Source organism: Massilia puerhi (assembly GCF_009861485.1).
Genome location: NZ_WOFW01000001.1, coordinates 114,176 through 170,683, shown reverse-complemented (window position 1 = coordinate 170,683; position 56,508 = coordinate 114,176). Strand labels below are relative to the sequence as shown.

The 56,508-nt window shown below is 66.8% G+C and carries 50 protein-coding genes and 1 pseudogene (2 of these 51 only partly in view); 20 read left to right on the top strand and 31 right to left on the bottom strand.

Annotated features, from left to right (window positions below; genetic code table 11):
* Positions 1–2,032 carry the 3' portion of an ATP-binding protein gene (locus GNT67_RS00745; protein WP_159627658.1) on the top strand. The gene continues 791 nt to the left of window position 1, outside the view, so the window shows 2,032 of its 2,823 coding nt (coding positions 792–2,823); its start codon lies beyond the left edge, outside the window; it ends in the stop codon at positions 2,030–2,032.
* Positions 2,033–2,055: 23 nt separating this feature from the next.
* On the opposite strand, the gene GNT67_RS00740 is transcribed toward GNT67_RS00745, so the two are convergent.
* Complete coding sequence (locus GNT67_RS00740; protein ID WP_159627656.1) at positions 2,056–2,574, bottom strand: CcdC protein domain-containing protein; 519 nt, start codon at positions 2,572–2,574, stop codon at positions 2,056–2,058.
* A 118-nt stretch (positions 2,575–2,692) separates the two neighbouring features.
* Here GNT67_RS00740 and GNT67_RS00735 point away from each other — a divergent pair, with 118 nt between their 5' ends.
* Together GNT67_RS00735 and GNT67_RS00730 are read left to right on the top strand one after the other, a co-directional pair.
* Positions 2,693–2,875 carry a hypothetical protein gene (locus tag GNT67_RS00735; RefSeq protein ID WP_159627654.1) on the top strand — a complete coding sequence of 61 codons (183 nt, stop codon included), beginning with the start codon at positions 2,693–2,695 and terminating at the stop codon, positions 2,873–2,875.
* 66 nt (positions 2,876–2,941) lie between these two features.
* Positions 2,942–3,640 carry a YjjG family noncanonical pyrimidine nucleotidase gene (locus GNT67_RS00730; protein ID WP_159627652.1) on the top strand — a complete coding sequence of 233 codons (699 nt, stop codon included), beginning with the start codon at positions 2,942–2,944 and terminating at the stop codon, positions 3,638–3,640.
* Here the strand turns inward: GNT67_RS00730 and GNT67_RS00725 are convergent.
* Complete coding sequence (locus GNT67_RS00725; protein ID WP_159627650.1) at positions 3,617–5,200, bottom strand: GGDEF domain-containing protein; 1,584 nt, start codon at positions 5,198–5,200, stop codon at positions 3,617–3,619. The genes GNT67_RS00730 and GNT67_RS00725 overlap by 24 nt on opposite strands.
* 195 nt (positions 5,201–5,395) lie before the next feature.
* Between GNT67_RS00725 and GNT67_RS00720 the strand changes: the two genes are divergently transcribed.
* Genes GNT67_RS00720 through GNT67_RS00710 form a run of 3 tightly spaced genes read left to right on the top strand, consistent with a single transcriptional unit; the run spans position 5,396 to position 9,210 of the window.
* Complete coding sequence (locus tag GNT67_RS00720; protein ID WP_159627648.1) at positions 5,396–6,010, top strand: (2Fe-2S)-binding protein; 615 nt, start codon at positions 5,396–5,398, stop codon at positions 6,008–6,010.
* A 3-nt stretch (positions 6,011–6,013) separates the two neighbouring features.
* Positions 6,014–7,006 (top strand): FAD binding domain-containing protein, encoded by a 993-nt coding sequence (locus tag GNT67_RS00715; protein WP_159627646.1) that lies wholly within the window; start codon positions 6,014–6,016, stop codon positions 7,004–7,006.
* A 2-nt stretch (positions 7,007–7,008) separates the two neighbouring features.
* Complete coding sequence (locus GNT67_RS00710; protein WP_159627644.1) at positions 7,009–9,210, top strand: xanthine dehydrogenase family protein molybdopterin-binding subunit; 2,202 nt, start codon at positions 7,009–7,011, stop codon at positions 9,208–9,210.
* Here the strand turns inward: GNT67_RS00710 and GNT67_RS00705 are convergent.
* Positions 9,207–10,115 (bottom strand): AraC family transcriptional regulator, encoded by a 909-nt coding sequence (locus GNT67_RS00705; RefSeq protein WP_159627642.1) that lies wholly within the window; start codon positions 10,113–10,115, stop codon positions 9,207–9,209. The two genes, GNT67_RS00710 and GNT67_RS00705, sit on opposite strands and share 4 nt — an antisense overlap.
* Positions 10,116–10,257: 142 nt before the next feature.
* Between GNT67_RS00705 and GNT67_RS00700 the strand changes: the two genes are divergently transcribed.
* The 5 genes from GNT67_RS00700 (at position 10,258) to paoC (ending at position 16,471) form a co-directional block, all read left to right on the top strand.
* A complete protein-coding gene (locus tag GNT67_RS00700; protein ID WP_159627640.1) occupies positions 10,258–11,307 on the top strand; it encodes an NAD(P)-dependent alcohol dehydrogenase in 1,050 nt (349 codons plus the stop codon).
* Between the two features lie 51 nt (positions 11,308–11,358).
* Positions 11,359–12,558 carry an MFS transporter gene (locus GNT67_RS00695; RefSeq protein WP_159627638.1) on the top strand — a complete coding sequence of 400 codons (1,200 nt, stop codon included), beginning with the start codon at positions 11,359–11,361 and terminating at the stop codon, positions 12,556–12,558.
* A gap of 96 nt (positions 12,559–12,654) precedes the next feature.
* Positions 12,655–13,305, top strand: a complete 651-nt coding sequence (gene paoA, locus GNT67_RS00690; protein ID WP_159627636.1) for an aldehyde dehydrogenase iron-sulfur subunit PaoA — start codon at positions 12,655–12,657, stop codon at positions 13,303–13,305.
* Positions 13,302–14,255 carry an FAD binding domain-containing protein gene (locus tag GNT67_RS00685; protein ID WP_159627634.1) on the top strand — a complete coding sequence of 318 codons (954 nt, stop codon included), beginning with the start codon at positions 13,302–13,304 and terminating at the stop codon, positions 14,253–14,255. The genes paoA and GNT67_RS00685 overlap by 4 nt, the downstream gene beginning before the upstream one ends.
* A gap of 17 nt (positions 14,256–14,272) precedes the next feature.
* Entirely contained in the window at positions 14,273–16,471 is a 2,199-nt protein-coding gene (gene paoC, locus GNT67_RS00680; RefSeq protein ID WP_159627632.1) for an aldehyde oxidoreductase molybdenum-binding subunit PaoC, read from the top strand.
* Positions 16,472–16,489: 18 nt separating this feature from the next.
* Here paoC and GNT67_RS00675 read toward each other — a convergent pair whose 3' ends face one another.
* The 5 genes from GNT67_RS00675 to GNT67_RS00655 are packed head-to-tail and all read right to left on the bottom strand — an operon-like array spanning position 16,490 to position 25,035.
* On the bottom strand, positions 16,490–17,383 hold the full coding sequence (locus GNT67_RS00675; RefSeq protein WP_159628433.1) for a LysR family transcriptional regulator: 894 nt from the start codon (positions 17,381–17,383) through the stop codon (positions 16,490–16,492).
* 50 nt (positions 17,384–17,433) lie between these two features.
* On the bottom strand, positions 17,434–17,733 hold the full coding sequence (locus tag GNT67_RS00670) for a hypothetical protein (RefSeq protein WP_159627630.1): 300 nt from the start codon (positions 17,731–17,733) through the stop codon (positions 17,434–17,436).
* Between the two features lie 17 nt (positions 17,734–17,750).
* Positions 17,751–18,794: an RsiV family protein gene (locus GNT67_RS00665; RefSeq protein ID WP_159627628.1), complete on the bottom strand. Its 1,044-nt coding sequence runs from the start codon at positions 18,792–18,794 to the stop codon at positions 17,751–17,753.
* Positions 18,779–23,230 (bottom strand): translocation/assembly module TamB domain-containing protein, encoded by a 4,452-nt coding sequence (locus GNT67_RS00660; protein ID WP_159627626.1) that lies wholly within the window; start codon positions 23,228–23,230, stop codon positions 18,779–18,781. Before GNT67_RS00660 ends, GNT67_RS00665 begins: the two co-directional genes overlap by 16 nt.
* Positions 23,230–25,035: an autotransporter assembly complex protein TamA gene (locus GNT67_RS00655; RefSeq protein ID WP_229407870.1), complete on the bottom strand. Its 1,806-nt coding sequence runs from the start codon at positions 25,033–25,035 to the stop codon at positions 23,230–23,232. The genes GNT67_RS00660 and GNT67_RS00655 overlap by 1 nt, the downstream gene beginning before the upstream one ends.
* A 221-nt stretch (positions 25,036–25,256) precedes the next feature.
* Between GNT67_RS00655 and queC the strand changes: the two genes are divergently transcribed.
* On the top strand, positions 25,257–25,973 hold the full coding sequence (queC, locus tag GNT67_RS00650) for a 7-cyano-7-deazaguanine synthase QueC (protein WP_159627622.1): 717 nt from the start codon (positions 25,257–25,259) through the stop codon (positions 25,971–25,973).
* 28 nt (positions 25,974–26,001) lie between these two features.
* Here queC and GNT67_RS00645 read toward each other — a convergent pair whose 3' ends face one another.
* From GNT67_RS00645 to GNT67_RS00635, 3 genes are all read right to left on the bottom strand, one after another.
* A complete protein-coding gene (locus GNT67_RS00645) occupies positions 26,002–26,316 on the bottom strand; it encodes a helix-turn-helix domain-containing protein (protein ID WP_159627620.1) in 315 nt (104 codons plus the stop codon).
* On the bottom strand, positions 26,313–26,660 hold the full coding sequence (locus GNT67_RS00640) for a toxin (RefSeq protein ID WP_159627618.1): 348 nt from the start codon (positions 26,658–26,660) through the stop codon (positions 26,313–26,315). Before GNT67_RS00640 ends, GNT67_RS00645 begins: the two co-directional genes overlap by 4 nt.
* A gap of 160 nt (positions 26,661–26,820) precedes the next feature.
* Complete coding sequence (locus GNT67_RS00635; protein ID WP_159627616.1) at positions 26,821–27,192, bottom strand: hypothetical protein; 372 nt, start codon at positions 27,190–27,192, stop codon at positions 26,821–26,823.
* A gap of 565 nt (positions 27,193–27,757) precedes the next feature.
* Between GNT67_RS00635 and GNT67_RS00630 the strand changes: the two genes are divergently transcribed.
* From GNT67_RS00630 to GNT67_RS00620, 3 genes are all read left to right on the top strand, one after another.
* On the top strand, positions 27,758–28,261 hold the full coding sequence (locus GNT67_RS00630; protein ID WP_159627614.1) for a hypothetical protein: 504 nt from the start codon (positions 27,758–27,760) through the stop codon (positions 28,259–28,261).
* An 85-nt stretch (positions 28,262–28,346) separates the two neighbouring features.
* On the top strand, positions 28,347–30,290 hold the full coding sequence (locus tag GNT67_RS00625; RefSeq protein ID WP_159627612.1) for a GAF domain-containing sensor histidine kinase: 1,944 nt from the start codon (positions 28,347–28,349) through the stop codon (positions 30,288–30,290).
* A gap of 65 nt (positions 30,291–30,355) precedes the next feature.
* On the top strand, positions 30,356–31,279 hold the full coding sequence (locus GNT67_RS00620) for a LysR substrate-binding domain-containing protein (RefSeq protein WP_159627610.1): 924 nt from the start codon (positions 30,356–30,358) through the stop codon (positions 31,277–31,279).
* Positions 31,280–31,295: 16 nt separating this feature from the next.
* Here the strand turns inward: GNT67_RS00620 and GNT67_RS00615 are convergent, their stop codons facing one another.
* From GNT67_RS00615 to GNT67_RS00585, 8 genes are all read right to left on the bottom strand, one after another.
* Positions 31,296–32,075, bottom strand: a complete 780-nt coding sequence (locus GNT67_RS00615; RefSeq protein WP_159627608.1) for an amino acid ABC transporter ATP-binding protein — start codon at positions 32,073–32,075, stop codon at positions 31,296–31,298.
* Positions 32,072–32,230: an ABC transporter permease family protein gene (locus GNT67_RS03010; protein WP_229407869.1), complete on the bottom strand. Its 159-nt coding sequence runs from the start codon at positions 32,228–32,230 to the stop codon at positions 32,072–32,074. Before GNT67_RS03010 ends, GNT67_RS00615 begins: the two co-directional genes overlap by 4 nt.
* Positions 32,231–32,239: 9 nt before the next feature.
* Positions 32,240–32,722, bottom strand: coding sequence for an amino acid ABC transporter permease (locus GNT67_RS00610; protein WP_229407868.1), 483 nt, complete (start codon positions 32,720–32,722; stop codon positions 32,240–32,242).
* A complete protein-coding gene (gene metC / locus GNT67_RS00605) occupies positions 32,719–33,903 on the bottom strand; it encodes a cystathionine beta-lyase (protein ID WP_159627606.1) in 1,185 nt (394 codons plus the stop codon). Before metC ends, GNT67_RS00610 begins: the two co-directional genes overlap by 4 nt.
* A complete protein-coding gene (locus GNT67_RS00600) occupies positions 33,900–34,772 on the bottom strand; it encodes a transporter substrate-binding domain-containing protein (RefSeq protein WP_159627604.1) in 873 nt (290 codons plus the stop codon). The genes metC and GNT67_RS00600 overlap by 4 nt, the downstream gene beginning before the upstream one ends.
* On the bottom strand, positions 34,747–37,374 hold the full coding sequence (locus tag GNT67_RS00595; RefSeq protein ID WP_159627602.1) for a TonB-dependent receptor plug domain-containing protein: 2,628 nt from the start codon (positions 37,372–37,374) through the stop codon (positions 34,747–34,749). Before GNT67_RS00595 ends, GNT67_RS00600 begins: the two co-directional genes overlap by 26 nt.
* Before the next feature lie 320 nt (positions 37,375–37,694).
* Complete coding sequence (locus tag GNT67_RS00590) at positions 37,695–39,200, bottom strand: response regulator (RefSeq protein ID WP_159627600.1); 1,506 nt, start codon at positions 39,198–39,200, stop codon at positions 37,695–37,697.
* 189 nt (positions 39,201–39,389) lie between these two features.
* Complete coding sequence (locus GNT67_RS00585) at positions 39,390–40,127, bottom strand: DNA-formamidopyrimidine glycosylase family protein (protein WP_159627598.1); 738 nt, start codon at positions 40,125–40,127, stop codon at positions 39,390–39,392.
* 165 nt (positions 40,128–40,292) lie between these two features.
* On the opposite strand from GNT67_RS00585, the gene GNT67_RS00580 reads away from it, so the two are divergent.
* On the top strand, positions 40,293–40,787 hold the full coding sequence (locus GNT67_RS00580; RefSeq protein ID WP_159627596.1) for a DUF3016 domain-containing protein: 495 nt from the start codon (positions 40,293–40,295) through the stop codon (positions 40,785–40,787).
* Between the two features lie 59 nt (positions 40,788–40,846).
* Here GNT67_RS00580 and GNT67_RS00575 read toward each other — a convergent pair whose 3' ends face one another.
* From GNT67_RS00575 to mepK, 10 genes and pseudogenes are all read right to left on the bottom strand, one after another.
* Complete coding sequence (locus GNT67_RS00575) at positions 40,847–42,013, bottom strand: hypothetical protein (protein ID WP_159627594.1); 1,167 nt, start codon at positions 42,011–42,013, stop codon at positions 40,847–40,849.
* A gap of 21 nt (positions 42,014–42,034) precedes the next feature.
* Positions 42,035–42,535 carry a hypothetical protein gene (locus GNT67_RS00570; protein ID WP_159627592.1) on the bottom strand — a complete coding sequence of 167 codons (501 nt, stop codon included), beginning with the start codon at positions 42,533–42,535 and terminating at the stop codon, positions 42,035–42,037.
* Positions 42,532–43,122, bottom strand: coding sequence for an RNA polymerase sigma factor (locus tag GNT67_RS00565; protein WP_159627590.1), 591 nt, complete (start codon positions 43,120–43,122; stop codon positions 42,532–42,534). The genes GNT67_RS00570 and GNT67_RS00565 overlap by 4 nt, the downstream gene beginning before the upstream one ends.
* A 121-nt stretch (positions 43,123–43,243) precedes the next feature.
* Complete coding sequence (locus GNT67_RS00560) at positions 43,244–43,687, bottom strand: thioesterase family protein (RefSeq protein WP_159627588.1); 444 nt, start codon at positions 43,685–43,687, stop codon at positions 43,244–43,246.
* 15 nt (positions 43,688–43,702) lie between these two features.
* Positions 43,703–45,130: pseudogene (locus GNT67_RS00555) on the bottom strand (PQQ-dependent sugar dehydrogenase).
* Positions 45,131–45,260: 130 nt separating this feature from the next.
* Positions 45,261–45,707 carry an SRPBCC family protein gene (locus GNT67_RS00550; RefSeq protein ID WP_159627586.1) on the bottom strand — a complete coding sequence of 149 codons (447 nt, stop codon included), beginning with the start codon at positions 45,705–45,707 and terminating at the stop codon, positions 45,261–45,263.
* 179 nt (positions 45,708–45,886) lie between these two features.
* On the bottom strand, positions 45,887–46,399 hold the full coding sequence (locus GNT67_RS00545) for a ferritin-like domain-containing protein (protein ID WP_159627584.1): 513 nt from the start codon (positions 46,397–46,399) through the stop codon (positions 45,887–45,889).
* 120 nt (positions 46,400–46,519) lie between these two features.
* Positions 46,520–46,819, bottom strand: coding sequence for a hypothetical protein (locus GNT67_RS00540; protein ID WP_159627582.1), 300 nt, complete (start codon positions 46,817–46,819; stop codon positions 46,520–46,522).
* Positions 46,816–47,637 carry a hypothetical protein gene (locus GNT67_RS00535; RefSeq protein WP_229407867.1) on the bottom strand — a complete coding sequence of 274 codons (822 nt, stop codon included), beginning with the start codon at positions 47,635–47,637 and terminating at the stop codon, positions 46,816–46,818. Before GNT67_RS00535 ends, GNT67_RS00540 begins: the two co-directional genes overlap by 4 nt.
* A 4-nt stretch (positions 47,638–47,641) precedes the next feature.
* Positions 47,642–48,196: a peptidoglycan L,D-endopeptidase MepK gene (gene mepK / locus GNT67_RS00530; RefSeq protein WP_159627580.1), complete on the bottom strand. Its 555-nt coding sequence runs from the start codon at positions 48,194–48,196 to the stop codon at positions 47,642–47,644.
* A 135-nt stretch (positions 48,197–48,331) separates the two neighbouring features.
* On the opposite strand from mepK, the gene GNT67_RS00525 reads away from it, so the two are divergent.
* Together GNT67_RS00525 and GNT67_RS00520 are read left to right on the top strand one after the other, a co-directional pair.
* Entirely contained in the window at positions 48,332–49,507 is a 1,176-nt protein-coding gene (locus GNT67_RS00525) for a PQQ-dependent sugar dehydrogenase (RefSeq protein ID WP_159627578.1), read from the top strand.
* A 167-nt stretch (positions 49,508–49,674) separates the two neighbouring features.
* Positions 49,675–52,452 (top strand): M16 family metallopeptidase, encoded by a 2,778-nt coding sequence (locus tag GNT67_RS00520; protein ID WP_159627576.1) that lies wholly within the window; start codon positions 49,675–49,677, stop codon positions 52,450–52,452.
* Between the two features lie 45 nt (positions 52,453–52,497).
* Here the strand turns inward: GNT67_RS00520 and GNT67_RS00515 are convergent, their stop codons facing one another.
* Complete coding sequence (locus GNT67_RS00515; RefSeq protein ID WP_159627574.1) at positions 52,498–53,484, bottom strand: LLM class flavin-dependent oxidoreductase; 987 nt, start codon at positions 53,482–53,484, stop codon at positions 52,498–52,500.
* A 175-nt stretch (positions 53,485–53,659) separates the two neighbouring features.
* Between GNT67_RS00515 and GNT67_RS00510 the strand changes: the two genes are divergently transcribed.
* Complete coding sequence (locus GNT67_RS00510) at positions 53,660–54,799, top strand: serine hydrolase domain-containing protein (RefSeq protein ID WP_229407866.1); 1,140 nt, start codon at positions 53,660–53,662, stop codon at positions 54,797–54,799.
* A gap of 190 nt (positions 54,800–54,989) precedes the next feature.
* Entirely contained in the window at positions 54,990–55,535 is a 546-nt protein-coding gene (locus GNT67_RS00505; protein ID WP_229407865.1) for a hypothetical protein, read from the top strand.
* 100 nt (positions 55,536–55,635) lie between these two features.
* On the opposite strand, the gene GNT67_RS00500 is transcribed toward GNT67_RS00505, so the two are convergent.
* Positions 55,636–56,508: the 3' portion of an FAD-dependent oxidoreductase gene (locus tag GNT67_RS00500; RefSeq protein ID WP_159627570.1), read on the bottom strand. 669 nt of this gene lie beyond the right edge of the window; only the last 873 of its 1,542 coding nucleotides appear in the window; the start codon falls outside the window, past its right edge; the stop codon is at positions 55,636–55,638.

Sequence of the window (56,508 nt, the reverse complement as noted above, 5' to 3'; positions counted from 1 at the left end):
CAACAACAGCCGCATGCTGCGCGAGGCGAAGAAACCGCTGGTGCAGGCCGATGGCCAGCTGGCCGAGAAGCGCAGCCAGTTGGCGGCGCAGCAGCGCGCGTTGACCGACGCGCAAAAGCAGGAAACCGAACTGGAAGCCGAAGGCGGCGTGCTGGCCAAGCGCCTGTCCGAGGTGAACGCGCGCCTGAAGCCCCTGGAAAGCCTGCTCGAGCAGCGCGACCGGTTGCAGAAGCTGTCGCTTGATGCCGGCGCCGACATCGCCGAAGTGGCGAAACAGCTCGACGAGAAAGAAGCCGAGCTGGCGCGCCAGAAGAGCGCGCGCGAAGCGGTATCGAACAAGATCGCCGGCGAGATGGCGACCATCTCGGCGCTGCAGGGCAAGACCTCGATGCCGGAACCGGAAGCCCAGCGCCTGATGCGGCGCGCGCTGCGCGACGAGGGCATCGCCCACGCCATGCTGTCGGACATCGTCGAAGTGACCGATCCGAAATGGCAGGGCGCGGTCGAGGGCGTGCTGGGCGGCTACGCCTCGGTGGTGCTGCTGGAGAATGCGAAGGACGCCCCGGCGGCTTACCGCCTGGCCGAGAAGGAACGCTATCGCCACTTCATCGTGCCGGACTGCGTCAATGCGCCGGTGGTCAAGGATGACAGCCTGCTGTCGGTGGTGCGCTTCTCGGGCAAGGCGCCGGGCTGGTTGATCGACCAGCTCGAACGCATCGAACGCGTCGACTCGGTCGACGAAGGCTTCAAGAGCCGTTCCGACGAATGGATCACGCCGGACGCCTATCACCGCGAACGGCGCGGCGGCCGCTCGCTGTTCGTCGAGGCCTCGCGCTACCGTTTCGGCGCGGCCGGCAAGACCCAGCGCCTGGAAGCGATCCAGAAGCTGATGCCGGCGCTCGAAAAGCGCGAGGACGAGCTGACGCTGGCGATCTCGAAGCTGGCCGCCGAAGTGGGCGGCCTGAAGGCGCGCATCGCCGGCGTCGACGCGGCCAAGGAACTGTCGGCGCGCCAGGAAGAATTCGAGGAAGCGCTGCGCGCGCTCACCCCGCTCAAGGCCGAGCGCCTGGAAGTGGGCGCGCGCCTGGGCGAGCTGCAAACCCTGAGCAAGAACGCGACCGTCAACCGCACCCGCGCCGACACCGTGTGGCAGAACGCGCGCATGGCCCTGTCGGAAGCCGAAGCCGGCATGCGCCTGAACCACCGGCGCCAGATCGAGCAGCGCAGCGAGCACGCCAAGGCGCTGCTGGAACTGCGCCGCGGCTGGCGCGCGGTGCCGGGCGCCTGGAAGAACCCCAACTGGCGCGGCGACCTGGTGGCCAAGCACCAGAACGCGCACCAGGTCAACCTGCGCCTCGGTTCGCTCGAACATTCGCTGGCGCGCGAGGACTGGGAACTCGATCCGACCGTGATCGACCAGTATGCGCGCCTGCACGAGCAGCTCGACAGCCGCCAGACCGAGACCGAGGAGCGCCGCTACCAGAACAACCGCGCGATCGAGGCCACCGGCAATGCGCGCGGGGCCTATATCGAGCGCCTGCGCTACACGATCAAGACCTATACCAAGAACATCCGCGAACTCGGTTCGCTGGCCGGCATCGACGTCCAGGCCGACCCGGTGCGGCTCGAGAACGACGACGTGCAACTGTCCCAGGCCGGCCTGCACGTGCGCTTCAAGTTCGACGGCAAGGACCAGATCGGGATGAACGACGGCGAAGCCTCGGGCGGCCAGCAGGTGATGAAGTCGCTGGTGCTGCTGATCGGGCTGTTGAAATCCGAGGAAGGCTCGGGCGGCTTCGTGTTCATCGACGAACCGTTCGCGCACCTGGATATCCGCAATATCCAGCTGGTCGGCGAGTTCCTGAAGAACACCGACGCCCAGTACCTGATGACGACGCCGCTGACGCACAACACCGACGTCTACGATCCTTCGGAACTGACGCTCATCACGAGCAAGAAGAAGAAGGACATGCAGTGGGCGCAGCCGATCTTCGTGCTGCAGCGGCGGAAAGAAGAGGCGAAGGCCGCCTAGGATTGGCGGCTACGCCGCCGACCCTAGGCCTGGTCGATCGCCTTGCGCACCCGCCGCCGCCAGCGCAGCAGCGCGGCCGAGTAGTAGCCGAAGTAACCGGCCGTGACCCCCACGCACAGCATGGTCAGCGGGCTGTCGGTCAGGCGCGGCGTGACGATGCCCTTGCCCTGGTTGGCATACACCTCGATGCCGATATACAGCAGGCGCGCCACCAGGATCATGGCCATCACCAGCCCCAGGCGCATGTTCGGGGTGAAGAAGTAACCCTGCGGGGTTTCCTCGAACCGGGTCAGCTTGATGCCCCAGACGCCATAGCCGATGCCGCCAACGGCGCCGACCAGCAGCGCGGCCAGGTTGTAGGGCGTATCGAACAGCTGCGTCAGCGGCACCAGGATCATGGCGCCGAACACCAGCACGCCCGTGAAGTGGCGCGACCCGATCGAGCGCTGGCGCTGCATCTGGGTCTTGAGGCGGCGGTAGATGCGCCACACCAGCAGCGGGGTCAGGACCAGCAGGGCCAGGGTGGTGATCGATAAGTCCATATGCGGCAAAAGGGCTGTGTTCAGGAAAAACGCATTGTAGCCCACTGCCGGCGCGCGCCGCGCTGTCGGGCCGCATGCTAAGGTTGGCCGTTCCGCATTCCTGCAAGGAGACCGCATCATGCACGCAGCTCAACAAGTACTTCGGATGCCGCCGCGCTTTCCCATCCACGCCCACCGCGCCCCCGATCCGGCGCCGATCGAGGAACCGGCGCCGGCGCCGTTCGACACCCCGCATCCGCACCACCAGCCGGTGCACCTGCCGCACGACGAGGAACCGGTGCCCGATCCCAAGCCGAGCTGAGTGGCCGCCTGCAGGCCCGGGATGAGCGTGCTACCATGAAACCCAGCTGCTCTCTCATCCCGACGTATGAAACACCGACTCTTCCTGTTCGACCTCGACGACACCCTGCTCGATTTCCGCGCCTCCGAACAGCGCTCCTTCATGCGCACCATGGCGCAACTGGACGTGCGCGACGGCGTCGACGCGCTGTTTCGCCAGTACCAGGCGACCAATCTCGACCTGTGGCGCCGTTTCGAGCTGGGCACCGTGACCAAGGACTTCCTCAAGGTCGAGCGCTTCCGCAAGACCTTCGCGGACAACGGCGTCGAGATCGATCCGCAGCGCGCCAGCGACCTGTATATCGAATCGCTGGCCGATACCGTGGTGCTGGTCGACGGTGCCGCCCAGCTGTGCGACACCCTGGCCGGCATCGGCGAGGTGGGCATCATCACCAACGGCGCCCACCAGATCCAGCACCGGCGCATCGCCAGCTCGGGCCTGGCCGGGCACCTGTCGTTCGTCGCGACCTCCGAGGCCTGCGGCTTCGCCAAGCCCGACAGCCGCTTCTTCGACTACACCAGCAAGATGGCGCGCAGCTTCGCCAAGCACGAAACCGTGATCGTCGGCGACCGCCTGGATGCCGACATCCTGGGCGCCAACCGCTTCGGCATCGAGAGCTGCTGGTTCAACCCGGGGCGCCTGGCCAACGACTCGCAGGCGATCCCGAGCTGTGAGGTCGCCAGCCTGCACGATATCGTCGCCTCACTGCGTGGCCTGGCCGCCTGATTCGGCCGCCGGCGCGCGGTCGTCGCCGCACACGCGGTTGCGGCCGAGGTGCTTGGCCTGGTACAGCTGGCGGTCGGCGCGGGCGATGAGGTCTTGCGCGTCCATCGGGGCGACCAGGGCGGCCACGCCGAGGCTGGCCGTGACGACGCCGAACGGCGACTCGTCGTGCGGCATGCGCAGCGCCTGGACCTCGGCGCGCATCCGCTCGGCCACCGCGGCTGCCCCGGCCAGGTCGGTGTGCGGCAGGATGATCGCGAATTCCTCGCCGCCGTAGCGGGCCGCCAGGTCGTCGTTGCGGTTGACCTGCGCCGCCAGCAGGCGTCCGACCTGTTGCAGGCAAGTGTCGCCGGCCGGATGGCCGTAATGGTCGTTGAACTTCTTGAAGTAGTCGACATCCAGCAGGATCAGGGCCAGCGGGGTATTGCCGCGCGCGGCGCGCGCCAGCTCGTGCGCAAGTACCTCGTCGAAGCGGCGCCGGTTGGCCAGCCGGGTCAGGGTGTCGGTATGGGCCAGCTCCTGCAGGCCGAGATTGTCGCGCCGCAGGTCGTATGAATAGGCGCGCAGCTTCTGGTCGAGGCGGTCGCGGATGATGAATTGCCGGATCAGTTTGCGGGCAAAGACCGCGAACGTGGCGGCGATCAGCAGGACCGCCACGCCGATCAGGAGGCTGAAGCGCTTCCAGGGGCCGAGCAGCTCGTCCTTGGTCTGGCCGACGGCGATCACGAAGGCGAAGTCGTCGACGCGCCGGTAGCTGTACAGTCGCTCGATATTGTCGATCCGGGCCACCAGGAAGTCCGAGCCGACCCGGTTCTGCTTGATGGCCTGGAATATCGCGCCACCGGCGAGATTGGTGCCGATCATCCTGTCGTCGAAGGGGCGGCGGTAGATCACCGTGCCGTCTTCCAGGGCCAGCAAGACCGTGCCGGTCTTGCCGACGTCCAGCTCATCGTAGATGCGCTCGAAAAAATTGACCTTGAGGGTGACCAGCGCCACGCCGGCGAAGCTGCCGTCCGGATTGTCGAGGCGGCGCGAGATCGGCAGCACCCAGACGCCGGTGGAGCGACTCCTGACCGGATGCCCGACGTAGATGTCGCGGCTGCGATGGGCGCGGTGGTGCTTGAAATAGGCGCGGTCCGAGTTGTCGCCTTGGCGCGTCCCGCTCAGCGACGACGCGAGCCAGCGGCCATCGGCCGCATACACGAAGATCCCGTGCAGTTCGGGGGTGGTCTGGGTCAGCACGACCAGGTGGTCCTGGAGCCGTCGCATCGCGGCGGCGTCAAGCCCGTCGTGTTCGACCCGCTCGACGACGTTCGCCAGGGCCATGGTGGTGGCCTTCATGGCGGTTTCGACCTGGACCCCGACCATGCGCGCCACGTTCGAGGTGGCGACCTCGGTTTGCCGGATCTGCGTCAGCCGCGACGACCAGATGAACCAGGCGGCAAACACCAGCAGCAGGATGCAGCCCAGCGCGGTGGCAGCCACCACCAGGCGCACGACCGGGCGCCGCTTGCCGCTCAGGCGGTCGACATGGCTGTCCAGGCTGTCGGGGGATGAATTCAATGCGCCTCACCTTCGGGTTTGCGATCGCAGTACAAAAATTGTGCCATTAGAAAGAAAATCATGTCGCCGGAGTGCGCCGGCGCGCGGCCGCTTGCCTGATCCTGCACAGTTATTGCCTTTTCTTTTTTCCGCTCTCGTGCGCGGCGAGAGCCTGGTCTACATTCCTGGACATCCCATTCGACAAAGGAGTTCGCCATGACGACCGGTCCCGATCCATCCAGCCAGCCTGCCCAGGTCAACCGGCGCGAGTTCGTGTTGTCGGTGATGTCGGTCGCCGCCGCGAGCGGCGCCGTCGACGCCACCCCGGGCCAGTCCCGGCCGGCCAAGGCCCCGACCGGGGTGGCGCTGACCTTCGTCGTCAACGGCCAGCCGCATTCACTGACCGTCGATCCGCGCACCTCCACCCTCGACCTGTTGCGCGAACGGCTGGCGCTCACCGGCGCCAAGAAGGGCTGCGACCATGGCCAGTGCGGCGCCTGCACCGTCCATCTCGACGGCCGCCGGATCGTGTCCTGCCTGACGCCCGCGCTACAGCTCGAGGGGCGCACAGTCGACACCATCGAAGGCCTGCAAGGACCTGACGGCAGCCTGCACCCGATGCAGCAAGCCTTCATCGACCACGACGCCCTGCAATGCGGCTACTGCACCCCGGGCCAGATCATGGCGGCGATCGCCTGCGTGCGCGAAGGCAATGCCGGCTCGCCCGAGCGGATCAAGGAAAGCATGAGCGGTAACCTGTGCCGCTGCGGCGCCTACAACGGCATCGTGGCCGCCATCGTGCAGGCCGCCGGCCAGATGGGAAAGGCTTGATCCATGCGTGAATTCACCCTGATCCGCGCGCGTTCGACGCAAGACGCCGTGCAGGCCATGGCGCGCCATCCGGAGGCGCGCCTGATGGCCGGCGGCACCACCCTGTACGACCTGATGAAGCTCGGCGTCGAACGGCCGCCCGCCATCATCGACATCAACGGCGTCCGGGAACTCGGCGCCTTCGACACGGGCGGCACGCGCGAACTGGTGTTCGGCAGCCTGGCGCGCATGAGCGAGGTGGCGGCCGACCCACGCCTGGTCGAGGACTATCCGGCGCTGTCGGAGTCGCTCTGGCGCGCCGCCTCGCAGCAGCTGCGCAATATGGCCAGCCTGGGCGGCAACGTGCTGCAGCGCACGCGCTGCGCCTACTTTCGCGGCGGCGAACCGTTCGCCTGCAACAAGCGCGTGCCGGGCAGCGGCTGCGCGGCGCTGGAGGGCATCGACCGCGGCCACGCCCTGCTGGGAACCAGTCCCCACTGCATCGCCAGCTATCCGGGCGACTTCGCGGTGGCGCTGGTCGCCTTCGACGCCGTGCTCGACGTGCTGGGGCCGGGCGGCATGCGCAGCTTCCCGCTCGAGGCGCTGCACCGGCTGCCGGGCGAGCGGCCCGATCTCGAGACGACGCTTGCCCCGGGCGAGATCATTACCCGCATCCGGGTGCCGGTAACGACGCTCGGGCGCGGCTCGACCTATCACAAGATCCGCGACCGCGAGTCGTATGCCTTCGCCTTGAGTTCGGCCGCCGTGGCCCTGACCATGCAGGGCGACAAAGTCGAGCAGGCGCGTATCGCGCTGGGCGGCGTCGCTACCAAGCCGTGGCGGGCGCGCTCGGCCGAGCAGGGACTGGTCGGGCGCGAGCTCACCATCGAGACGGCGCTCGCGGCCGGCTTCGCGGCCTTCATGGACGCCAGGACCGGCCACCACAATGGCTTTCGCATCGAACTGGGCGCGCGCACCGTGGCCGACGCCCTGCTGATCGCCGCACAAAGGATTTGACCATGAACGATTCGGCTTTCCCGAAACAGGCGCGCATCGACGCGCGCGACAAGGTCCGCGGCGCCGCGCTGTACGCGGCCGACCAGGCGCGGGCCGGCATGCTGCATGCGATGCTGGCCGTGTCCACCATCAACCGTGGCGAGGTACTGTCCATCGATACCCGGGCCGCGCGCGCGGTGGCGGGGGTGCGGCTGGTGCTGACCCATGCCGACATGGGCGAGTACAAGCCGGCCGGCCACGTGCTGGCCGGCGGTTTCGCCTTCCAGGGCATGCAGCCGATGCTGGCGCCGAAGATCGCCTACCGCGGCCAGCCGATCGCGCTGGTGGTGGCCGATACGCTGGAGGCGGCGACCGAGGCGGCTGCGCTGATCCGCGCGAAGTATCAGGAACTGCCATCCCAGCTCACGCTCGACGCGCCGGACAAGGACATCGTGCCGCAGCAAGGCTCCCCGCTGCCGCAGCAGATGTTCGCCGACAAGGTGGCGGGCGACGCCGATGGTGCGTTCGCCGACGCGCTCCATCAAATCGATGCCCGGTACCTGCACCCGGCCCAGCACCAGAACCCGATCGAACTGGTGTCCACGGTCGCCGAATGGCGCAAGGGCACGCTGGTGATCCACGAGGGCACGCAGAACAGCGGCGCCATCCGCCACGGCCTGGCGCGTCAGCTGGGCCTCGACCCGGAACGCATCGAGGTGATCTCGCCGCAGTGCGGCGGCGGCTTCGGCATGAAGAATTCGCTCCAGATGCAGACCCTGCTGGCGGCGGTGGCGGCGCGCAGGCTCGGCCAGCCGGTCAAGCTGGTGGTGCCGCGCAGCCAGCTGTTCCACGACGCCAGCTTCCGCCCGGCCAGCCGGCACCGGATCCGGCTCGGTGCCGACGCGGGCGGCAAGATCCTGGCCGCGGTGCACGAGGCCGACCAGCAGACCTCGCGCCACGACCTGTTCCCGGCCTCGTATGCCGAGATGACGGCGCGCCTGTACGGCATCCCGAACTTCCGTGGCCGCGAGCGGCTAGTGCGCACCGATGTGCAGACGCCGGGCTATATGCGCGCGCCGTTCGAGCAGCCGGCGTCGTTCGCCTTCGAATCGGCGGTCGACGAACTGGCCCAGTTGATCGGCATCGACCCGGTCGAACTACGCCTGCGCAACGATACGCAGATTGACGTCTTGAGCGGCAAGCCGTTGTCGTCGCGCTTCCTGGCCGAATGCCTGCGCGAAGGTGCGCGCCGCTTCGGCTGGCGCCGGCGCGATGCGCGGCCGGCCTCGATGAAGGCGCCCGATGGCGCCGCCATCGGCTGGGGCGTGGCCTGCGGCGCCTACAAGGCCGCGACCAGCCCGGCGATCGCGCGCATCGCGGCCACCAGCGACGGGCGCATCCACTTCACGGTGGCGGGGCACGAGATGGGGCAGGGAATGCGCACCGCGATCGCCAACGTGCTGGTGCGGCAGCTGGGCGTCGATCCAGGCGCGCTGGCGATCCGGATCGGCGACACGCGCGGCGCGCCGCAGCACCTGACCGCGGGATCCTGGGGCACGGCCAGCGTGGCGCCGGCGGCCGAGGACGCGGCGCGGGCGCTCAAGGAAGCGCTGGCGCAGCTGGTTCCGGGCCATGATCGAAGCTTGCGGCCGGCCCAGGTGCTGGCGCTGGCGCAGCGCACGCGCATCGAGGCCGAAGTGCGGTGCAAGGCGCCGGGCCAGCCGGACGCCGTCTACGGCCGCTTGCAGGGCGGCATGCCGGCGCCCGCCGGGCCGGTATATCCCGAGTTCGTGTCGATGAGTTACGCGGCCCATTTCGTCGAGGTGAACGTGGAGCCGGTGACGCGCCGCATCCGCGTGGCGCGCGTGGTGAGCATGGTCGACTGCGGCCGCGTGGTCAGCCCGGTGACGGCCGACAGCCAAGTGCGCGGCGGCGTGGTGTGGGGCATCGGCGCGGCCCTGCGCGAAATCAGCGAGGTCGATCCGCGCTACGGTGGCTTCCTGAACGCCGACCTGGCCGAGTACGTGCTGCCGGTGCATGCCGATATCGGACACATCGAGGTCGGCTTCATCGACCGGCCCGACCCGCTGCTCAACGCGGCCGGGGTGAAGGGATTGGGCGAGGTGGCGATGGTGGGCGTGGCGGCGGCGATCGCCAACGCGGTCCAGCATGCGACCGGTCAGCGCATACGAAGGCTGCCGATCCGGATCGAGGACGTGCTCTAGGCGGCCAGCTCGGGCGCCGCCATGGTGGCCGGCCGGCGCGCATCGCGCCGCGGCGGCGCGCCGAACAGGCGCGCGTATTCGCGGGTGAACTGCGAGCTGCTTTCGTAGCCGACCTCGAACGCGGCCTTGTTGGCGGTAACGCCTTCGTACAGCATCAGGCGCCGCGCCTCGATCAGGCGCAGGCGCTTCTGGTATTGCACCGGGGTGAGCGAGGTATAGTCCTTGAAATGCTTGTGGAAGGCCGACAGGCTCATCGACGCGGCCCCGGCCAGATCCTCGACCCGCAGTTTCTGGCGGTAGGACAGGCGCAGCATCGCCACCGCGCGGTTCAGGCGCACCGGATGCGCCTCGGGCGCCATGGCCGAGCGCAACTGCCGGCCATGGGTGCCGTTGAGCAGCCAGAAATGCAGCTCGCGCATCAGGCCCGGGTGCAGGATCGGCACCGCCTCCGGGTGCGCGACCAGCCGCATCAGGCGGCCGGCGCAGTCGAGGACCGCCGCGTCGACGTCTTGCACCAGCATCGTCGCGGCCGGGTCGGGCGGCGCGGGCGTGGCCTCGCGCAACTGGTCGGCCAGCTCGGACAGCAGGGCCATATCGAGTTCGATCGCCAGCGCGATATACGGCCGCGCGCCAGAGGCGGTGACGACCTGTCCCGTCACCGGCAGGTCGGCGCTGACGATGACCGCCTGGCCCTCGGCGCACAGTGTTTCCTGGCGCCCGGCCAGCAGGTGTTTTTCGCCCTGCAGCACCAGGCAGACCAGCGGCCGGTAGGTCGATTCGAGCTTGTCGCCCGGTCGGTCGAGGCACATCATGCGCAGGCCCGGCACCGGCGTGAGGGCCAGGCCGTCACGGTTGGCGTGGGCGCGGGCATAGGTGCTGACAGCGTCGCGTAATTCCTGGTTCATGGCCCCTAGTGTGCCGCCGGTAGTCGCCCCTGTCCAGCAGCGCGTGACGGCATTCATGTGGGCGCGTCATAAGCCTGATGAACGAATCGGGCTATCCGCCCACGCCGACAAGGGCTATATTGACTCTTTCGAAAGGAATAGCATGACAGTCAAGGCCTTTGGCGCGTACGCCGCCGACAAACCCCTCGAAGCGCTCGACATCACCCGCCGCGCTCCCGGCGCCCACGACGTGCAGATCGACATCGATTTCTGCGGCGTCTGCCACTCCGACCTGCACACGGTGCGCGCCGAATGGGCCGGCACCCTGTATCCGTGCGTGCCGGGCCACGAGATCGTCGGCCGCGTGTCGGCGGTTGGCGCCCACGTGAGCGGCCACAAGGTCGGCGACCTGGTCGGCGTCGGCTGCATGGTCGACAGCTGCAAGGCCTGCGCCGATTGCGGCGAGGGCCTGGAGAACTATTGCGACAATATGGTCGGCACCTACAATGGCCCGACCGCGGACGCCCCCGGCCACACGCTGGGCGGCTACTCGCAGCAGGTGGTGGTCAACGAGCGCTTCGTGCTGCGCGTGACCCATCCGCCGGAGCAGCTGGCGGCGGTGGCGCCGCTGCTGTGCGCCGGCATCACCACCTGGTCGCCGCTGCGCCACTGGAACGCCGGTCCCGGCAAGCGGGTCGGCGTGGTCGGCATCGGCGGCCTGGGCCACATGGGCATCAAGCTGGCCCACGCCCTGGGCGCCCACGTGGTCGCGTTCACCACCTCGGAATCGAAGCGCCAGGACGCGCTGGCGCTGGGCGCCGACGAAGTCGTGGTGTCGAAGGACCTCGAGGCAATGGCGGCGCAGGCAAGAAGCCTGGACCTGATCATCAATACCGTCGCCGCGCCGCATGACCTGGACGCTTTCCTCACGCTGCTCAAGCGCGACGGCACCATGGTGCTGGTCGGCGCGCCCGAGTCGCCGCATCCGTCGCCGCAGGTGTTCAACCTGATCACCAAGCGCCGCGCGATCGCCGGCTCGATGATCGGCGGCATCCCTGAAACCCAGGAGATGCTCGACTTCTGCGCCCAGCACGGCATCGTGGCCGATATCGAGATGATCCGCGCCGACGACATCAACGGCGCCTACGAGCGCATGCTCAAGGGCGACGTCAAGTACCGCTTCGTGATCGACAACGCCACCCTGGCCGCCTGATTCTTCCTTCCTGACGGCGGCCCGGCGCCGCCGTCTCTCTGCTAGTCATTCATGAATCCAGCAATTTCCGCCGCTTGCGACAGCAAGCCGGCCCAGCCCGCGGCATGGGGCGCCGTGATGGCGATGTCGCTCGCCGCCTTCGCCCTGGTCGCCTCCGAATTCATGCCGGTCAGCCTGCTCACGCCACTGGCCGCCGAGCTGCGCATCAGCGAAGGCCAGGCCGGCCAGTCGATCGCGATTTCCGGCGCCTTCGCCCTGGTCACCAGCCTGCTGCTCGGCGCCGTCGTCGGCCGGCTCGACCGCAAAATCCTGCTGCTTGGCCTGGCCTTCCTGATGATCGTCTCGGGCACGGTGGCCGCGTTCGCGCCGAACTACTTCCTGTTCATGGTCGGCCGCGCGCTGATCGGCGTGGCCATCGGCGGCTTCTGGTCGCTGTCGGCGGCCACCGTCATGCGCCTGGTGCCGGCGCGCGATGTGCCGCGCGCCCTGGCCATCCTCAACGGCGGCAATGCGCTCGCGACCGTCATCGCGGCGCCCGCCGGCAGCTATCTCGGCGCGATCATCGGCTGGCGTGGCGCCTTCTTTTGCCTGGTGCCGGTGGCGGCGATCGCGTTTGCCTGGATGCTGTGGCGCCTTCCCGCGCTGCGCGCCAGCCAAAGCCCGGAAGCGGGCGGCATCCTGCGCCTGCTCAGGCGGCCGCCGGTGGTGTTCGGCATGGCGGCGGTGAGCCTGCTGTTCATGGGGCAGTTCGCGCTGTTTACTTACCTGCGCCCGTTCCTGGAGAGCGTCACCGGCGTGAACGCGACGACCCTGTCGCTGATGCTGCTGGTGCTGGGCGTGGCCGGCTTCGTCGGCACCACCCTGATCGGCGCCGTGCTCAAGGACCGCCTGTATCCGGTCCTGATCGCGATGCCGCTGCTGATGGCGGCGGTGGCCGCCGCGCTGCTGGTATTCGGTCATTCGGCCGCCGCGGTCACCGTGCTGCTGGCGCTGTGGGGACTGGTCGGGACCTCGGCGCCGGTCGGCTGGTGGACCTGGCTGGCGCGCACCCTGCCGCAGGACGCCGAAGCCGGCGGCGGGTTGATGGTGGCCGTGATCCAGCTGGCGATCATGCTCGGCGCAACGCTGGGCGGCCTGCTGTTCGACGCCAGCGGCTACCGCGCGACCTTCCAGTTGAGCGCCGGCTTGCTGCTTGCCGCCGCCGTGCTGGCGCTATGCGCGGGCCGCGCGGCGCGCCGCGCGGATTCATGAGCCAGGTACATAAGCCCATGCCGCGTCCTTCATGAATGCGGCACCGGGCTTGCCGTAATATCAACCGGTTTATCCCTGACAGAAGGAAGCAATCCCATGGACGACTCCAAGACCATCAACCAGACCCGGCGCGGTGTCCTGATCGGCGGCGCGCTCGGCGCGACGGCGGCGGCGCTGCCGCTGGCCGGCGCCCAGGCGGCCGGGCAGGGCGCGCCGGCGCAGACGCCGGCGCCGGTGACGGGCAAGGTGACCCTGCGCGTCAATGGCCAGCCGCGCGAACTGGCGCTCGACACCCGCACCACCCTGCTCGACGCGCTGCGCGAACACCTGCACCTGACCGGCACCAAGAAGGGCTGCGACCAGGGCCAGTGCGGCGCCTGCACGGTGCTGGTCGATGGCCGCCGCATCAATTCCTGCCTGTCGCTGGCGATCATGCACGATGGCGCCGAGATCACCACCATCGAAGGCATGGGCACGCCCGACAAGCTGCATCCGATGCAGGCGGCCTTCGTCAAGCACGACGGCTTCCAGTGCGGCTACTGTACCCCCGGGCAGATCTGTTCGGCCGTGGCGGTGATCGATGAGATCCGCCAGGGCATTCCGAGCCATGTGACCGGCGACCTGAATGTGAAGCCCTTGCTGTCGGTCGAAGAAATTCGCGAGCGCATGAGCGGCAATATCTGCCGCTGCGGCGCCTATTCGAACATCATCGACGCGATCGCCGAAGTCGGAGGAGTCAAGCCATGAAGGCGTTCAGCTATCACAAGGCCACGACCCCGGCCGAAGCGGCGGCGGCCGCGGCCACGACCCCGAACGCGCGCTTCATCGCCGGCGGCACCAACCTGCTCGACCTGATGAAGCTCGAGATCGAGACCCCGGCCCACCTGATTGACGTCAATGGCCTGGCGCTCGACCAGATCGAAGCGACGCCGGAGGGCGGCCTGCGCATAGGCGCGCTGGTGCGCAATACCGACCTGGCGGCCGACGCGCGCGTGCGCAAGGACTACGCCGTGCTGTCGCGCGCGCTGCTGGCCGGCGCCTCGACCCAGCTGCGCAACAAGGCGACCACCGCCGGCAACCTGCTGCAGCGCACCCGCTGCCCCTATTTCTACGACACCAATATGGCGTGCAACAAGCGCGCCCCCGGCAGCGGCTGCTCGGCCATCGGCGGCCATACGCGCGGCCATGCGATTGTCGGCCACAGCGATGCCTGCATCGCGACCCACCCGAGCGATATGGCGGTGGCGATGCAGCTGCTCGACGCCGGCGTCGAGACCGTGCAGCCCAACGGCGGCACGCGCACGATCCCGATCGCGGACTTCTATCGCCTGCCGGGCGCCACGCCGCACATCGAGCACAACCTGATGCCGGGTGAGCTGATCACGGCGGTGACGTTACCCAAGCCGCTGGGCGGCAAGCATTATTACCGCAAGGTGCGCGACCGCGCCTCGTATGCGTTCGCCCTGATTTCGGTGGCGGCCGTGGTGCAGGCCGACGGCAGCGGGCGCGTGGCCGTGGGCGGCGTGGCGCACAAGCCGTGGCGCGTACCGGCGGCGGACAGCCAGCTGGCGCGCGGCGGCAAGGCCGCGACGGCCCAACTGCTGGCCGGCGCCCGCACGACCGGGGAGAACGCGTTCAAGGTACTGCTGGTCGAACGCACGCTCGAATCCATCCTGGCGCAAGCCCGCGCGCGCTGAACGAAAGGCTCGAGACCATGAAATTCACCAAACCAGAAACCACCAATCCGATCGACCAGATGAAGGTCGTCGGCAAGCCGCTCGACCGCATCGACGGCCCGCTCAAGACCACCGGCATGGCGCCATATGCCTACGAACAGCATGCCGCGGCGCCGAACGCCGCCTACGGCCATGTCATCGGCGCGGGCATCGCCAAGGGCCGCATCGTGTCGATCGACAGCGCTAGCGCGCGCCGTGCGCCGGGCGTGCTCGCCATCGTCACCCACGAGAACGCCGGCAAGCTGGGCAAGGGCAACTTCAATACCGCCCACCTGCTGGCCGGCCCGGAAGTGCAGCACTATCACCAGGCGGTCGGCGTGGTCGTGGCCGAGACCTTCGAGCAGGCGCGCGCCGCCGCGTCCCTCGTCAAGGTCGAGTATGCGAAAACCAACGGCGTCTACGACCTGGCGGCGGCCATGAATGCGGCGGTCACGCCCAAGACGGGCGACGCCGAATCGAAGGTCGGCGACTTCGACGGCGCCTTTGCCGCGGCGCCGGTCAAGCTCGACGCCACCTACACCACGCCCGACCAGTCGCACGCGATGATGGAGCCGCATGCCTCGATCGCGTCCTGGGATGGGGACCGGGTCACGGTCTGGACCTCGAACCAGATGATCGACTGGGGCAAGCAAGACCTGGCCAAGACCCTTGGCATCGCGCCAAAGAACGTGCGCCTGGTCTCGCCGTATATCGGCGGCGGCTTCGGCGGCAAGCTGTTCCTGCGCGCCGAGGCGGTGCTGGCGGCGCTTGGCGCGCGCGCGGCGAAACGCCCGGTCAAGGTCGCGCTGCAGCGCGCGCTGATGATCAATAACACCACCCACCGTCCGGCCACGATCCAGCGCATCCGCATCGGCGCCACGCGCGAAGGCCGCATCAATGCGATCGCCCACGAAAGCTGGTCGGGCGACCTGCCAGGGGGCGGACCGGAAACCGCGGTCCAGCAGACCCGCCTGCTGTACGCCGGCGGCAACCGCTTCACGCGCCTGCAACTGGCGACGCTCGACCTGCCGGAGGGGAATGCGATGCGCGCGCCGGGCGAGGCGCCGGGCATGATGGCGCTCGAGGTGGCGATGGACGAGATGGCCGAGAAGCTCAGGATGGACCCGGTCACCTTCCGCGTCGTCAACGACACCACGGTCGACCCGGAAAAAGCCGGCCGCAAGTTCTCGCAGCGGCGCTACGTGCAGTGCCTGCGCCAGGGCGCGGAACGCTTCGGCTGGGACAAGCGCAAGGCGCAACCGGGCCAGGTGCGCGACGGCCAGTGGCTGATCGGCATGGGCGTGGCCTCGGCCTTCCGCAACAATATGAACATGAAGTCCGCGGCGCGCGTGCGCCTGGAGCTCGACGGCAAGGTGACGGTCGAAACCGACATGACCGATATCGGCACCGGCAGCTACACCATCATCGCCCAGACCGCGGCCGAGATGCTTGGATTGCCGGTCGAGCGCATCGATGTGCGTCTGGGCGACTCGGATTATCCGGTCTCGGCCGGTTCGGGCGGCCAGTGGGGCGCCAACAGTTCCACCGCCGGCGTGTACGCGGCCTGCGTCAAGCTGCGCGAGCAGATCGCGCAGAAGGCGGGACTGGACTCGGCGCAGGCGGAGTTCATCGATGGCGCGGTACGCGCGGGCGGCCGTTCGGTCGCATTGACCGAGGTGGCCAGGGGCGGCGCCATCGTGGCCGAGGACACGATGGAATACGGCGACCTGGAAAAGAAGGTCCAGCAGTCGACCTTCGGCGCCCACTTCGTCGAGGTCGCGGTGGATGTCGCCACCGCCGAAGTGCGGGTGCGGCGCATGCTGTCTGTGTGCGCGGCGGGCCGCATCCTGAACCCGAAATCGGCGCGCAGCCAGGTGATCGGCGCGATGACGATGGGTGTCGGCGGCGCCCTGATGGAGCACCTGGCGGTCGACAAGCGCCACGGCTTCTTCGTCAACCACGACCTGGCCAGCTACGAGGTGCCGGTGCATGCCGACATCCCGCACCAGGACGTGATCTTCATCGACGAGAACGATCCGACCACCTCGCCGATGAAGGCCAAGGGTGTCGGTGAACTCGGTCTGTGCGGCGTCGGCGCGGCGGTGGCCAATGCGATCTACAACGCCACCGGCGTGCGCATCCGCGACTATCCGGTCACGCTCGACAAGATGCTGGCGAAAATGCCGGCGCTGGCGTAAGCGGCGGCGCCGTCCGCTTCAGCCCTTGAAGCGGATGGCGTCGATCACCAGCATCAGCGCGCGCGAGGAGTGGCGGCGGCTGGGATAGAAGGCGTGCAGCGGCTCGAACGCCGTGCACCAGTCCTGCATCACGCTGACCAGCTGCCCCGCGCGCAGATGCGGGCCGACCATGCTCTCGGGCAGGAAAGCCACCCCGACGCCGTGCAATGCGGCGTCGAGCATGTGGTAGACGTTGGTAAACACCGACTGTCCGCGCACGCGCGCATCGAAGGCCTGGCCATCGTGCGCCAGTTCCCATGCATACAGGCCGCCGCTGCTGGGCAGGCGCAGCGTGATGCAGTTGTGCTTCATCAGTTCCTGCAGCGAGGCCGGCGCCGGGTGGCGCGCGAAATAGGCGGGGGCGCCGACGATCCGCATCGGTACCTCGCCCGTCAGGCGCACGCCGATCATGTCCTTTTCCAACTGGTCGCCATGGCGCACGCCGATGTCGTAGCGTTCGGCGGCGATGTCGATCAGGCGATAGTCGGAACTGATCTCGACATGCAGGTCGGGGTATTGCGGCAGCAGCGGCGCGATGCGCGGCCACAGCACGGTGTCGATCACGTGGTCGATCGCGGTGATGCGGATGGTGCCGGCCGGCTTGTCGCCCAGGTCGCTCACGGCCGTGATCTCGGCCTCGATTTCGTCCAGCCGCGGCCCCACGTTCTGCAGCAGGCGCTCGCCGGCCTCGGTTGGCGACACGCTGCGCGTGGTGCGCGTGAGCAGGCGCACGCCCAGGCGCGCTTCGAGCGAGCGCACGATGTGGCTCAGCGCCGATTGGGTCATCCCGAGTTTCGCCGCGGCGCGCGTGAAGCTGCGCTCGCGGGCAACGGCGAGGAAAACGAGGATGTCATTGATATTGTCACGGGCCATCGATTGATGATACAGGAACATCAAACAGGCCGTGTATCAATGCGTGATTTTCATGGATAGGTGCTTCGCAGCCAGTCGCGGCCTTTGGCGTCCAGTGCCGCCTCGATGACGTCCTGCGGCAGGCTGTAGACCGTGGCCCAGGTGGCGCGGCCATCGATATCGTTGGACGGAAAGCTGGTGGTCTCGATCGGCCAGTGGTACTTACGCTTGAGCGCGCGCACGATGGCGGCCAGCGTCACGCGGCCGCGCAGCGGTTCGGAACCGGCCTGGTCGGCGTTGGACAGCAGGACAGCGAGCACGGCGCCGCGCGCGGTGCGCGGGCCGGGAAAGATGGGAGTTTTGCGCGGCATGGATGGATTCTACCGGGCTACGCCGGATTGCGCGGCGCGGCATCGACATGCGGCAGGTTTTCCACGCAGCTTCCCAGTTCGGCGCGCGTGACGAACACGCTTGGAATGCCCTGGGCAAAGCTGCCCACTTCATACGGATCCCAGTGGAATTCGATGCCGGCCGGGGTCGGGATGAATTTCGGTTCCTTGAACACGTCCAGCGCGCCTTGCTCGGCCCACGACAGGCCTTGGGCGCCCAGCTTGGCCACCAGTGCCGCCGAGACTTGCTGGCGGCACGCTGTGGACGGGGCGACGAAGGCGGTGAAGCGCGAATGGATCGCCGCGCCATCCTTGAGCGCATAGTGGCGCATCCCGGAGCGGTACTGGTGGTGGGCGGCGCCGTAGCTATAGGTCCAGGCGCTGGCGTCGAGCGACAGCTGGTCTTTCGAATGCCAACGCACCGATACCCGGTTGGTGCATTCGAGGTCGGCGTCGCAGCGACCGGCCATGGCGCGTACCCATTCGTTCAGCGCACTGTCCTTGAATACCGGGAACAGGGCGGCGAACACGAATGGCTGGTCCGAGCCCTCGGCCTGTGCTTCGGGCGAAGGGCGCGTGAGCGCCACGGCCCGGTAGCGCACGATACGGGTGAGGGAGAAGGGCAGCGATGGTTCGCTTTCAGCCGGCGTCCAGCTGCCCTTGCCGCCACGCCGGTCGGCATCGAGCACGATGGCGAACCGTTCCGGCCCCTGGGCTCCGGAGTCGAGCAGCGGGGCAAGATGCACAGTGCCCGGCGCCGCGTCCAGGACGGCCAGCGTGCGTGCCTTGCCATGGTAGTCGCGCAGGAACCAGTAGCTATTGTCCATGAGCGTGCGCGCTTCGCCCGGCAGGCCGTCGGGAACGGGATAGGCCAGCGCGACCTGGAACGGCGTGCCGTCCGGCAGGCGACCCTGGTACAGGCCGCCGGCCTCCCACCCGACGCCGTGCCGCGCCTCGAGCAGGCCGCCGCGTTCCTGCGCCGCGGCCGGACCGACAGCCAGCGCCAGTAGTGCCAGCAGCCCGGCCCTTAGTCGAAGGCCCATGAGTACAGCACGTCGAGCGCGCTATTGGTCCCGGTCTGGAACTGCAGCGCGATGCGCGGCGTGAGCTTGTAGCGCAGGCGCACCAGGCTCGAGGCGGTGCTGGTGCCCTGCTCGAAGCTCAGGTAGGCGCGCGAGGAGATGCGCTTGCCGACCGTGACGACGGTGCTTTCCAGGCCCGACGAATCGCCGCCGTTGTTGTTCTGCTTCAGGCCCAGGTCGTCCACGCCCAGCGAATTGGCGATCTTGGACTTGATGCCGCCGGTGCCGCCGCTGCCGCCCAGCAGGGCGCCCGCGGCCGCGGTCAGCACGCCTTTCTGGTCGCCGCTGGCCGCTTCCATGCTGTGGCCCAGCACCAGCCAGGACAGCTTGTCGCTGTCGGACACGTTCGGGGTCGACACCAGGCGCGCCGTCGGCGACTGGGCGGTGCCGCGCACCTGCACCCCGGCTTCGACATTCGACTCGGACAGCTGCTCGCCCTCGGGGCGCTTGCGCACCGCCAGGATGTCGAGCGAGGGGTTGTCGTACGGGCCGCTGAAGGTCAGCGCCGCGCGTTCGATCGACAGGTTCTGGCCATAGGCGGCGTAGGTGCCGTTGATGGCGCGGATGGTGCCGTTGATGCGCGGCTGGCCGGCGCCGGTCATGCGCACCCGGGCGCTGCCGACCAGGTAGGCGTCGATGCCCATCGCGCGGATGTGGAAGTCGTCGCCCATGTCGGCCGCGAGGTCGACCGTGAGCGGCACTTCCTTCTCCTTGGTGACCGGGGTCCTGGTCGCGGTGCCGCGGCCGAGCACGATGACGTCGTCGGAAATGGTCGGCGTGCCCTGCGGCGCGAATTCGATCAGCGCGCGGTCGGCGCGGAACTTGCCTTCCAGCGCGAAGCGGCTGGCGTCACGCACCAGCGAGGCCTGGCCGCTCAGGATCACGGTGCGGTCCGGGCGGGACAGGGCCTCGAGCTTGTCCATGTTCAGGCGCACGTCCATCGTCGGGGCGCCGTCGGCAAAGCGCACGAAGCCGCTGGCTGCGGCGCTGCCCTGGCGGCCCTGGAAGGTCAGGCGCTCGACCCGCAGCTGGTCGCCGCCGAGCTGGGCGCGCAGTTCGCCGTTTTGCAGGCGCACGCCCTGTTCGGCCCAGCGCACCGCCAGCTTGTCGCCATCGAGGTTGCCGTTGAGGCTAGGGCGGCCGATGGTGCCGGTGCCGGTCATGGCCAGGCGCAGCGCGCCGTCCAGTTCCAGCCCCGGCTGGCCGGCCAGCGAGGCCAGCCAGGCGATCGACGGGATGTCGGCGTTGGCCGTCATGCGCAGCGGGCTGTCGCGTTCGAGGCGGCCGTTCAGCATCTGGGCATTGGCCTCGACCTTGGCCACGCCGGTACGGGCGCCATCGAAGTCCAGGTTCACGCGCAGGCCGCTGCCGACCACTTCGGCCGATGCTTCCAGCTTGCGCAGGCCGAGCGGCACCGGCGTGTCGCCGCCGACGATGGCGTCGCCCGCTTCGCGGAACACGCGCACATTGCCGGCCAGCGAAGGCGCGGCGCCGGTGGCGAGCGGCGCCCGCATGTCCACGGCCCAGGCCGCACCCAGCGTCAGGTCGCCGCGCGCCATGTCGGCCAGGCCAGGGGAGAACTGCGCCAGGTAAGTCAGCGGCACCTTGTCGGCGTGGCCGCGGCTGCTCCAGCGCGGGCCGTCCTTGGTCAGCGTGTCGACCGTGATGCTGCCGTTGGGCAGGGCGATCACGGCGCCATTGAAGGCGATCCGCTCCGGACTGGCCAGGCCGCCCAGGCCCGATCCCGGCGCGCCGGCGATCGTGACCGGCACCGGCTTTTGCAGCTGCATCGCGTAGCGGCCACGGTTTTGCAGCGCGGCCAGGGTGCCGCTCCAGGTGTCGCGGTTGAAGCCGCCGCGGATTTCAGTATTGGCGTCGAACGAGTCGCCCAGGGCGGATAGCTTGACCGTATGCGCGCCGCGCGTGCCTTCGCTCTGCAGGCGCACCGATGCGACGCGGGTCTCGCCGCTGACGTAGTCGAGCACCTCGATATTGCTCACCAGCGGATCGGCCGCGCCGCGCCCGGAACCGAGGTTGGCGCTGGCGCGCAGCGAGCGCACATTGTGGGTGCCGAGGGCCTTGATATTCTGGCCTTCGATGGTGGCGCTGAGCGACGGCGTGTCCATGGTGCCGGACAAGACGCCCGAGCCGCGCAGCACGCCGCCGAACTCGGGGCCGAGCGCGCCCAGTTGCGGCGCGTCGATCTTCCAGTTGAGCGTATTGCGCGCCAGGCCGAAGGCGCCATTGGCGGCGATCAGATTCGGGCCGATGCGCAGGTCGACGTCGGCGTTCGATACATGGCGGCGGTCGGCGTTCAGGCGCGCGTGGCCGCGCAATGGCGAATTGGCCAGGGTCGACTCGTCGCCCACTTTCAGGTCCAGCGCGGCGCGCCAGTCGGCGCCGGCGCGGCCGCTGCCGCTGAAGGTCGAATTGATATTGCCGGCCAGGGGCGAACCGAAGGCGGCCGGATTGAAGCGCTGGGTGCCGCCGCTGGCCTTGACTTCGACCACGCGCGCGTCTTCGGGTCCGCCGAGCCAGGCTTCGCCGCTGGCGCGCAGCACGCCGCTGCCGTTCTTGCGCTGGGCCGCGACCCAGCCCAGGTTTTCTGCGTTGACCACGAAGGTGGTGCGCGGCGCCTGCATCGTGCCGGTCACCACGCCATTGGCGGTGACGGCGCCATACAGGTCGCTGCGCACCGCCGCCAGCTGGCGGCCATCCAGGCGCCAGTTGAGGCGGTCGCCGGCGCCGCCGAAGGCGCCTTTCAGGTCGACCTTGTTCTGGCCCAGCGCCAGGTCGGCGTCGACGCCGCTGATGCGCTTGGCGTCGGCGCTGAGCTTGCCCTTGCCGCTGAGGGGCTGGTTCATCAGCCGGCTCTGGCGCACGGCGAAGTCGGCGTCGACCTTCCACTCGGGCGCCAGGGCGCCGGCGGCATTGACCGTGGCGTTGATGTCGGCCACCGGCAGGTCGCCGAAGTCGGCCGGGTTGAAGCGGCTGGCGTTGGCCGTGGCCTTGAATGCCTGGTCGCCTTCGAGGTTCATGCTGCCGCTGGCGGTGACGCTGCTGCGGCCCGCGCTCAGGCGCGCCTCGGTCAAGGTCGCCACATTGTTCTCGAGCGTGGCCAGGGCCGCCAGGCGCAGGCCGGCGTCGGCCAGGTTCGCTTCGAGCGTCTGGCGCGTCGCTTCATTCGTGACCGCGATCGACCCCTTGATCGCGGTCGGCTTCATCGCGGAATGGACTTCGCGCAGGTTGAAGCGTTCGGTCTGCAGCGCGAAACGCGCGGTGCCCAGGCCTTCCTGGTCCTGCTCGCGCTTGACGCCGCCGGTGCCGGTGAATTTTCCAGCCGCGCCGAAGTCCAGCAGCACGTCGGACACCTGCAGCGCATTGAGGTTGCCGCCCAACTGGCCGCGCGCCGCGCGCAGCGGCAGGCGCTGCTGGTCGATCGTGCCTTCGGGGCCGGTATTGGTGATGTCGACGCTGCCGCTGATATTCCGGTTGGCGTCGAGCTTGCCGGCCACGGCGAAGGTCAGGTCGGCGGTCGGCAGGGCCGGGTTGAAGAAGCCCGGATCGAGGTTGCGGCCGTTGATGCGCATCGCGCGCAGCGGAATCTCGGCGTAGGGCGCGAGCGTGAAATGGGCGTCGCCGATGGCGCGTCCGGCCTGGCCGGTGGCGTCGATCTGGGTCGCGTTCTCGATGTCGCCGCTGACCTTCAGCTGCAACTGGGCCGCGCGCGCGCCGGCGCTGGCTTGCGACTGCGTGAGGCTGCCCGAGGCGTCGATCTTGAACGGGCGTTGCGCGCCGACCGTGGCGTTGGCCGCCACCTGGCCCCACGGCGTGCTGGCGGCGGCATCCTGCACCACCCAGCTGCGCTTGTCGCCCTTGGCGCGCACGCGGATATTGTCGATCGCCGTCTCGGCGCCGGCGATGTTCACCATCGTCATTCTCGCCAGACGGGCGTCGTCGACCTCGACCCGGAACGGCGGCGCGAGCGTTGTCGGCAGCACCGACGGTTCGTCGGTCTCTTTCAGGGTCTGCATGCGCACGCTGGCGGCCCACAGCTTGTCGACCAGGATGCCGCCCGACAGGATCTGCGACGGCGACCAGTCGACGTCGATCTTGACGGCCGTGATGACCTGCTCGTCGGTGCGCCACACCAGGCGCTCGATGTGCATCGCGCCATACAGCGAGCCGGTAACGCCGGTGACGGTCAGTTTGCCGCCGGTGGCGTTGGCGACCCGCTGGACGATCATTTGCAGGGTGGTCTCGCGGCCCAGGTACCACAAGGTGCCGCCGACGATGACGCCAGTGACGACCACGCCGATCGCGACGCGGCGCGGCCAGCGGCGTGGCCTGGAGGCCGGCGCCTGGTCTGGCGCTGGATGGGTGTCAGGTGTATCCATCAGAACGTGAATCCGAGTGAGAAGTGCAGGCGCGCCTTGCGCACCGCGTGGCCATAGGCCAGGTCGACATTGATCGGACCGACCGGGCTGCGCCAGCGCGCGCCGACGCCGTAGCCCGACTTGGGATTGAGGTCGCCGAACTTGTCGGCGGCGTTGCCGACGTCATAGAACACGGCCACGCCCCAGGGCGGCTTGAACCAGTACTGGTATTCGGCGCTGGCGGTGGCCAGATAGCGCCCGCCGACGGTGGCGCCATTTTCTTGCACGCCCAGTTCCTGGTAACCGTAGCCGCGCACCGACTGGTCGCCGCCGGCGCGGAACAGGAAGGTGCTCGGCACGCCCAGCTTTTCTTTCGAGGCCACGGCGCCGGTTTCGCCGCGCAGGATCAGGCTGCCGGCGGTGCCGACCGGCTTGTAGTACAGGCCGCGCAAGTACAGGCGCAGGAATTTTTCATCGGTCAGGATCGGCAGCACGGCGCCGCCGAACTGGGCGTTGAGCACATAGCCGTTGGTCGGCTGGATCAGGCTATCGAGCTTGCGCCGCGTGATGCTGTAGGTGAGCGGCAGGCTCTTGGTGCGGGTCGGCTCGAGGCCTTCGACTTCGCGTTTCTCGGTCAGCACCTCGAACGTCAGGCTGCGTTCGAGCAGCGGCGTGCCCCAGGCGCGGCGCGCGGCCACGCTGGCCAGGGTGGTGATCTCGCCGCGCAGGTCTTCGCGCTCGATGCCGGCGCTGACGCTGTCGTTATAGCCCTTGGCGGTGGTCGGCCAGAACAGTTCGCCCTTGGCGGTCTGGCGCTTCTGTTCGTAGATCAGGTCGCTCTTGAAGCGTTTGCCGAACACGTTCAGGTCGTCGTAGCCGAGCTGGGCGCGGGCGCCGGTATCGGTCGAGAAGCCAAGGCCGGCTTCGACGTTCTTTTGCTTGTTTTCGCTGACGCGCACCACCACCGGCAGCACGGTGGGGCCGGTCGGCGGCTGCGGCGTGGCCGGATTGGCGTCCGGATCGTCGGCGTCGTCCTTGATATCGGCGATCTCGGCATTGAGCACCGCACGCATATCGGTGCTGACCTCGACGCTATTGAAGTAGCCGGTGTCCTGCACCCGCGATTGCAGCGCCTGCAGGGCCGCTTCGCTGTATTCGTCGCCCGGGTTGATCTTGTTGAGGTTGGTGATGACTTCGCGCGGATAGCGTTTCAGGCCGCGGATGCGCAGCTCGCCGAAGCGCATCTCGGGGCCGGAGTCGATCACCACCCGCAGCAGGGCGCGGCGCGAATCCGGGTCGACCGTGGCGCTGGTCTCGACCAGGCGCGCGCGCGGGAAGCGGGTCTGGGCGATATCGCGCAACAGGCCGCGCTTGGCGCCTTCCCAGTCGCCCTGGCGGAACTGGCTGCCCACCGGCAGGGTCCAGCGGTTGCGCAGGGCGGCGGCGTCGAACGGGGCGCCGCCTTCCTCGAACGGGGCGAAGCCCTGCAGCACCAGGTCGACGTCGCCGACCAGCACCGGCTGGCCCGGATCGACGATCACGCGCGCCACCGGGCGCGCGCCGCTGGTGTCCAGGCCGGCCGACACCTTGGGCGAGTAATAGCCTTCGGTGGCGATCAGGGTGCGCGCCTGCTCGGGCGCTTCTTTCACCAGGCGCTGCAATTGTTCGATATCGACCCGCGCATTGCCGCGCCAGCGCATCAGGTCGAGGTTATCTTCGAGCAGTTCTTCGAGCGCGCGCGGGGCATCGATGCGCACCGTGTAGTCGACACCTTGCGTGGTTTGCGCGTAAACAACCGTGGCAAACAGCAATGTCCCAACACCCATTGCTACTTGGCGCAATAGGTGGGGAAGGGGCCGCAAGCGAGGAATCGGTCGGTGTAACAACATGGAACTCCACTAAAAATACTCGTTTGCATCTTAACTGATTGGCAAAGTCGATGTCGGACGCGAAATGTTGCGCGTGCGCCTCGGGGACCGTCGCGGCACACGGCGCCGGGATTTATGCCAGAATTCGCCGCTTGTTTCCGTTATTCTCTCTTCACACCATGACCACACTCTCTTCCGACACCGCACTCGTCCTGTTCAGCGGCGGCCAGGACTCCACCACCTGCCTGGCCTGGGCCTTGCAGCGCTACGCGCGGGTCGAGACGATCGGCTTCGATTATGGCCAGCGCCACGCGGTCGAACTGGAGGTACGCCCAACCCTGCTGTCGAAACTGCGCGCGCTCAATCCCGATTGGGATGCGCGCCTGGGCCAGGACCATATGATCGACCTGTCCCTGATCGCGAAGATCTCTGACACGGCTTTGACCAGCAATGTTGCGATCGCCATGCAAGAAAATGGCTTGCCCAACACTTTCGTTCCGGGGCGCAACCTGATGTTCATGACCGTGGCGGCGACCGTGGCGTACCGGCGCGGCCTGAACGTGCTGGTGGGCGGCATGTGCGAAACCGACTTCTCGGGTTACCCGGACTGCCGCGACGACACCATGAAGGCGCTGCAGGTGGCCCTGAACCTGGGCATGGCGACGCGCCTGAAGGTCGAGACCCCGCTGATGTGGATCGACAAGGCGCAGACCTGGGAACTGGCGCAGCAGGAGGGTGGCGATGCGCTGGTCGACCTGGTGCGCTTCGATACCCATACCTGTTACCTGGGCGAGCGCGGGGACGCGCATCCCTGGGGCCATGGCTGCGGCACTTGCCCGGCATGCGCCTTGCGCGCGCGCGGGTACGAGCAGTACGTGGCGCGCAAGCAGGCGTAATGCATGTGCCCACACCGTGGGCGATGATTCAGAGGGCCGCGATCTCGTCGAGCAGCTTCGGATTGCGGTCGATCAGGCTGAGCAGGATGGCAGCCTGGGCGTTCGGCTTGGCAATCCCTTGTTCCCAGTTCTTGATCGTCTGCGGCTGGGTACGCAAGCGGCGCGCGAACACGGGCTGCGACACCTTAAGCTTTTCACGCACCGCCCGCACCATGTCGGGCGTCATTTCTGGTGGCGCCTTCAGTTCCACTTCCGAGGTCCTGAGCGTCAGCTTGCCTTGGCGCGCATCCTCCAGGGCGTCGAAGCCTTCCATCAGTTCAGAAAAAATATCTCGTTTAGTCATTCGTTGCCACTCCTTGCCTTGATTTCCAGCTCGAGGCGTTGCTTGAGCACCTTGCATTGGTCTGCGCTCAGGTCGTCAGCTTCATCCTTGTCATAGACGGTGAAGAGCCAGAACTGGTCATACGCCACCTTCCAGAAATAGATGATCCGCAGGCCGCCACGCTTTCCTTTTCCGCGTCGTTCATCGGTGTATCTGATTTTTCGCAGACCGCCCGTTCCCTTGATCACATCGCCGGCATTGGGGTTCTTCATCAGTTCGTTTTGCAGGTTCTTGAACGATGCGTCATCAAGATACTCATCGCGCAAACGCTGGAATGCAGGAAGCTCGATAAATATCGCCTTCAACTAGTGTACCCAATTTGGGGAGTTTTTGGTGAGACTATTTAACGGCAAGTGGGTTGTCCACGATTTGCGGAAGTTCAGAACAAACAAGATTGCCCGAGCGATCGGTGAGCACAAAAAAGGCCGGGATGGGCCCGGCCTGCTTGGCAAATCATGGTCAAGCTCAGGCAGTCGCGCTCTTCTCGAGATTGACCTTGCGCGAACGGCTCATGAAGTACCACACCAGGGCCACCGGAATCACCAGCGGCAGCAGCAGTGGCGAGATGGCCAGGGCCACGACCACGGCGCCGATGGCCAGCGAGCCGAGCAGGATCACGCCGACACCGGCGAACACCACCGCCAGCAGCACGCCCACCATCAGCGTGATGAAGATCGCGAGCAAGGTGCCACCGCCAGCGAACAGGGTGGCCAGCATCCAGCCCAGCGGGCCGTCGATCTCGTCGCCGTCGAAGTTGACCGTCATGTCGTTGCCCCAGCTATTGAACAGCAGGGCGGCGAACAGGAACAGGATGATGTAGGGGGCGTATTTTTTCATGGCGGTCCTCGCGGTTGGGTGAAGATTCGATCGAGCGTTTCGCTCTTGCATGATCGAACTGTATGCCCGCGCGCGCAGCAGGGCCACCGGCGTGCGACAGGCCGCCAATTTCGCGGGACGAAACGTGCACAGGCGGGGCCAGCCAGAATTACGGCAACTTTTTGCTTGTAATCGCGGAAGGGTTTCCTATACTGACAACCTGCTCTGTTACCGGGGGATCCTATGCACGCTGTCTTTCATGGAATCCGGGACCACCTGGGCATCATCAATAGCGGTCCCAAAGATCCACCATCGGCGCCGCCCGCCATACCGCCGATCATCATCAATCCGTTCAACCGGCACACGCCGGCGCCGAACGGCGACCCACGCTCGATTCCCGTCGGCCCGCCGGTCGTGCCGCCACCAGGCCCTGGCTGGCGCTGTCCACGCATCATTGAGGACTGTCCCGCCTGATATTGTCGAGTCAGCGTCAAAAAGGCCCGCACTGCTTGCGCATGCGGGCTTTTTCATGGGTCCGGTTTCCTCTATGATCGTGGTTTTGGGCGCGAGCCCGCCGAGGATGCAGATGAACGACCCTACCCACGATCACGACGACGACCAGCAGGATGCCGGCCCGGTGCAGGAACCACGCCTGTGGCAGGGCAATGGCTGGACCGCGCGCGTGATCAAGAACGACGATGACGAAGGCTGGGCGGTGGCCATGTACAAGGACGGCGAGCCCGAACCGGCGCTGGTCGGCCCCTGGACCATGGGCCGCGACAAGAAGAACCCCAAGCCGCTCGATGTGAATGCCTTCAATACGCTGATCAAGACCGCGTCCGAAGTGATCCGCCGCCACGAGCAGCACCTGCACGCGATCCTGCACAAGAACCTGTTCGTCTCGACCGGCGAAGGCGAATTGAAAGTCACGCTCGATATCGTGCCGGACGATGACGACCCGTACGCCATGCTGGCCGCGACCGACGAAATGGGCGAGCAGGTAGCCAGGGTGCGCGTGGCGCCGACCTTCAAGCTGACGCAAGCCTCGGCCCTGGCCTGGATCGAGAACGATTTCCGCGCCCCGCGCTAAATACCACACTCGGCCGCCGTGGCACTGCTGCGGCGGGCGCCAAGCTGCTACTATTTCCTCTACGCATTTTTTACGTGGGGAAAGCATGGAACGTCTTGACCGGCTGGAAGCGGTCCAGTCGATGTTGCTCGAGATCGGGCAATTATCGACCAGTTGCAGCGACATCACCGCCTTCATCGCGGCCGTGCACGGCGCGCTGGGTCGTATCATGTATGCGGCCAATTTCTATGTGGCGCTGGCCGATCGCGAAGACGGCACGGTGCGATTCGTCTACTTCGTCGACGAGTCGGACGAAGCCCCCAATCCCAACGAACGCATCACCCTGGCGTCGGCCGAGCAGTCGCCCACCGCCTGGGTGTTGCTCAATCGCGAAGCCCTGATCCTGACCGGCAGGGATTTTGCCGCCCGTACCGGCGCGGTCTGGGGAAATGGCAGCGCGGCCGAGCACTGGATGGGATGTCCGCTCCTGGACCAGAACCACCAGGCGCTGGGCGCGATCGTCATCCAGAGCTATTCGCGCGACCAGACCTACAGCGAGGAAGACCAGGCGCTGTTCGCCCTGATCGCCAACCACGTGTCCAATGCGCTGCAGGGCCTGCAGAGCATGGACCGGCTCGAGCGCGCGGTGCAGGAGCGGACCGCGGCGCTGGCGCACGAAGTCGCCGAGCGTGGCCGGGCCGAGAAGGTCCAGCATGCGCTGTACCAGATCGCCGACCTGTCGGCCCAGGCGCTCGATACCGACCTGCTCAGCGCCAGCCTGCACGCCATCATCGGCGAGCTGATGGTGGCCGATAACTTCCTGATCGCGCTGTACCACCCGGATACCCAGGAAATCAGCATCCCGTACTTCGTCGACCAGAAGGACGATACGCCGCCGCTGCAGCGCTTCCCGTTCGGAAAAGCCATGTGCTCGTACGTGCTGTCGAGCAAGCAGGCCCAGTTGCACGACCTGGGGAGCTTCCGCCAGCTGGTCGCCAACGGCATCGTCACCGAACCCCTCGGCAACACCGATATCGCCAGCTGGATGGGCGCGCCGATGCTGGTCCACGAGAAGCCGTATGGCGTGATCGTGGTGCAGAGCTATGACAGCGCGATCGTCTACACCAAGGCCGAACTCGATCTGCTGGCCTTCATGGCCAGCCACGTGGCGGTGGCGATCGCGCGCATGCAGGCCGACCGCAAGATCCGCAAGGCCAAGCAGGAACTCGAGCAGCAGAACGCGGCCCTGAACGACGCCCTGCACGCGTTGCAGGAGGCGCAGTCGGAACTGGTGCGCCAGGAAAAGCTGGCTTCGCTGGGGCGGCTGGTGGCCGGGGTGGCGCACGAGATCAATACTCCGCTGGGCATCTGCGTGACCGCGACCAGCCACCTGGTACAGGAACTGAAGCTCACGCGCGAAGAACTGGCGGCCGGCGAGATGACCGAGGACAGCCTGGCCAGTTTCTTCGACATCGTCGACCAGTCGCTGCGCATCATGACCACCAATACCCAGCGCGCGGCGAGCCTGGTGCGCAGCTTCAAGCAGGTGGCGGTCGACCAGTCCTCGGACAATATCCGCAGCTTTAACCTGGGGCCTTACCTGAACGAAGTGCTGCTGTCGCTGCAGCCGAAGCTGAAAGGCCGGCCGATCAAGGTGGCGGTCGACTTCCCGCACGACCTGGTGCTGGACAGCTATCCGGGCGCGGTGTCGCAGATCGTCACCAATATGGTGGTCAACTCGCTGGTCCATGGGTTCGAGCGCGACCAGCCGGGTAATATCACGCTGCGCGCGGCGCCGGAAGACGAAGGCTGGGTCGTGCTCGACTATGCCGACGATGGAGCGGGGATGGACAAGGACACGCTGGACAAGCTGTTCGATCCGTTCTTCACGACCAAGCGCGGGACCGGCGGCAGCGGCCTGGGGGCGCACATCCTGTACAACCTGGTCACCGGGGCGCTCGGCGGCACGGTGCGGGTCGAGAGTGCGCCGGGTGAAGGCTTGAAGTATCACCTGCGCTTTCCACAATCGCAGCGCAAGCAGAAAACCTAGTCGGTGCTTGACTTGCGCCTGTAACGGCCATCAAATAGCCGGGTTCCGTCAAGGGTGCCATGCACATGCTACTGCGCGAAATCGAAGTTTTCCGGGCCGTGATGACGGCGGGCTCCGCCAGCAAGGCGGCGCGCCTGCTCAATGTCACCCAGCCCGCCATCAGCCAGTCGCTGCGCAAGCTCGAGGCCCACGCGGGGATCCTGCTGTTCCAGCGCCTGCACGGCAAGCTGTATCCCACGCGCGAGGCGGCGGCGCTGCTCAGCGAGGTCAATCGCTGCTTCGTGGGGATGGATGCGATCGAGCACCGGCTGCGCAGCCTGCGTCAGTTCGGCACCGGGCGCGTGCGCGTGGCCAGCTTGCCGGGGCTGGGGCTGGGCTTCCTGCCGCGCGTGTTGGGACAGGCGATGCTGGCCGAGCGCAAGATCTCGGTGTCGCTGCAGATCATGAGTTCGCGCGACGTGCGCACCCGCCTGCTGGCCGACGAAGCCGACATCGGCCTGATGGCCGACGAAGTGGTGCTGACGGGCCTGGAACACTCGGTGTTCCTGCGCGCGGCCGGCGTGGTGGCGCTGCCGCTGCATCACCCGCTGGCGCGCAGGCAGATGATCACGCCGGCCGACCTGGCGCCGTATCCCTTCCTCGGCCTGAATCCCGAGGATGGCGCGGGCGGACGCTTGAACGCGATCTTCGCCGCCCACGGCGTGTTGCCCGATACCGTGGTCGAGACCCCCTACTCGGTCAGCCTGTGCGAGCTGGTACGGCAGGGCGTGGGCGTGGCCGTCGTCAATCCCGTGACCGCCTTCGACTACATCGGCCGCGACCTGGTGCTGCGCCGCTTCTCCGAGCGCATCGAGTACACGGTGGTGCTGGCGATGCCAGCCTCGCTGCCGCTGAGCCCGATCGCGCAGCAGCTGCTTGCGCTCATGCGCGCGCGCTTGCAGGAAGACCTGCGGGTGGTGGAGCAAGAGCTGGAGCGCGTGCCGGGATGACCGGTGCGGCGGGCCGCTAGTTCAGCCGCCCCAGGAACTGCCGGCAACGCTCGCTGGCCCCGTCTCCGAAGAACTGCTCGGGCGGCGCATCCACGACGATTGTTCCGCCCTCCATGAACACCACCCGGTCGGCCACCTCGCGCGCGAAGCGCGTCTCGTGGGTAACCACCAGCATCGTCATGCCTTCGGCGGCCAGGTCGCGCATCACGGCCAGCACGTCGTCGCGCAGTTCGGGGTCGAGCGCCGACGTCGGCTCGTCGAACAGGATCAGCTCCGGTTGCAGCGCCAGCGCGCGGGCGATCGCCACCCGCTGCTTCTGACCTCCCGACAGCGTGCCCGGATAGGCGTTTGCCTTGTCCGCCAGCCCCACCTTGGCCAGCAGCGCCAGTCCCTGGTCGCGCGCCTGGGCCGGCGCCACGCGCTGCACGGTGAGCGGGCCGATCGTCACGTTCTCGAGCGCCGTCATGTGCGGGAACAGGTTGAAGGACTGGAATACCATCGCGGTGCGCAGCCGGATCTGGCGCACCAGGTGCTGCTCGGCGCGCGAGAGCGGCTTGCCGCCACGCCGTACCTGCACGCCGCAGACGCCGATGCTGCCCGCATCGGCCAGTTCGAGAAAATTCAGGCAGCGGATCAGCGTCGTCTTGCCGGAGCCGGAAGGCCCCATCAGCACCACGACTTCACCGCGCTGCACGGCCAGGTCGACCCCGGCCAGCACCTGCAGTTGGCCGAAGCGCTTGGACAGTCCGCGCACCTGCACCGGCGGCGTCTGGTCGTTGGTGGATGTCGTCGTCATTGGTAGCGCCTCGCGAGTCGGTTTTCCAGCATCGTCTGCAGGATCGTCAGCACCTGGTTGATGGCCCAGTACATCGCGCCGACGATCAGGAAGATTTCCATGTAGCGGAAGGTCGAGGCGCCGACCTGGTCGGCCACCCGCGTCAGTTCCACCACCGTCACCGTCTAGGCGAGCGAGGTGTCCTTCATGAGCGCCACCAGCCGGCTGCCCATTGGCGGCACCGCCACCCGCAGCGCCTGCGGCAGGATGATCCGGCGCAGCACGGTGACGTACGGCATGCCCATCGACCACGCCGCTTCCCACTGGCCGCGATCGACGGCCGAGATCCCGGAACGGAAGTTCTCGCTCAGGTAAGCCGCGGCGAACAGGGTCAGGGCCAGCAGGGAGGCGCTGAGCGGGTCGATGACGATGCCGTAGACGGGCAGGCCGAAGTAGATCAGCAGCAGCTGGATCAGCAGCGGCGTGCCGCGGAAGATCGACACATAGGCGAACGCCAGCCAGCGCAGCACGCGCAGCGACGAAATACGGGCCAGCGCGATGACCAGGCCCAGCACGCAGCCCAGTGTGAACGAGCCCAGGCCCAGGAACAGCGTGATCCACACCGCCTCGGCCAGCATCGGCGCCGCGCGCAGGAACAGGTCGATCATGGCGTCGCCTCCGCATACGCCTTCAGCGCCCGGTCAAGGTCGGCGATCAGGTCGGCGCTGTCCTCGAGCCCGATGGAAAGCCGCAGCAGCGCCTTGTCGGTCAGCGCGAACGGCCGCTCTGCCTGCAGCCGCGCCGGATAATACGCGGCCAGGCTGTGCACGCCGCCCCAGCTGGCGCCGATCCTGAAGCAGCGCAGCGCCGCGAACAAGGCCTGCATGGCCGCCTCGGGTGCGCCCTGGAGGATCAGCGAGAACAGGCTGCCGCCGCCGCTGAAGTCGCGCTTCCACAGCGCGTGGCCAGGGTCGGATGCGAGCGCGGGAAACAGCACCCGTTCCACCAGCGGATGGGATTCGAGCCAGCTGGCCACCTCCAGCGCCGCGGCGCACTGGGCGGCGAGCCGCACCTTCAGCGTCTCGAGCCCGCGCAGCACCAGGAAGCAGTCGTCCGGGCTGGCCTGCAGGCCGAAGATGCTCTGCGTCTCGCGCAGCGCCGCGTAGTGACCATGGTCGTTGGTCGTCACGCTGCCCAGCAGCAGGTCGGAGTGGCCGCCGAACTGCTTGGTGGCCGCCTCGATACAGAAGTCGACGCCGTGCTCCAGCGGCCGAAACGCGAGCGGACCGGCCCAGGTGTTGTCGATCATCGTCAGTACGCCGCGCTCGCGCGCCACCTCGGCGATCGCGCGCACATCCGGCATCTCCATCGTGATCGAGCCGGGCGCTTCCAGGCAGATCATGCGCGTGGTCGGCCGCAACCGCGCGGCGATGTCGCGGCCGATGTCCGGCCGGTACAGTTCCACTTCCACGCCCAGCCGGGCCAGCCAGCGGGTGGCCAGGATCTGCAGCGCGCCGTAGCAGGCGGCCGATACCAGCACATGGTCGCCGGCGCGCACGAAGGCCATCACGGTGATCATCAGCGCGGCCTGTCCGGACGGCGTGACGACGCAGTGGCGGCCGCCTTCCAGTGCGGCGATCCTGCGTTCCAGCCCGCGCGCGGTGGGCGTGCCGGTGGTGCCGTAGCTGTAGCCGTCGGGCTGGCGTTCGCGCCGATGGATGAAATCGGTCAGGTTGTCGAACACCACGGTCGACGCCCGCCACACCGGGGGCGAAAGGCTGTCGAACGGGGCGTCATCAAGGCGATTGGTGTGGCTCATCGAGGGTCTTTCCTTGTTGATGTTGTTCATTCCTGGCCGGCGGCCTGGCGGTGGGCGATGGCGATCATCTTTTCCATCTCGTATTCGGGGCCGAGCCACTGGCGCGCCATGCGGTCGAGCGTGCCGTCGGTGCGCATCGCATCCAGGGCGCGGCTCATGGCCTCGCGCAGCGCTACCTGGCCATGCGGCAGCGCCGGCGCCGCCAGCTGGTAGACCAGGGGCGGGCCGACCTCCTTGAGCGGCAGGCCGACCGCCTTGATCAAGCCCTGGCCGCCGAAGTGCGAGGCGATCACGGCGTCGATGCGGCCATAGGTCAGGTCGGCGAACACGTGGCCGCCGTTGTTGTAGGCGCGGATATCGGAGCCCTTCAGGTGGGCCCGCGCCCACGACTCGTTGCTGGTGCCCACGGTGACGCCGACCTTCCTTCCATGCAGGTCGGCGCGCTCGCGGATCGTGGTGTCCTGGCGGCGCACGAAGATGCGGAAGTCTTCCACGCCGTAAGGCGCCGCGAAATCGACCTGGCGCAGGCGGGCCCGGGTGGGCGTCAGGTCGTTCATCACGACGTCGTATTTCTGCGTGCGCAGGCCGGCAACGAAGTTCTTGTAGGTGTCGGCCACGAAGACGATGCGCACGTCCATGCGGCGTGCCATCTCGCGCGCCACGTCGACGTCGTAGCCGACCACCCGTCGCTGGTCGTCGAGCTTGCTCCAGGGCGGGCTGCTCTGGGTGTTGGCGATGCGCAGGGGAGCGCCGCCGCGTACCTTGGCCAGCAGGTCGTGCCGTTGCGCGCGGGCCGGCGCCAGGGCGCTGGCGCCGTACAGCACCAGCGCGGCCCGGGTCAGGAGCGTGCGCCGCGCACGGGATGGCGCGCCATCAGAATCGGTAGTCGAGCTTTGCATAGATCGTGCGTCCGGTGTAGCCAAAGGGAGAAATGAGCGGATAGGGGATGGTGCCGGCGTTGTCGGCGCCGTTGGTGCCGGCGGCCACCGTGGCGGCGCTCGATGCGATATTGCGGTCCGGGTAGACGTCGAACAGATTGTTCGAGCCGACCGTCAGCGCGGCCTGGCCGAGCTGGTAGCTCAGATTCAGGTCGCTCACCGTCTTGGCGTCGAAGTACTGGATGATCTGCGCGTTGGCCGATCCCGGCACGGTCGGCCGCAGCGCCACCTGGTAGCCCGGGGTCAGGGCCGCCACCTGCGCCGGGTTGGCGTTGGCGAACTGCAGAACCGCGACTTCGCCGTAGTGCGTGTTGTTGAAGTTGACCGTCCAGGCATTGCGCTTCCACTGCAAGCCCAGGACGAACTTGTTGCGTGGCGACGCATCGGTGAGGCGCACCTGCTGCGTCAGGTCGTACAGCGGGGTGGTGATGCCCAGCGCGGCCAGTGGGGCGGGCGTGGGCGCCACATGGTCGATATCGGTCGTGTTGTGGTTGGCCGCCGCCGACACCAGCAGGTTGCCGAGCGCGCCCAGGCGCAGCCGGTAGCTGGCTGTCACGTCGATGCCGCGGGTGGTGGTGTCGATCGCATTGGTCATGTAGCTGACCGCCCCCACGCCCGGATAGCCGTTCGCCGCCAGCAGCGCGCTGATGCGCGTGTCCTGGAACGCGGACGACAGCGCGATGCGGTCGTTGATGGCGATCTGATAGGCATCCAGCGCCACCATCAGCGCGGCGCCGGTGTAGACCGCGCCCAGCGACAGGTCGTGCGAGCGTTCCGGCCGCAGCGCGCTGGCGCCGAGCAGGGCGGCGATCGGACTGTCGACCGGCAGCAGGCGCGAGGTCACTGGATTGCCGAGGGTGAAGGTGGTGTTGCTCGAGCTGGAGAACGACTGCGCCAGGTTCGGCGCCCGGAAGCCGCTGCTCCACGAGCCACGCAGCGCCCAGGCGTCGCTCAGCCGGTAGCGGCTGGCCAGCTTGAAGGTGCGGCTCGGGCCAAAGTCCGAGAAGTGCTCGTAGCGCAGCGTGCCACCCAGCAGCCAGCGCTCGGTGAGCTGGCGCTGCAGCTCGGCATAGGCGGCGCCGCTATGGCGCTGCTGGTTGAGCGCGTCCTGGGGCGTCACGCCCGGCGTCGGCTGCATGCCGGGAATCGCCGGCCGGCCCGCGTTGGGACCGTTGAGGATCGGCACATTGCCATTGAGGTAGCTGTCCGGATCGCCGGCCACGCGCTCGAAATACTCCTTGCGGTACTCGATGCCCATGGCCAGTTTCAGCGGCGCGCCGCCGGCCATGGCGAATTCGCGCGTGACGTCGAGGTTGTTGGTCCACTGCGCGAAGCGGGTGCCGCCGGTGTAGGCGGCGGTGGGACTGGCGGCGCCATACGAGACGTTGTTGGAGTTGGCCACTGTCTGGTCGATGCGGCTCACACCGTACGAGCTGGACAGGTCCCAGGCGAAGGAGGCGAAGGCTTCGCCGCGCAGGCCCGCGGTGAGCGAGGCGTTGTCGAGCCGCGCGCCGAACGAAGGCCGGAAGCCGTCCGGGTAGATGGCGCGCACCACCTCGTCCTGGCCGGCGCGGCGATAAAAGCCCGGGGTGTCGCCATCCACGCGGCTGGCGCCGCCGAAGGCATAGAACTGCAGGCCCTGACCCAGCCCGCGCTCGGCGTTGACGAACATCGACCACGAATCCATCGGCGCCTCGCCCAGCACGAACAGGTTGCGGTCGATCGTGGCTTCACGCGGATCGAGCGTGCCGGACGACGGCGTAAGGCCGGTGCCCGAGCCGTAGTTGCCCGAGAGTGGGCGCGGGCCAGTGCCGCTGGCGCCGAAATACTGCTGGCGGGTGTCGGGCGCGGCGCGGTTGCTGGCGTGCTTCTTTTGCCAGCGCAGGCTGGTGCGGATGACGCCATCGTCGCCCCATGGCACGCCGACCGCGCCGGAGAACTCGCCCATGCCGCCGTCGCCGTGCGTGTTCATGCCCGTCATCACGCTGGCGCTGGCGCCCAGCGAACGGTCGAGCACCAGGTTGATCACGCCCGCGATCGCGTCGGCGCCATACTGGGCCGATGCACCGTCGCGCAGCACTTCCACCCGGCCCAGCGCCGCCGTCGGGATCGCACTGAAATCGTAGCCGACGTCACCGCGGCCGAGCACATTGCTGGTATTGAGCATGCCGGTCGAATGGCGCCGCTTGCCGTTCACGAGCAGCAGCAGTTCGCCGGGGCCCAGGCCGCGCAGCGCCGGTGAACTGGTGAAATCGAGGGCGCCGGTGGTGGCCGGGGCCGACACATTGAATGACGGGACCAGGGTGCGCAGTGACTGCTGCAGTTGCAACTGGCCGCCGCGGGCGATCTCGGTGGCCGGGATCACGTCGATCGGCGTGGCCGCCTCGGTCACCATCCGGCTGCCGAAACGCGATCCGGTAACGACCACCTGCTGCGGGTCTGCCTGCGCAGCCGGGGTGTCGCCGGTGGGAGGGGCCGCCTGCACGGCGGTGTGGGACAGCAGCATCGAGCTGCCAACCAGGGTGGCCCGGATGCACCGGACCTGCACGGTTTCTTTCAACATTCCATCTCTCCGCTATTGTTATAGATATAAGACTGGCTGTGATACAAAACGGCAATGCTGTAGACGCTGTCGGCCCGACGGCGTAGCGGCAACGTCAGGCCAGTATTCGTGAATAAGTTCTCGGCCTCAATCCCGTGTGGGTACGAAACCTATAAGCAGCGCTAATACACGATGTTCAGTGCATGAGGTTGGCAGTGCGGAGCGCAGGGCGTGCGGAAGGGGGCAAGGGAGATGTGCGACGCCGGAGAGCGCCGCAGCGGTTCAGGTGGATGTGAACGCGTGGATGGCGAAGCCATCCACCCTACATCACAGGCATGGGTTCAATCGGGCCACTTCTCGTTGATTTCCAGCGCCTTGTCCATGTTCTTGATGAGCAGGTCGACGTACTTTGGATCGAGATGGTGGCCGGCCACCTCGCGCAGGTGTTCGGTGACCTTGGCCGGCGGCCATGCGTCCTTGTAGCAGCGCTTGTGGCTCAGGGCGTCGAATACGTCGGCCACGGCCACGATGCGCGCATACGGATGGATGGCCTCGCCGCGCAAGCCCTGCGGATAGCCGCTGCCGTCGAATTTCTCGTGGTGCTGGTGGGCGATCACCGCGGCCGCCTTCAGGATCGGGCGCTGCGAGCCATCCAGGATCTGCAGCCCGACCGTCGGGTGCTGCTTCATGATTTCCCACTCTTCTTCGGTGAGCTTGCCCGGCTTGAGCAGCACCGCATCGGGCGTGGCGATCTTGCCCACGTCGTGCATTGGCGCGGCATGCATCAGCACCGCCGTCTCGTCCTCGGGCATGCCCGAGGCCTGAGCCAGCATGTGGCAGACCTGGGACATGCGGCGCACGTGGTTGCCAGCTTCGTGCGAGCGCGATTCGACCACGTCGCCCAGGCGCAGGATCAGCTCGGCCTGGGTGTCGGTGATTTCCTGGTTCAGCAGAATATTGTCGAAGGCAATGGCCACGCCTGAGCAGAAGACTTCGAGCAATTGGGCGTCGATGTCAGAGATCTCGTCCACGCCCTTGAGCACCAGCAGCGACGCCTTGCCGCTATTGTTCGGGAAATAGCCGACATAGGTGTCGCCATGCAGGCGCGAGATGCGGTTATGACGCGCGTCGTCCAGCTGCAGCATGAGTTCCGGGCCGATCTCTTCCTGGCCCATGTCGCCGATCTGGGCCAGCACTTCGTACTGGCTCTGGCCGGTGATCACGCTGGCCGCCTTCAGGCGCAGCAGCATGCTCTGTTCCAGGCGCAGCAGGGCCACCACCTGTAGCAGCAGGCCGTTGGCGAAGTCTTTCAGGTTGCGCTGCTGGAAGATGTGGGCGGAGGCGGCGATCACCCGTTCCAGGCCTTCGCGGTAGGTCTGCTGCACGCGGCGCGCGTCCTCGACCTTCATGATGTCGCGGTAGGCGCGCAGGGCGGCAAACGTGGTGGTGAACAGCTTGGTGCGGTCCAGCTCCGTCTTTTCCTTGTAATCGTTGATGTCGTAGTCGACGATCACGCGTTCCTCGGGCGCCTGGCCCGGCTGACCGGTGCGCAGCACGATGCGGGTGAACTGGTTGTCCAGCTCCTGGCGCATCCAGCGCGCGACCTCGAGGCCGCTGTCCTCGCGCTCCATTACCACGTCCAGGAATACCAGCGCGATATCCTGCTCGCGCGCCAGCACTTCCTTGGCCTCGGCGCCGCTGTAGGCGTGCACGAAGGACAGCGCGCGGCCATCGAGGCGGAAGCGCGACAGGGTCAGCTTGGTGATGTCGTGGATATCGGGTTCATCATCGACCAGCAATACTTTCCAGGGTGCGAGCTTGGGCGCAGAGGAAGACAGGAAGGACATGGGCGAATCCGATATCGTAGGAGGATGTTGTTTAGACTATTTTTTTCACTGCAAAAATAGCCCACAGTCAAGTCGATTGTAGTACGACCCATGACCCTTAACAACAGGCAACATTAAAATATGACAGCCGCAATGTAACAGCTGATCGTCCCACTGAGAGGGATGTTGCGGGCAACAGACAGCGCTGTTTCAGGTATACAGTTTTTGGCAACGCTCGCAATAGAAAGCGCGGCGGTTCGAGCGGCCCAGATTGGCTTTTTTATAAGGAATGTCGCAGCGTGGGCACGTTTTCTTGGCATGGGCCAGCCAGTGCTGTTTGAGGACGAACTCTTTTTTCCAGCCAAGGAAGTCGAAGCTGTACTGGCGTGCCTGATCGACCAGCGCGCGCAACTTGGGCGCGGGCAAGCCGCCGATGGTCGAAAGCGGATGAACGCGGATGCGAAACAGTACCTCGTTCTTGATGATATTGCCGACGCCAGAAAAAATGTCCTGGTCGAGCAGGGCGTCGCAGGCCAGCATCTCGGGCTGCGCGCGCAACTTCTTGCGCGCCCGTTTCGGGTCCCAGCTATCGGACATGACGTCGGCGCTGAAATCGTAGGCCTCGAAGGTGGCGCGATCGATCTCGCGGATCGCGCAGGCATACAAATTGAGCTCGTCGCCGCCCACGGTCTCGATCGACAGGCGCGGCTCCTTGTCGCGCCGTTCATTGATGCGGTAGGTACCGAACAGCAAAAAGTGCACGCGCAGGACGAGGTCGGGCAGTTCGACCAGGAAATGCTTGCCCCAGGTGTGCAGGCCGACGATGCGCTGGCCCACCAGCCGATCCGGATCGACAGCGCGGACATTGCCGCTGGCGCGCACGATGTCCTGGCCCACGAAGCGGGTTGTTTGTTCCTTCAAGATAAAGAGCGACGGACCTTCTGGCATGGCATTCTCCCTTGTGCCATTCTCATCCATCACCATCTATGGGGCATGTGCGAGGCCTAACATTTGGATACAAACTATGACGATTCGAGACGGGCACGGCTGTTCGAAGCGGCGTATATTTCAATGCATACAGAAAGATCGACACAAATCCAAGGAGCGAGAGCGATGAAATCATTACTGATGAAAACGGCCTTTGCGGGCCTGTTCGCGCTGACAGCCGGCGCCGCCTCGGCCGGCGTCACCGTGAATTACATTGAATCCGACAAGTTTGCCGACCTGCCGTTCGCGCCATGGGAGCGCGAGCAGGTGCTCAAGGAATTGAGCGAGTATTTCACCAAGCTGGGCGCCAAGTTGCCGGAAGGGCAGGACCTGGTGATCGAGGTGACGGACATCGACCTGGCCGGCCGCGAGTATCCCAATTTTCGCGGTGGGCGCGAGCTGCGCGTTTTGAAAGGCACGGCGGACTGGCCGATCATGAACCTGCGCTATGCACTGACCCAGAACGGGCAGGTGCTCAAGGGCGGCGACGCGCGGCTGGCCGACATGAACTACATGCAGCGCATCACCCGCTTCACCGACAGCGACAGCCTGCGCGCCGAGAAACGCATGATCGACGACTGGTTCAACGAGACCATTTTGGAAAAGAAGCGCGGTAGCTGAAATTCGATGCCACCCCAGGACAACGGCGCCCCGCGGGGCGCCGTTGTCGTTCCGGCACGTCAGTCGTCTTTGCCGGAAATCCGGGCGCTGCTCACCTTGATCGGATCGCGCACCGTATAGTCGCCTGGCACGCTGAACAGGGCCGCTGGCGGCTCGCCGCGTTTCAGGTTCTCGAGCCGGTACACCATCTCGCCGCTGCGCGGGTCGCTGCGCTTGTGGTAGACCGTGACCTGCAGTTCGGGCGAATACCAGGTCTCGCTGCTCACTTCGATCGGATCGCGGTTGCCGATCTCGCCGGCCGGAATCGCATAGCTGCGCTGGCTGCCCTGGGCCCGCACGCCTGAAAAATCGCGTTCGCCCAGTTCGCGCGTGACCGCCTTGGCCGACCATTTGCCGTCATTGACGGCGCCGACGATCAGCGGGGCGATCTGGGCCGACATCGCGCGCGCCGCGGGCATGGCCGCCGCCGACTGGGCGATACGTACCCGCACCTCGGCCGGTTCGATGCCGCGCTGGACGTCCTTGACGATGATCTGGGTGCCTTCGGGCAGCTTGCCTTCCTTGCGCAGTTGCTCGATGCGCTCGCGCGCGGCGTTGGCGGCCACCCGTGCCTGGTCGGCGCTGTTGCGCTGCTGTTCGGCGTCGGCGCGCGCACCTTCGGCATCGCGGCGGGCCTGGGCTGCCGCGACCCGGGCCTGGGCCGCGTCGGCCCGGGCTTGCGCCGCCGCGGCGCGCGCCGCGGCGGCCTGGAGCCGGGCCTGTTCCGATGTGATCGCGGTCCGCGTGGCGCTCTTGCGCTCGGGGTTCAGGATCCAGCGCGCACCCTCGACCGGGTCGCTGATCGTGATCATGCGCAGCTTGCCGTCATCGCCGCGCACCTCGGTACGGGTGCGGCCGGCGCCGTCGCGGTATTGCATCGTGCTCGACCTGGTGACGATCTGGTTGCCGTCGGCCAGCCGCTGCATGCTTTCGGAAACCGTCTCGGCGCTGTAGGGCGCATTCTTGACGATGCCGGCGCTGGCTATATTGAGCATCGCGCCGGCCAGGCTGGCGCTGTCGCCGGCGCGCAGCGCGGCTTGCTGGCCGGGCGGCAGGGTCACCGTGCCCTGACGGATCACGATGCGGCGTTCGCCGTCGTTGCCCTGTTCCAGGGTGAAGTCCTCGGCCAGGGCGGGGGCGAAGGCGGCGGCCAGCAGGGCGGCGATCAGGATCTTGTTGATGTTCATGGGGTCCTCGGATGGTTCGTGTCAGTTGACGGCGCTCAGGCGCAGCGCCAGGGGATGGCCATCTTCGGCCACCAGCATTTCGGCGCGCACCATCCCGCCCGCGGTCTGCGGATTGAGCGGCATGCCCAGCGGCGCCAGCGCGGTCTGCGGCAGTTCGGCCTCGACCACCCGGGTAGAGGGTTCGCGCGCGATCCGCTCGAGCGATTCGAGGGCGATGAAGGCGGCGCCGTCGTCGATGCCGATCAGCGGCGGGCCGACCGTGATCGCCTGGTGCGGGGCCAGCGCCAGCAGCAGCGTTGCCAGCACACCCGCGCCGCCCAGCGAGGCGAGGGCGCCGGCCGCGCCCCACTGGGGCAGCGACAGCTTGCGGTACCAGGGCTGCTGTTTGGGGAACTGGCGGGCAAAGGCCTGCAGCAACTCCTTCTCCACGCAGCGGGGCGCCTCGTGCCCGGCCAGCTCGCTGCGCAGCGCGGCGAAGCGGGTGGCCAATGCGGGGTCGATGGTGTCGTCGTTGTTCATCATGTCATTCCTTCCAGCGTCAATCGCAGGCGCTTGGCCAGCGCTGCCCGGCCACGCGCCAGGCGCGACCGCACGGTGCCGATATCGACCTGGCAGATGGTGGCGATCTCCTGGTACGACAGCGCGTGCAGCTCGTACAAAATCACCGGGTCGCGGTAGTGCGGCGGCAGCAGGGACAGTGCGCGCCGTACTTCCTCGGCCGCTTCGTTGTTGAGCAGCCGGGTCAGTGGCCCGTCGGCCTCGCTCGCCGCATCCAGGTCGGGCTCGCCATCATCGTCGTCGGCCGGCGCCGGCAACTGCGGATGACGCTGGCGCGTTGCGTCGAGCTTGAGCGCGAGGTTGCGCGCCACGCCGAATAAAAAATGCTGCAGCTGGCCGCGCAGCGGGTCGTAGCCCAGCTTCCCGGTCAGCAGGCCCATGAACGCTTCCTGCACGATGTCGGCCGCCGCATCGCCCGAGCCGCAGCGCAGCAGCGCATAGCGGTACAAAGGGCCCTGGTGGCGCCGGTACAGCGTCGTGAACGCTGCGGCCTGTCCGGCGTGCATCTGGCGCAGCAGTTCGGTATCGGTAGAGTCGGTCGTCAAGGTCATGGCAGTGTTCTTTTCTTGTATTCCGCCGAGCACCCTGAAAAGTTCCAACTATTTTTTAGAAAACAAAACGCCCCGTGCCGATCAACCGGGACGGGGCGTGTACGGGTTCCTGCCTGGCGCTTCAGTCGATCCAGTTCACCCGCTCGAATTTGTTGCGGAAATCCTCGGGCATGTAGCACACCTGGCTGGACTTGTAGTTGTAGAAAACGAAGCCCGACTTGGCCATCGCGATCAGGGTCTTGTCGCGCGGGCGGGTGATGCGGAAGATCAGGTCGCCGCCGTATTTATTGAAATCCATGACGCCGACTTCGAACAGCAACTGGTCGCGTCCATACGCTTCGGCGCGGTAGGTCGCGGCGAGGTCGGTGACGATGATGCCATTGCCGTCGCGCTCGGTCTCAGCGACACCGAATTCAAACAGGAAACGCGCCCTGGCCTCGGAGATCATCGCGATCATCGATTCATTGCCCAAGTGGTTGGCGGCATTGATGTCGGTGACCCGTACCGTCAGCTGCGTCGAATAATAAAACTGGTCTTCGGGGAGATCGAGTTGTAAGCGTGCCATTGCCTCATTCTAGCCTCATTGCGTGGCCCCGCGTCCAATTTTATGGACGGCGCCGCCACTCGTGAGTAAGTACAGCTCGCCCTCGGCATCCTGGCCGAAGGACACCACCCGGCCGATATCGTCGATCTCCCAGTCGCGTTGCTCGGTGATGCCATTGCCGGTGGCGAAGAAGCTTTTCAGGTAACCACCGCAGAAGTCGGAATACAGGTAGCGCCCAGCCAGCTCGGGCAGGGCCCGGCCGCGGTAGACGAAGCCGCCCGTGATCGAACAGCCGTTGGCATTGCCCGTGCCATGGTCGTATTCGAACGCGGGCAGGGTCAGGCCATTGCGCTCGCAGCTTGCGGCGCCATAGCACAGCGTGCCTTCCATGGTGTTCCAGCCATAGTCCAGGCCGGCCTGGCTGGTGGCGACGATATTGACTTCTTCGCGCCGGTCCTGGCCGACGTCGGACAGCTAGAGTTGGCTGCCGTCGAAACTGAAGCGCCAGGGATTGCGCAAGCCGGAAGCCCAGATCTCGGGCCGGCGCCCGGCCATGTCGCGGTAGGGATTGCCGGCCGGGATGGCATAGGGATGGGCCGTGGTGGCGCCCGCCACGTCGATGCGCAGCAGCTTGCCGAGCAGGCTGTTGAGGTTGCGCGCATTGCCCTGCGGGTCGCCCGCGCCACCGCCGTCGCCGGTTGCCAGGTAAAGATAGCCATCCGGGCCGAAGGCGAGCTGGCCGCCGAAATGGTTCTGGTAAGTCGGGTGCGGGATGCGCAGGATGATCACGCCCGAGGTCGGATTGACGATGGTCGGCGTCGCGCCGGCATCGAAGCGCTCGATCACGATATTGCGCTGCAGGTCGGTGTAATACACGTACAGATAGCTGTTGCGCTCGAATTGCGGATCGAAGGCGATCGACAGCAGGCCCCCTTCGCCATCGGTGGAGACCAGGCCGCGGATATCGAGATAGGGCATGTCGCGTGTGCTGCCGTTGTCGATGATGCGCACCCGGCCCGCGCGCTCGGTGACGAACAGGCGGCTGTCGCCGGCTTTGCCGGTCAGGAAGGTCGGGTTGTCCAGGCCCGTGACCACACGCGTCAGTCCAAGGGCGAGCGTGGTGCTGGCATAGCTGACCGTGGCGCTCGTGGTGGCGCCGGCGCTGACGGTGGCCGCTTGCGAGGCTGGTGTGGGTTGATACGTGACGCCGCCGCTGCTGACCGGCGAGGCGGCCAGGTTGTAGCTGCCGGGCGCGAGGTTGGCGAGGGTTTGCGACTGCGTGAGGTCTTGCAGATAGTTGTTGGGGCCGGTGACGCGCAGGGCGGGATTGACGCCGGCCGGCAGGCCGCTGGCGGCGACGGCCAGCGAACCGGTGCTGGCGGCGGGCGGCGGCGTGACCGGGCCGGGCGTGCCGGGGCTGCCGCCGCCACCGCCACAGGCAAGCAGGCCGATGCCGATGAGCATGGCACTGAACAGCAACAGCAGCTTCCGCATATGCCTGGCAAGCATCCCAGCCTCCGCACGGTAGTGTTCGTTTGCGCCATTGTGCCAGCCAATGCCGGCCCGACCGTGGCGCACGGGCCACAGGACGCGGTCAGTCCCGGATTTCTGGCTCGACCAGTTTCGCCAGCTGCTCGAGCGACTCTTGCCAGCCCAGGTAGCACATCTCGAGCGGAATCTGGGGCGGGATGCCTTCTTGCGTGATGCGCACTTCGACCCCGCCCAGTACCTCGCGCATCTGCACCGTGGTCTGCATCTGGCCGGGAAGCTGCGGGTCGTCGAACACGGCCGAATAGCGCACCCGCTGGCCGGGTGCGAGCTCCAGGTATTCGCCCCCGAAGGAATGGCTGTGGCCATTGGTGAGGTTGGTGAAGGACATGCGGTAGCGGCCGCCGACCCGGCCATCCATCTCGTGGACGGTGCCGAAGAAGCCGTAGGGCGGCAGCCATTTGGCGTAGGCCCCGGCCGTGGTGAAGGCGCGGTACAGGCGGTCCGGGGTCGATTTGATGACGCGGTGCAGCTCAACGGTATTGGTGGACATCGAGAGTCTCCTTGGATGGTAGCAACAGAGGACGTTCCTCTGATACGACGACGAAGCACCAGTTCAAGATTCGACATCGCTGCCCATTTTTTGATGCAGCAAACGACAAATGGTTTGGGACAGCGCACACCGCGCCATTCCAAACCATTGATCTGCTTAAAATGCAGGCAGGAAAAAGCTTACTTCTTCGCTTCGACGCCTGGCGTGGCCGAGCGCGCCAGGAAGGCCTGGGTCACCTGCGGCAGGTGTTCCAGCAGCCAGGCCGCCATCGCCTTCTCCTGCTCCAGGATCTGCTCGAGCTGGGCCTGGGTAGCGGTATCGCCCACGGCTTTGGCCGCCGCGATCAGCGCGGTATAGCTGGCGATCTCGACGTTCTCGAACACATAGCCCGCCATCGCGCCCTTGACGACCTCGTCGCTGGCGGCCATGCCGCCCACGGCCTGGCCAAAGGCGACCAGTCGCGCGCTGATGTCCTTGAAGACCGAATTGTCGGTCCCGCGGCGCGCCAGGATCTCGTCGAGCACGCCGTGCTGCCAGCGCGTTTCGTCGATGTGCTGGACGATGCGCGCGCGCAGTTCAGGATAGTGTTCGAGGCGCTCGGCTTGCGCGGTCAGCATCTGCTCGGCCTGCTTCTCCATCGCGTGGGCATCGCGCAGCCAGTCGTTGAAGTTGTCGTTTGCAGTCGTCGTCATGATTCCTCCGTGAATGTGTGTATCGGGTGGCGAGATTCGCCCTGCCGCTACCTTCGCAGAGTTAGGCAATCATGTTTGTTAGGTGCTACACACTGCCGATGAATCCAGCGTGCTGCTTGACTATTGTGCGGATGGGGCCCGCGTACGGGTCTTGCTGACCACGCCTGCCGGATCGATCAGCACGACGAATTCAGAGAACCGCCCACCGCCAGCCGGCATCTGATAGACCCACGCTTCGTAGCCGCTGTCGAAGCGCACGCTTTTGGTTGGACCGAAGGCGGCCAGCAGCTCGGCCTTCGTCGTGCGTGTCGCCACCACCGTCGCCGACAGCCGCTCGGCCGCGACGATGGCGCCCGGTGGCGCCGGCTGGGACGCGCAGCCCGCCAGCAGCGCCGCGCACACGCAGAGAGGCAGCCTCATGGCGCCACCCCGGCCGGCGCATCGGCCATGTATTCGAACTCGACCAGGGTATCGTCGGGCCAGCTGGCATCCCACAGCGGCACATAATAGGTGCGGTCGAGCAGCACCTGGCAATCGCAGAAGGGCAGCATATCGGGCGTCTGGTCGCCGCCGGCGTACAGCATGGAAAAGGGCAGGGTCTCGACGCGCTGGCCCGCGCGCAGGGTGACGGCGAAGATCGGCCGCTCGGCGAAGAACAGGTAATTGCCGTCCGGACTGGTGCACACGCCTTCGGGGGTGTTCAGGGCATCCGAGATCCAGCCGAATAGCGGCGAGCTGTTCGATACCAGCCCGGCTTCCTTGCCGACCCGGCATTCCAGGCGCAGGTCGCCCAGGCGCCGGGTGCCGGTCGGCAAGCCGGAAGTCTCGATGCGCGCGCGCCAAGTCATGCTGGCGGTCTTGCGGCTGGCGAGCACGGCGGCGTCTTCTTGCAGGGCCTGGGCATTGCGCGGCAGGACGAAGAAATTATTGTCGTCGATGTCGACCGGCACCGACACGGAGTCGCCCGCGATGCGCAGGGTGATGCCGCGCATATCGGTCGACGGCAGGCGCGGCAGTAACTGGAAGCGCAGGGTGGCGTTGGGAGCGAAGGCGCGTTCGCGCTCGAAGCGCTCCATGCCGCGGATCATCTTGCGGTAGGACTTGTCGACCGGATCGCGGGTGGACTTGACGGTGACGGTGCTCTGGCCGGCGGCATGCGCCGGCAGGCACGACGCAGCGGCCATGAGCACCGAGCCCATGGCAACTGCCGAAACAACGCGGACGATATGCCGCGTCATGGTCTTACCAGTACCGGACGCGGCCGGTATCCATGTGGACGAACTGCGAGCTGGCGTAATAGCCCACGCCGCCGCCCTTGAGCGACATGGCCGCTTTCTGCAGATGGCGCAGGTCGGTGCCCGGCAGGCGGATGTCGATCGCCTTGCCTTCCATGTGCAGGCTGCGCTTGGCGACGCCTCCGCTGCCGTGACCGCGCAGGAAGGCGTTCGATTCGGGGGCGCGGTAGCCCGAGATGATGTGCAGTTCCTTGGTGTTGTCGAGCTTGCCATTGAGCTGGCCGAGCAGCAGCAACAGTTCTGGATCGATGTCGGCGATCTTGTTGCTGCGGTGGTCGCGCAGCACTTTATTGATGTCTTTCAGGGCATCGGGGACAAACGCGCCTTCGGCCCAGAACGTGCTCTTTAGCTTCTCGCCGGTGTGCGTATTGTAGAAACGCAGGCAGCACTCGCCGGACAGGATTCCGGTGTCGGCTGATGTATTCTTGGCAAGGGTAGGAAGGGCGAGGGAGGAAGAAGCGAGGAGAAGGGAGCTCTTGAGGAATGAGCGTCGTTGAATCATTGCAGGATGTCCTTACGCTGGTTCACTGAACCGTCAATGATACGCCGATTGCCCAAATCGTGCAGATAAAATGTCTGAAATTGCGGCATATAAGCTACGATGTCAACTGTTCAACGTCTTTTAGGAGAGGAAGTCATGCCGAGTATTGTCAAGAAGCTCTTGAGCAAAAAACTAGTGTTGGCCACTACCCTGGCCACGGTCGGCATGGTTGCCATCGCCCAGGAAATCACGCCGGTCGACAAGCCGCCGCTGGCCAAGGGCTGGAAGCTCGAAACGGTCGCCACCGGCGCCCCCCAGCCCTGGGGCATGGCCTGGTTGCCAGATGGCCGCATGCTGGTCACCGGCAAGCAGGGTACGTTGCACTTACTAAACGGTAAAAGCTTCCAGCAAATTCCTCTCGATGGTTTGCCAAACCTGTATGCCAGCGGCCAGGGCGGCCTGCTCGACATCGCGGTGCATCCCGCCGATAAAGCCAATCCCCGCATCTATATGACGATGTCCAGCGGCACCGATGACGAAAACCGGACCGTGCTGGTGCAGGGCGTATTCGACGGCAAGCGCGTGACCGGCATCAAGCAGCTCTTCGCGGTCAACCTGGGCAAGAGCGGCGGCCAGCACTTCGGTTCGCGCCTGTTGTTCCTGCCCGATAACACCATCCTGATGAGCATTGGCGACGGCGGCAACACGCCCCAGCGCATCGGCAATATGCTGGCGCGCGACCATGCCCAGAACCTGGCTTCGCACACCGGCAAGATCCTGCACCTGACCGACGCCGGCCAGCCGGTCGGCAAGGGTGCGCTGGCGGGTCAGGCCAATGCCCGGCCCGAGGTCTACAGCTACGGCCACCGCAATGTGCAGGGGCTGGCGCGCGATCCGCAGAGCGGCCGCGTCTACGCCAACGAACATGGTTCGCGCGGCGGCGACGAGATCAATGTGATCGAGGCCGGCAAGAACTATGGCTGGCCGCTGCAAAGCTATACGCTGGACTACAGCACCCGCCAGCCGATCGGCATGAAGGTGGTGCCCGGCATGCAGCAGCCGATCGTCGTCTGGACGCCGTCGCCGGCGCCGTCGGGCCTGGCGTTCTATACCGGCAAGGCCTTCCCGCAATGGCAGGGCAGCCTGTTCAGCGGCAGCCTGGCCGGCCAGGATGTGCGCCGCGTGCAACTGGACGCGCAGGGCAAAGTCACGGCCCAGGAACTGCTGCCGGTCGGCAAGCGCGTGCGCGATGTGCGCCAGGGTCCGGACGGTCAACTCTATGTATTGACGGACGAAGCCAAGGGCAGCCTGTTGCGCATCGTGCCGAAGTGATGCGCCCCGCATGAAGTCGCGCCCGCCCGGCGACCGCATGCGTCTTTTTGTTTGTTGACAACGTGAAACCTGCCTAGAATGAACATTTGGCAAGGCGCGCCGATGGGGTGTGCCTTGCCGTTCATTCCGTCCCCTCGTCCCACAAGGACTTTTCCAGGAGGAGCAATATGGCAGTATCCGTTCGTCGTACCATCCACCTCGCGGCAGCACTCGCGCTGGTCACCGGCGTGTCGTCGCTGCAGGCCGCGCCCGCCAAGCCAGCCGCCACGCCCGACATCCCGATCCCGGACATCAAGTACACCAAGTTCACGCTCAAGAACGGGCTGACGGTGCTGGTGCACGAAGACCGCAAGACGCCGGTGGTGGCGATCAATACCTGGTACCACGTCGGCTCCAAGAACGAGAAAGTGGGCAAGACCGGCTTCGCCCACCTGTTCGAACACCTGATGTTCAGCGGCAGCGACAACTTCAACCACACCTACCTGAATGCGATGGAACGCATCGGTGCTACCGACCTCAACGGCACCACCAACCAGGACCGCACCAATTATTTCCAGAACGTGCCGACCTCCATGCTCGACTATGCGCTGTTCGCCGAAAGCGACCGCATGGGCCATCTGCTGGGCACGGTCGACAAGAAGAAACTCGACATCCAGCGCGGCGTGGTGCAGAACGAAAAGCGTCAATACGAGAACCAGCCCTACGGCATCGCCTGGGAACTGTTGACCACCAATACCTATCCGGCCGGCCACCCGTATTCCTGGACCGTGATCGGCAAGATGGAAGACCTCGATGCGGCCTCGATGACCGACGTGCAGGACTGGTTCAAGCAGAACTACGGCCCGAACAACACGGTGCTGGTGCTGTCGGGCGATATCTCGCCGGAAGAAGCGCGCAAGAAGGTCGAGCAATACTATGGCGCGATCCCACCGGGCCCGCCGCTGGCCAAGCATGACGCCTGGATCGCCAAGCGCACCGGCACCCACCGCACGGTGGCGCAGGACCGCGTGCCGCAGTCGCGCATCTACCGCACCTGGAACGTGCCGGGCGCCCACACGCAGGAAGAAGCGCTGCTCGACCTGGCCGCGCGCGTGCTCGGTGGCGGCAAGACCTCGCGCCTGTACAAGCGCCTGGTGTACCAGGATCAACTGGCCACCAGCGCCACCGCGAGCGACAGCTCGTCCGAGATCGGCGGCCAGTTCAGCATGACCCTGACCGCGCGTCCGGGCGGCGACGTCAAGAAGATGGAACGCATCGCCGACGAAGAATTGCGCGCCCTGATGAAGAGCGGCCCGACGGACGCCGAACTGCGCCTGGCCAAGACCGCGATCCTGGCCCAGTACACGCGCATGATCGAGCGCGTCGGCGGCTTCGGCGGCAAGAGCGACCTGCTGGCCTCGTGCGAGACCTATACCGGCAATCCGGACTGCTACAAGGTCTATCTGCAGCGCATCAAGGACGCCACCCCGGCCATGGTCAAGAAGGCGATGAACGACTGGCTCGGCGACGGCGACTTCGTGCTGCAGATCGATCCGTTCCCGACCGGCCTGGCCGCCACCCAAACCGGCCTGGACCGCAGCAAAACGCCGGACACCGGCAAGGCGATGTCGCTCAAGTTGCCGCCAATGCAGCGCACCACCTTGTCGAATGGGCTGAACGTGGTGCTGGCCGAGCGCCATGAAGCGCCGGTGGTCAACCTGCAACTGCTGGTGGACAGCGGCTACGCCTCGGACAGCGCCGCCATGCCCGGCGTGGCCAGCCTGGCGTTGCGCATGCTCGAGGAAGGCACGCGCACGCGCAAGTCGCTGCAGATCGGCGAGGAACTGGAAAGCCTGGGTGCGACCTTCGGCGCCAGCACCAACCTCGATGGCGCCTTCGTCGGCATGAACGCGCTCAAGGCCACCTTGCCCCAGGCACTGACCCTGTATGCGGACCTGGTGCTCAATCCGGCTTTCCCGCAGAACGAGTTCGCGCGCCTGCAGCAAGACCGCCTGGCCGCGATCGCACGCGAAAAGGCCGATCCGCAATCGATCGCCCTGCGCGTGGCGCCGGCGCTGCTGTACGGCCAGGACCACGTGTACGCCAAGCCGGGCACCGGCAGCGGCACCGAGGACGCCGTCAAGCGCATGACCCGGGCCGACCTGGCGAAGTATCACGCGACCTGGTTCAAGCCGAACAACGCCACCCTGCTGGTGGTGGGCGACACCACGCTGGCCGAGATCAAGCCGATGCTCGAGAAAGCCTTCGCTTCATGGAAAGCGGGCGAGGTGCCGAAGAAGGCGATCGCCGAGGTGGCGCCGCGTGCCGCCCCGGTGGTCTACCTGGTCGACCGTCCCGGCGCGCTGCAGAGCGTGATCCTGGGCGGCCAGCTGGCGCCGCCGCGCAACAGCCCCGAGGCGCTGCCGCTCGAGCTCATCAACGATGTGTTCGGCGGCACCTTCAGCTCGCGCATCAATATGAACCTGCGCGAAGACAAGCACTGGTCGTATGGCGTGCGCAGCACCGTGTCGCCGGCGATCGGCCAGCGCGCCTTCATGAGCATCTCGCCGGTGCAGACCGACAAGACCGGCGACGCCTTGAAGGAACTGGTGGGCGAGTACCGCAATATCGCTGGCGCCAAGCCGATCGCGATCGAGGAGCTCAAGTTCGCGCAGGACAATAAAACCCTGCGCCTGCCAGGCAGCTTCGAGACCGCCGGCCAGCTGGCCGGCGCCTATTCCACGATCCTGCAATACGGCCTGCCCGAGGACTACTACAACACCTTCACCGAGAAAGCGCTGGCGCTCACGCCGCAGCAGGCCAATGCCCTGGCGGCGCGCAGCTTCGTCGCCGATCGCCTGGTGTGGGTGGTGGTGGGGGATATGGCCAAGGTCGAGAAGGACATCCGCGCGCTGAACCTGGGCGAGGTGCGCAGGATCGACGTGGACGGCAAGCCGCTGCCGTGATTGTTACCTGCATGCCCGGCGTGCGCGCCGGGCATGCAGGCGCCGTCAGCCAGCGCGCTGAATATCCGCCGTGATCTCGTAAGCCCGCAGGCGCGCCGCATGGTCGTAGATCTGCGAGGTGATCATCAGCTCATCGGGCTTGGTCTTCTCGATGAAGGCGCGCAGCTGGTGCGCCACCGTCACCCGCGAGCCGATCGCCGAGCACGACAGCACGCTGTCGAGCATCATGCGCTCTGGCAGGTCGAGCGCTTCCAGGTAGCCGCTCACCGGCGGCTTGAGCTTGCTCGGGCGGCCGGTACGCAGGTTGACGAAAGCCTGCTGCATCGAGGTCGCCAGGAAATGTGCCTCCTGGTCGGTCTCGGCGGCGAATACATTAAAGCCCAGCATGATGTACGGCTTGTCGAGCTGTTCCGACGGACGGAAGTTGCTGCGGTACATATCGATCGCCTGCATCATCATCTGCGGCGCGAAATGCGAGGCAAACGCATACGGTAGGCCCAGATGCGCCGCCAGTTGGGCGCCGAACAGGCTCGAGCCGAGGATCCACACCGGCACATCCAGGCCGGCGCCGGGCACGGCCTGCACCGCGCGCAGGGGCGAGCCGGCGAAATAATCCATCAATTCCACCACGTCTTGCGGGAATTCGTCGGCATCCGACGCCAGGTTGCGGCGCAGGGCGCGCGCCGTGACCTGGTCCGAGCCGGGCGCACGGCCCAGCCCCAGGTCGATCCGGCCCGGGTGCAAGGCTTCCAGCGTGCCGAACTGTTCAGCGATCACCAGCGGCGAATGGTTGGGCAGCATGATGCCGCCGGCGCCCACGCGGATGCGCGAGGTGCCGGCCGCCACGTGGCCGATCAGCACCGCGGTGGCGGCGCTGGCAATGCCCGGCATGCCGTGGTGTTCGGCCAGCCAGAAACGGTTGTAACCCCAGCGTTCGCCATGCTGGGCAAGGTCGAGCGAGCGCTGGAAGGAGGTGGCCGCATCGCTGCCTTCGGCGATCGGCGAGAGGTCGAGTATCGAGAAAGGAATCATGGATCCATGATACGCCGATGAAAAAAATCGCGTGCGGGGCACCCAAAAACGTCGCGTCCGCTGCTCCGTCATCAGCTTGTTATAGTATTTCCTTATGATGCCAGGACACCTTGTTCGTTTGCTGCCAGCCGCGGTGCTGCTCGCCGCTTGCGCGCACCAGCCAGCGCCAACCACCATGACAGCCGACACCGGTTTCGATCCCCCACACCTGACGGCAGTCGACCATGCGATCGGGGCCGCGATCGCGGCCCGCAAGCTGCCGGGCGCCGTCTATCACCTCGAGCGCGGCGCCGCGCGCTACGAGCAGGCCTATGGCCGCCTCAGTTACGACGAGGACGCCGCCGCCGTCAGCACCGCGACCGTGTTCGATGCGGCCTCGCTGAGCAAGGTACTGGTCACGGCGCCGGCGGTGCTGATGCTGGCCGAGGAGGGCCGTATCGACCTCGAAGCGCCCATCACGCGGTATTTCGCGCAATGCACCGGCGGCGGCAAGGACGCGATCACGGTGCGCCAGCTGCTCACCCATACCTCGGGGCTGGCCTCGGGCCTGCCGGCCAGGCCGGCATGGCAGGGCAAGCAGGCCGCGCTGGCGTTGGCCTGCCAACAAGTGGTGACCCATCCGCCCGGCAGTTTCTTCCGTTATTCGGACATCAATTACATCCTGCTCGGCCTGCTGGTCGAGCGCACGGCCGACATGCCGCTCGACCGCTTTGCCCAGGAGCGCATTTTCGCGCCGCTGGGCATGCGCCACACTGGCTACCGGCCGCTGGAACGCTTGCCGGCGGCGTCGATCGCGCCCACCCAGCGCGGCGCTACCGAAGCGGCGCAATTGCCGACAGCGCATGGCGACCTGGCGCCGGGGGCGCTGTTGCAGGGCGTGGTGCACGATCCGACCGTGCGCCGCATGGGTGGCGTAGGCGGCTCGGCCGGCGTGTTCTCCACCGTGGGCGACGTTGCCCGCTTTGCCCGCATGCTGCTGGGCAATGGTGCATTGGATGGGGTGCGGATCTTGAAGCCGGACAGCGTACGCCTGTTGACGACGGTGCAGTCGCCGTCTGGCATCGCGTCGCTGCGGGGAATGGGCATGGACATCGATTCTCCGTATGCCAAGCGTCCGCGCGGCACGGTGTATCCGGTCGGCAGCTATGGCCACACCGGTTTTACGGGCTGCATCCTGTGGATCGATCCGCAGTCACACAGTTTTTATGTCTTCCTGTCGAACCGGGTCTATCCGGACGACCGCAGCGTGGTGCTGCCGCTGTATACGCAACTGGGAACGCTGACGGCGCAAGCCGCCTCGACAGCTCTGCAATAAACGGAAAATGAGAGCAAGATAATGAAAAATAAGCGACGATGATGTGTTTCCGCGCGGCTACCGTGCGCTCCCATCCGTAGCGCACCTCTACACTGGACTCCTCACTTGACGCAAATCGCTACCAACTTTCAGATCTGTGTCAGGTACCGCCCCTGACTAAATTGGTTACATTGAGGAGAACACCATGAAAATGAATAAACTACTCAAAGGAATGCTCGGCGCGTCGGTCGCCGCCGCCATGTTCGGCGCCACTGCGGTGCATGCACAAACCAGTACCGCCGGCACCGCCACCGGCACCACGGCCGGCCAGGTCGGCCAGGTCGGCAGCACGACCAGCGGCCAGATCGGCACCATGAACGATCGCAGCAGCGGCAGCTCGACCACCGGCGTGACCGGCAGCATCCAGAGCACCGATCCGCAGGACCAGCGTGACCGTGACCGCCGCAGCAAAACGGGCACCAGCAGCGGCACCTCGGGCACCAGCGGCGCCACCGGTAGCTCGGGTATGACGGGCACCACGGGTACGACCGGCGCCACGGGTACGACCGGCACCACCGGCGCCACGGGTACGACCGGCACCATCGGCACGACCAGCGGCTCGAGCGGCACCAGCGGTTCCACCGGCACCATGGATGACACCAACCGCAACGGTACTACCGGCACTACGGGCACCACGGGCACCACCAGCACCGGCACCGGCGCAACCGGCACCGGCACCACCGGTCGCGGCTACTGACCGACACGGTAGCGTTGCAAGCAGCAAGGGCGGCATCCCCGGCCGCCATCCCGAACACCGGCTCGCGCCGGTGTTCGTGCTTGTGCGCGTTGCATTCGCGTTATGGCGCCTCGCCGCTGGCCAGGATGACCTTCGCCAGCGGTGCCGGCGCGGGGCCGTGCAGCACATTGCCGTCGACATCGAAACGCGAGGCGTGGCAGGGGCAATCCCACGATTGCTCGGCGCCGTTCCAGTGCACCGCGCAGCCGAGGTGGGTGCACCTGGCCGACAACGCGTGCAGCGCGCCATCGGCATCGCGGTGGACCGCCACCCGGCGCAGACCCTGGCGCAGCACCGCACCATCGCCGGGCGCGATCGCCTGCACCGCATCGACTTCGCCGCCACCGAGCCATTCGCCGTAGCGCGCCGCCACGGCGGCCTGCGCGCTGGCGAACTGACCCAGCCCGTGCACGGGCTTTCGCGCCGGATCGTAGAGCGCGCTCCAGGGATTCGGCCGCTCCATGATCAGGTCGGTTACCAGCATGGCGCCGATGGTGCAATGGGTCATGCCATTGCCCGAGTCGCCCGTGATCAGGTAGACGTTCTGGTCGTCCATCGGATTGCGGCCCAGGAAGGCCAGCCCGTCGTTCGGCTCCATCACTTCGCCCGACCAGCGCCAGGCGAGTTCGCGCGCCATCGGAAAGCGGTCGCGCGCCCAGTGTTCCAGCGCGTCATGGCGGTGGCCGGGCCGCGCGTCCTGGCCCGTCTTGTGGTCGGCGCCGCCCACGATCAAGACCTCGTCGCCAGCGCTGCCGGCGGCCAGCCGCACATAGTGGTACGGGTCGCCCAGGTCCCACAGCAACAGGTGAGGCAGCACGCCATGCGGCACGCGCAAGCCGATCACATAGCTGCGGTAGCCGGCCTGCTTGGTATGCATCACGAGGCGGTCATTGAACGGCGTGTGGGTGGCGACCACCACGCTGTGGGCCCGGAT

Coding starts and splice junctions, on each gene's coding strand:
- GNT67_RS00740 (WP_159627656.1), bottom strand. CDS start 2,574: ATGGACTTATCGATCACCACCCTGGCCCTGCTGGTCCTGACCCCGCTG.
- GNT67_RS00735 (WP_159627654.1), top strand. CDS start 2,693: ATGCACGCAGCTCAACAAGTACTTCGGATGCCGCCGCGCTTTCCCATC.
- GNT67_RS00730 (WP_159627652.1), top strand. CDS start 2,942: ATGAAACACCGACTCTTCCTGTTCGACCTCGACGACACCCTGCTCGAT.
- GNT67_RS00720 (WP_159627648.1), top strand. CDS start 5,396: ATGACGACCGGTCCCGATCCATCCAGCCAGCCTGCCCAGGTCAACCGG.
- GNT67_RS00715 (WP_159627646.1), top strand. CDS start 6,014: ATGCGTGAATTCACCCTGATCCGCGCGCGTTCGACGCAAGACGCCGTG.
- GNT67_RS00710 (WP_159627644.1), top strand. CDS start 7,009: ATGAACGATTCGGCTTTCCCGAAACAGGCGCGCATCGACGCGCGCGAC.
- GNT67_RS00705 (WP_159627642.1), bottom strand. CDS start 10,115: ATGAACCAGGAATTACGCGACGCTGTCAGCACCTATGCCCGCGCCCAC.
- GNT67_RS00700 (WP_159627640.1), top strand. CDS start 10,258: ATGACAGTCAAGGCCTTTGGCGCGTACGCCGCCGACAAACCCCTCGAA.
- GNT67_RS00695 (WP_159627638.1), top strand. CDS start 11,359: ATGAATCCAGCAATTTCCGCCGCTTGCGACAGCAAGCCGGCCCAGCCC.
- paoA (WP_159627636.1), top strand. CDS start 12,655: ATGGACGACTCCAAGACCATCAACCAGACCCGGCGCGGTGTCCTGATC.
- GNT67_RS00685 (WP_159627634.1), top strand. CDS start 13,302: ATGAAGGCGTTCAGCTATCACAAGGCCACGACCCCGGCCGAAGCGGCG.
- paoC (WP_159627632.1), top strand. CDS start 14,273: ATGAAATTCACCAAACCAGAAACCACCAATCCGATCGACCAGATGAAG.
- GNT67_RS00675 (WP_159628433.1), bottom strand. CDS start 17,383: ATGGCCCGTGACAATATCAATGACATCCTCGTTTTCCTCGCCGTTGCC.
- GNT67_RS00670 (WP_159627630.1), bottom strand. CDS start 17,733: ATGCCGCGCAAAACTCCCATCTTTCCCGGCCCGCGCACCGCGCGCGGC.
- GNT67_RS00665 (WP_159627628.1), bottom strand. CDS start 18,794: ATGGGCCTTCGACTAAGGGCCGGGCTGCTGGCACTACTGGCGCTGGCT.
- GNT67_RS00660 (WP_159627626.1), bottom strand. CDS start 23,230: ATGGATACACCTGACACCCATCCAGCGCCAGACCAGGCGCCGGCCTCC.
- GNT67_RS00655 (WP_229407870.1), bottom strand. CDS start 25,035: ATGGGTGTTGGGACATTGCTGTTTGCCACGGTTGTTTACGCGCAAACC.
- queC (WP_159627622.1), top strand. CDS start 25,257: ATGACCACACTCTCTTCCGACACCGCACTCGTCCTGTTCAGCGGCGGC.
- GNT67_RS00645 (WP_159627620.1), bottom strand. CDS start 26,316: ATGACTAAACGAGATATTTTTTCTGAACTGATGGAAGGCTTCGACGCC.
- GNT67_RS00635 (WP_159627616.1), bottom strand. CDS start 27,192: ATGAAAAAATACGCCCCCTACATCATCCTGTTCCTGTTCGCCGCCCTG.
- GNT67_RS00630 (WP_159627614.1), top strand. CDS start 27,758: ATGAACGACCCTACCCACGATCACGACGACGACCAGCAGGATGCCGGC.
- GNT67_RS00625 (WP_159627612.1), top strand. CDS start 28,347: ATGGAACGTCTTGACCGGCTGGAAGCGGTCCAGTCGATGTTGCTCGAG.
- GNT67_RS00620 (WP_159627610.1), top strand. CDS start 30,356: ATGCTACTGCGCGAAATCGAAGTTTTCCGGGCCGTGATGACGGCGGGC.
- GNT67_RS00615 (WP_159627608.1), bottom strand. CDS start 32,075: ATGACGACGACATCCACCAACGACCAGACGCCGCCGGTGCAGGTGCGC.
- GNT67_RS00610 (WP_229407868.1), bottom strand. CDS start 32,722: ATGATCGACCTGTTCCTGCGCGCGGCGCCGATGCTGGCCGAGGCGGTG.
- metC (WP_159627606.1), bottom strand. CDS start 33,903: ATGAACAACATCAACAAGGAAAGACCCTCGATGAGCCACACCAATCGC.
- GNT67_RS00600 (WP_159627604.1), bottom strand. CDS start 34,772: ATGCAAAGCTCGACTACCGATTCTGATGGCGCGCCATCCCGTGCGCGG.
- GNT67_RS00595 (WP_159627602.1), bottom strand. CDS start 37,374: ATGTTGAAAGAAACCGTGCAGGTCCGGTGCATCCGGGCCACCCTGGTT.
- GNT67_RS00590 (WP_159627600.1), bottom strand. CDS start 39,200: ATGTCCTTCCTGTCTTCCTCTGCGCCCAAGCTCGCACCCTGGAAAGTA.
- GNT67_RS00585 (WP_159627598.1), bottom strand. CDS start 40,127: ATGCCAGAAGGTCCGTCGCTCTTTATCTTGAAGGAACAAACAACCCGC.
- GNT67_RS00580 (WP_159627596.1), top strand. CDS start 40,293: ATGAAATCATTACTGATGAAAACGGCCTTTGCGGGCCTGTTCGCGCTG.
- GNT67_RS00575 (WP_159627594.1), bottom strand. CDS start 42,013: ATGAACATCAACAAGATCCTGATCGCCGCCCTGCTGGCCGCCGCCTTC.
- GNT67_RS00570 (WP_159627592.1), bottom strand. CDS start 42,535: ATGATGAACAACGACGACACCATCGACCCCGCATTGGCCACCCGCTTC.
- GNT67_RS00565 (WP_159627590.1), bottom strand. CDS start 43,122: ATGACCTTGACGACCGACTCTACCGATACCGAACTGCTGCGCCAGATG.
- GNT67_RS00560 (WP_159627588.1), bottom strand. CDS start 43,687: ATGGCACGCTTACAACTCGATCTCCCCGAAGACCAGTTTTATTATTCG.
- GNT67_RS00550 (WP_159627586.1), bottom strand. CDS start 45,707: ATGTCCACCAATACCGTTGAGCTGCACCGCGTCATCAAATCGACCCCG.
- GNT67_RS00545 (WP_159627584.1), bottom strand. CDS start 46,399: ATGACGACGACTGCAAACGACAACTTCAACGACTGGCTGCGCGATGCC.
- GNT67_RS00540 (WP_159627582.1), bottom strand. CDS start 46,819: ATGAGGCTGCCTCTCTGCGTGTGCGCGGCGCTGCTGGCGGGCTGCGCG.
- GNT67_RS00535 (WP_229407867.1), bottom strand. CDS start 47,637: ATGACGCGGCATATCGTCCGCGTTGTTTCGGCAGTTGCCATGGGCTCG.
- mepK (WP_159627580.1), bottom strand. CDS start 48,196: ATGATTCAACGACGCTCATTCCTCAAGAGCTCCCTTCTCCTCGCTTCT.
- GNT67_RS00525 (WP_159627578.1), top strand. CDS start 48,332: ATGCCGAGTATTGTCAAGAAGCTCTTGAGCAAAAAACTAGTGTTGGCC.
- GNT67_RS00520 (WP_159627576.1), top strand. CDS start 49,675: ATGGCAGTATCCGTTCGTCGTACCATCCACCTCGCGGCAGCACTCGCG.
- GNT67_RS00515 (WP_159627574.1), bottom strand. CDS start 53,484: ATGATTCCTTTCTCGATACTCGACCTCTCGCCGATCGCCGAAGGCAGC.
- GNT67_RS00510 (WP_229407866.1), top strand. CDS start 53,660: ATGACAGCCGACACCGGTTTCGATCCCCCACACCTGACGGCAGTCGAC.
- GNT67_RS00505 (WP_229407865.1), top strand. CDS start 54,990: ATGAATAAACTACTCAAAGGAATGCTCGGCGCGTCGGTCGCCGCCGCC.